Source organism: Massilia arenae (assembly GCF_008014745.1).
GTDB classification, from domain to species: Bacteria; Pseudomonadota; Gammaproteobacteria; order Burkholderiales; family Burkholderiaceae_D; genus Telluria; species Telluria arenae.
Genome location: NZ_VPFD01000020.1, coordinates 1 through 57,671, shown reverse-complemented (window position 1 = coordinate 57,671; position 57,671 = coordinate 1). Strand labels below are relative to the sequence as shown.

At 65.3% G+C, this 57,671-nt stretch carries 40 protein-coding genes (1 of these 40 running past the window's edge); 14 read left to right on the top strand and 26 right to left on the bottom strand.

The genetic code is table 11. The features are described 5' to 3' along the window. Nucleotides 1–619, top strand: partial view of a galactokinase gene (galK, locus tag FVD38_RS18030; protein WP_147936096.1) — the 3' portion only. Its footprint begins 548 nt before the window's first position; only the last 619 of its 1,167 coding nucleotides appear in the window; its start codon lies beyond the left edge, outside the window; it ends in the stop codon at nt 617–619. Nucleotides 620–622: 3 nt separating this feature from the next. Here galK and FVD38_RS18025 read toward each other — a convergent pair whose 3' ends face one another. From FVD38_RS18025 to FVD38_RS18015, 3 genes are all read right to left on the bottom strand, one after another. Further along, complete coding sequence (locus FVD38_RS18025) at nt 623–1,921, bottom strand: glycoside hydrolase family 28 protein (protein WP_147936095.1); 1,299 nt, start codon at nt 1,919–1,921, stop codon at nt 623–625. Between the two features lie 19 nt (nt 1,922–1,940). Then, nucleotides 1,941–4,718 (bottom strand): exo-rhamnogalacturonan lyase family protein, encoded by a 2,778-nt coding sequence (locus tag FVD38_RS18020; protein WP_229493780.1) that lies wholly within the window; start codon nt 4,716–4,718, stop codon nt 1,941–1,943. Nucleotides 4,719–4,814: 96 nt separating this feature from the next. Then, entirely contained in the window at nt 4,815–5,333 is a 519-nt protein-coding gene (locus tag FVD38_RS18015; protein ID WP_187271642.1) for an RNA polymerase sigma factor, read from the bottom strand. 204 nt (nt 5,334–5,537) lie between these two features. Between FVD38_RS18015 and FVD38_RS18010 the strand changes: the two genes are divergently transcribed. Then, a complete protein-coding gene (locus FVD38_RS18010) occupies nt 5,538–8,507 on the top strand; it encodes a TonB-dependent receptor (RefSeq protein ID WP_147936093.1) in 2,970 nt (989 codons plus the stop codon). Here the strand turns inward: FVD38_RS18010 and FVD38_RS18005 are convergent. Together FVD38_RS18005 and FVD38_RS18000 are read right to left on the bottom strand one after the other, a co-directional pair. Beyond that, nucleotides 8,484–10,811: a glycoside hydrolase family 2 TIM barrel-domain containing protein gene (locus FVD38_RS18005; protein WP_147936092.1), complete on the bottom strand. Its 2,328-nt coding sequence runs from the start codon at nt 10,809–10,811 to the stop codon at nt 8,484–8,486. The genes FVD38_RS18010 and FVD38_RS18005 overlap by 24 nt on opposite strands. Next, nucleotides 10,808–12,331 carry a family 43 glycosylhydrolase gene (locus FVD38_RS18000; RefSeq protein WP_147936091.1) on the bottom strand — a complete coding sequence of 508 codons (1,524 nt, stop codon included), beginning with the start codon at nt 12,329–12,331 and terminating at the stop codon, nt 10,808–10,810. The genes FVD38_RS18005 and FVD38_RS18000 overlap by 4 nt, the downstream gene beginning before the upstream one ends. A 195-nt stretch (nt 12,332–12,526) precedes the next feature. Here FVD38_RS18000 and FVD38_RS26690 point away from each other — a divergent pair, with 195 nt between their 5' ends. Both FVD38_RS26690 and FVD38_RS17990 read left to right on the top strand, forming a co-directional pair. Then, nucleotides 12,527–14,473: a family 43 glycosylhydrolase gene (locus tag FVD38_RS26690; protein WP_222706945.1), complete on the top strand. Its 1,947-nt coding sequence runs from the start codon at nt 12,527–12,529 to the stop codon at nt 14,471–14,473. Then, the gene (locus FVD38_RS17990; protein WP_147936090.1) at nt 14,470–15,420 is read left to right on the top strand and encodes a glycoside hydrolase family 43 protein; all 951 of its coding nucleotides are present in this window, start codon (nt 14,470–14,472) and stop codon (nt 15,418–15,420) included. Before FVD38_RS26690 ends, FVD38_RS17990 begins: the two co-directional genes overlap by 4 nt. 1 nt (nt 15,421) lies before the next feature. Here FVD38_RS17990 and FVD38_RS17985 read toward each other — a convergent pair whose 3' ends face one another. Then, nucleotides 15,422–16,867, bottom strand: coding sequence for an NAD-dependent succinate-semialdehyde dehydrogenase (locus FVD38_RS17985; RefSeq protein ID WP_147936089.1), 1,446 nt, complete (start codon nt 16,865–16,867; stop codon nt 15,422–15,424). 245 nt (nt 16,868–17,112) lie between these two features. Between FVD38_RS17985 and FVD38_RS17980 the strand changes: the two genes are divergently transcribed. Both FVD38_RS17980 and FVD38_RS17975 read left to right on the top strand, forming a co-directional pair. Then, nucleotides 17,113–19,284, top strand: coding sequence for a putative bifunctional diguanylate cyclase/phosphodiesterase (locus FVD38_RS17980; protein WP_147936088.1), 2,172 nt, complete (start codon nt 17,113–17,115; stop codon nt 19,282–19,284). Further along, complete coding sequence (locus tag FVD38_RS17975; protein ID WP_187271641.1) at nt 19,259–24,583, top strand: hybrid sensor histidine kinase/response regulator; 5,325 nt, start codon at nt 19,259–19,261, stop codon at nt 24,581–24,583. The genes FVD38_RS17980 and FVD38_RS17975 overlap by 26 nt, the downstream gene beginning before the upstream one ends. A gap of 127 nt (nt 24,584–24,710) precedes the next feature. Here FVD38_RS17975 and FVD38_RS17970 read toward each other — a convergent pair whose 3' ends face one another. The 3 genes from FVD38_RS17970 to FVD38_RS17960 are packed head-to-tail and all read right to left on the bottom strand — an operon-like array spanning nt 24,711 to nt 28,751. Continuing rightward, on the bottom strand, nt 24,711–26,732 hold the full coding sequence (locus tag FVD38_RS17970) for a DUF262 domain-containing protein (RefSeq protein WP_147936087.1): 2,022 nt from the start codon (nt 26,730–26,732) through the stop codon (nt 24,711–24,713). After that, nucleotides 26,729–28,123, bottom strand: coding sequence for a DUF262 domain-containing protein (locus FVD38_RS17965; protein ID WP_147936086.1), 1,395 nt, complete (start codon nt 28,121–28,123; stop codon nt 26,729–26,731). The genes FVD38_RS17970 and FVD38_RS17965 overlap by 4 nt, the downstream gene beginning before the upstream one ends. Nucleotides 28,124–28,154: 31 nt before the next feature. Then, on the bottom strand, nt 28,155–28,751 hold the full coding sequence (locus FVD38_RS17960; protein WP_147936085.1) for a hypothetical protein: 597 nt from the start codon (nt 28,749–28,751) through the stop codon (nt 28,155–28,157). Between the two features lie 334 nt (nt 28,752–29,085). Between FVD38_RS17960 and FVD38_RS17955 the strand changes: the two genes are divergently transcribed. After that, nucleotides 29,086–30,465, top strand: a complete 1,380-nt coding sequence (locus FVD38_RS17955; protein ID WP_187271640.1) for a PDDEXK-like family protein — start codon at nt 29,086–29,088, stop codon at nt 30,463–30,465. A 181-nt stretch (nt 30,466–30,646) separates the two neighbouring features. Further along, nucleotides 30,647–31,357, top strand: coding sequence for an FTR1 family protein (locus FVD38_RS17950; protein WP_502572594.1), 711 nt, complete (start codon nt 30,647–30,649; stop codon nt 31,355–31,357). Nucleotides 31,358–31,555: 198 nt separating this feature from the next. Here FVD38_RS17950 and FVD38_RS17945 read toward each other — a convergent pair whose 3' ends face one another. From FVD38_RS17945 to guaB, 3 genes are all read right to left on the bottom strand, one after another. Next, nucleotides 31,556–32,152, bottom strand: coding sequence for a hypothetical protein (locus FVD38_RS17945; protein ID WP_147936083.1), 597 nt, complete (start codon nt 32,150–32,152; stop codon nt 31,556–31,558). 841 nt (nt 32,153–32,993) lie between these two features. Further along, nucleotides 32,994–34,604, bottom strand: a complete 1,611-nt coding sequence (gene guaA / locus FVD38_RS17940; RefSeq protein ID WP_147936082.1) for a glutamine-hydrolyzing GMP synthase — start codon at nt 34,602–34,604, stop codon at nt 32,994–32,996. Nucleotides 34,605–34,758: 154 nt separating this feature from the next. Then, nucleotides 34,759–36,219: an IMP dehydrogenase gene (gene guaB / locus FVD38_RS17935; protein ID WP_147936081.1), complete on the bottom strand. Its 1,461-nt coding sequence runs from the start codon at nt 36,217–36,219 to the stop codon at nt 34,759–34,761. A gap of 150 nt (nt 36,220–36,369) precedes the next feature. Here guaB and FVD38_RS17930 point away from each other — a divergent pair, with 150 nt between their 5' ends. Then, the gene (locus FVD38_RS17930) at nt 36,370–36,870 is read left to right on the top strand and encodes a DUF4124 domain-containing protein (protein ID WP_147936080.1); all 501 of its coding nucleotides are present in this window, start codon (nt 36,370–36,372) and stop codon (nt 36,868–36,870) included. 4 nt (nt 36,871–36,874) lie between these two features. Here FVD38_RS17930 and FVD38_RS17925 read toward each other — a convergent pair whose 3' ends face one another. The 3 genes from FVD38_RS17925 to FVD38_RS17915 form a co-directional block, all read right to left on the bottom strand. Next, on the bottom strand, nt 36,875–38,020 hold the full coding sequence (locus tag FVD38_RS17925; protein WP_147936079.1) for a GGDEF domain-containing protein: 1,146 nt from the start codon (nt 38,018–38,020) through the stop codon (nt 36,875–36,877). Nucleotides 38,021–38,195: 175 nt separating this feature from the next. After that, nucleotides 38,196–38,513 carry an RnfH family protein gene (locus FVD38_RS17920; protein WP_147936078.1) on the bottom strand — a complete coding sequence of 106 codons (318 nt, stop codon included), beginning with the start codon at nt 38,511–38,513 and terminating at the stop codon, nt 38,196–38,198. Further along, a complete protein-coding gene (locus tag FVD38_RS17915) occupies nt 38,506–38,937 on the bottom strand; it encodes a type II toxin-antitoxin system RatA family toxin (protein ID WP_123072329.1) in 432 nt (143 codons plus the stop codon). Before FVD38_RS17915 ends, FVD38_RS17920 begins: the two co-directional genes overlap by 8 nt. Nucleotides 38,938–39,031: 94 nt before the next feature. On the opposite strand from FVD38_RS17915, the gene smpB reads away from it, so the two are divergent. After that, nucleotides 39,032–39,481: an SsrA-binding protein SmpB gene (smpB, locus tag FVD38_RS17910; protein ID WP_123072330.1), complete on the top strand. Its 450-nt coding sequence runs from the start codon at nt 39,032–39,034 to the stop codon at nt 39,479–39,481. Here the strand turns inward: smpB and FVD38_RS17905 are convergent, their stop codons facing one another. From FVD38_RS17905 to lepB, 4 genes are all read right to left on the bottom strand, one after another. Next, complete coding sequence (locus tag FVD38_RS17905; protein ID WP_147936077.1) at nt 39,482–40,108, bottom strand: ABC transporter ATP-binding protein; 627 nt, start codon at nt 40,106–40,108, stop codon at nt 39,482–39,484. It abuts the gene before it with no gap. 9 nt (nt 40,109–40,117) lie between these two features. Further along, nucleotides 40,118–41,311 (bottom strand): hypothetical protein, encoded by a 1,194-nt coding sequence (locus tag FVD38_RS17900; protein WP_147936076.1) that lies wholly within the window; start codon nt 41,309–41,311, stop codon nt 40,118–40,120. A gap of 3 nt (nt 41,312–41,314) precedes the next feature. Beyond that, complete coding sequence (locus FVD38_RS17895; protein ID WP_147936075.1) at nt 41,315–42,508, bottom strand: multidrug effflux MFS transporter; 1,194 nt, start codon at nt 42,506–42,508, stop codon at nt 41,315–41,317. An 85-nt stretch (nt 42,509–42,593) separates the two neighbouring features. Next, complete coding sequence (gene lepB / locus FVD38_RS17890) at nt 42,594–43,268, bottom strand: signal peptidase I (protein ID WP_147936074.1); 675 nt, start codon at nt 43,266–43,268, stop codon at nt 42,594–42,596. A gap of 159 nt (nt 43,269–43,427) precedes the next feature. Between lepB and ppk1 the strand changes: the two genes are divergently transcribed. Together ppk1 and FVD38_RS17880 are read left to right on the top strand one after the other, a co-directional pair. Beyond that, nucleotides 43,428–45,590 carry a polyphosphate kinase 1 gene (ppk1, locus tag FVD38_RS17885; RefSeq protein WP_147936073.1) on the top strand — a complete coding sequence of 721 codons (2,163 nt, stop codon included), beginning with the start codon at nt 43,428–43,430 and terminating at the stop codon, nt 45,588–45,590. Further along, nucleotides 45,562–46,020 carry a SixA phosphatase family protein gene (locus tag FVD38_RS17880; RefSeq protein WP_147936072.1) on the top strand — a complete coding sequence of 153 codons (459 nt, stop codon included), beginning with the start codon at nt 45,562–45,564 and terminating at the stop codon, nt 46,018–46,020. The genes ppk1 and FVD38_RS17880 overlap by 29 nt, the downstream gene beginning before the upstream one ends. Before the next feature lie 163 nt (nt 46,021–46,183). Here the strand turns inward: FVD38_RS17880 and FVD38_RS17875 are convergent, their stop codons facing one another. The 3 genes from FVD38_RS17875 to FVD38_RS17865 form a co-directional block, all read right to left on the bottom strand. Next, nucleotides 46,184–47,632 (bottom strand): Ppx/GppA phosphatase family protein, encoded by a 1,449-nt coding sequence (locus FVD38_RS17875; protein WP_147936071.1) that lies wholly within the window; start codon nt 47,630–47,632, stop codon nt 46,184–46,186. A 142-nt stretch (nt 47,633–47,774) separates the two neighbouring features. Beyond that, nucleotides 47,775–47,966, bottom strand: coding sequence for a hypothetical protein (locus FVD38_RS17870; protein ID WP_147936070.1), 192 nt, complete (start codon nt 47,964–47,966; stop codon nt 47,775–47,777). Next, the gene (locus FVD38_RS17865) at nt 47,963–49,147 is read right to left on the bottom strand and encodes a PepSY-associated TM helix domain-containing protein (RefSeq protein WP_147936069.1); all 1,185 of its coding nucleotides are present in this window, start codon (nt 49,145–49,147) and stop codon (nt 47,963–47,965) included. Before FVD38_RS17865 ends, FVD38_RS17870 begins: the two co-directional genes overlap by 4 nt. 121 nt (nt 49,148–49,268) lie before the next feature. On the opposite strand from FVD38_RS17865, the gene FVD38_RS17860 reads away from it, so the two are divergent. Beyond that, the gene (locus tag FVD38_RS17860; protein WP_147936068.1) at nt 49,269–51,464 is read left to right on the top strand and encodes a TonB-dependent receptor; all 2,196 of its coding nucleotides are present in this window, start codon (nt 49,269–49,271) and stop codon (nt 51,462–51,464) included. A 7-nt stretch (nt 51,465–51,471) separates the two neighbouring features. Here the strand turns inward: FVD38_RS17860 and FVD38_RS17855 are convergent, their stop codons facing one another. From FVD38_RS17855 to ppsA, 4 genes are all read right to left on the bottom strand, one after another. Further along, a complete protein-coding gene (locus FVD38_RS17855; protein ID WP_147936067.1) occupies nt 51,472–52,281 on the bottom strand; it encodes an SDR family oxidoreductase in 810 nt (269 codons plus the stop codon). Next, the gene (locus FVD38_RS17850; RefSeq protein WP_123071701.1) at nt 52,278–53,198 is read right to left on the bottom strand and encodes an SPFH domain-containing protein; all 921 of its coding nucleotides are present in this window, start codon (nt 53,196–53,198) and stop codon (nt 52,278–52,280) included. The genes FVD38_RS17855 and FVD38_RS17850 overlap by 4 nt, the downstream gene beginning before the upstream one ends. A 32-nt stretch (nt 53,199–53,230) precedes the next feature. After that, nucleotides 53,231–53,659 (bottom strand): NfeD family protein, encoded by a 429-nt coding sequence (locus tag FVD38_RS17845; RefSeq protein ID WP_147936066.1) that lies wholly within the window; start codon nt 53,657–53,659, stop codon nt 53,231–53,233. Nucleotides 53,660–53,827: 168 nt separating this feature from the next. Further along, nucleotides 53,828–56,260 carry a phosphoenolpyruvate synthase gene (gene ppsA / locus FVD38_RS17840; RefSeq protein WP_147936065.1) on the bottom strand — a complete coding sequence of 811 codons (2,433 nt, stop codon included), beginning with the start codon at nt 56,258–56,260 and terminating at the stop codon, nt 53,828–53,830. A gap of 201 nt (nt 56,261–56,461) precedes the next feature. On the opposite strand from ppsA, the gene ppsR reads away from it, so the two are divergent. Then, nucleotides 56,462–57,310, top strand: coding sequence for a posphoenolpyruvate synthetase regulatory kinase/phosphorylase PpsR (ppsR, locus tag FVD38_RS17835; protein WP_123071698.1), 849 nt, complete (start codon nt 56,462–56,464; stop codon nt 57,308–57,310). Nucleotides 57,311–57,671 lie beyond the last annotated feature (361 nt).

Here is a 57,671-nt window from a genome sequence, read left to right as displayed (position 1 = left end):
CTCCGCCTGCGGCGTCCAGGACCATGCACTGCTGATCGATTGCCGTTCACTGGAAGTCAGTCCGGTACCGATTCCGGCGGGCGCGGCGATCATGATCGTCGAATCGCACATCACCCGCGGCCTGGTCGACAGCGCCTATAACACGCGCCGCGCCCAGTGCGAGGAAGCGGCGCGCCACTTCGGCGTGCCGGCCCTGCGCGACGTCGACCTGGCCACGCTTGCCGAAAAAAGCGCCGGACTCGATCCGGTCGTTCTGCGCCGCGCACGCCATGTCGTCAGCGAAAACCAGCGCGTTATCGCGGCGGCAGAGGCGCTGGCCGCCGGCGACCTGGAACGCATGGGGGAACTGATGGCGGCCTCGCACGTATCGATGCGCGACGACTTCGAGATCACGGTGCCCGCAATCGACCGCCTGGTCGACATCGTCAAGGGCGCGATCGGCGCGGCCGGCGGCGTGCGCATGACGGGCGGCGGCTTCGGCGGCTGTGTGGTGGCGCTGGTGCCGGAAAAGCTGGTGGAGTCCGCGCGCCAGGCGTTGGCCCGCGACTATCGGGCGCCGAACGGCGCGCAAGCCACTGTGCACGTCTGCCGCGCGGCGGCCGGCGCCGGCAGCCTGTAAGGGCTACAGCGACGCTTTCTTGCCGTTGACGATCACGTTGTCCAGCCGTACATCGCTGGCGCCGGCGATATCGAGCCTGGCGTCACGCAGGGCAAGGTCGATGTCCTTGAACACGATGTCGCTGATCTCGGTCTGCCCGGGATTCGGCCGGATGCGCCCGAAGCCGCCGTAGCGACCCGTGATGCCCTCCAGCCGGATATTGCGCACGATGGACTTCGGCGGCGGCGCGCCCTTGAGGTCCACGTACTGGGTCCACGGCTGCACCGATACGATGGCGCCGCGCTCCGACTGCAGGATCAGGTTGCGCAGGTGGACGTTCTCGTAGTGCTGTGGCGTGTCCGGGCGCAGCTTGAGCACCGCCACATTGAGCACATGGCCCGTGACCCGGCAATCCTCGACCAGGATGTCGCGCACCAGGGTCGCTTCGCTGCCCAGTGTGATGACGCTGTGGCCGCGCCTGAATTCGCAGTTACGCACCCGCACGTCAGTTACGGGCGGGCTGTCCTTGTCCTGCAGCGCGAACGGGCCCTTGGAGCCCTTGGCCGCGATGCAGTCGTCGGTCACCGAGAAGTAGCAACCTTCGATCGTCACCCGCTGGCAGCTATCCAGGTCGATGCCGTCGGTGCTGGGCGCCTGCTTGTAATCGTCCGGCACCACGAAGCGCGCATGCTTCACCGTCACGTCCTGGCAGCGGTACAGGTGCAGGTTCCAGAACTGCGAATCCTTGAAGGTCACGCCCTCGACCGTCACGCCGCGCGAGCGCTCGATCAGGGCCAGTCGCGCGCGCGGCACGCTGATGTTCGGGAAGTTGCCCGGGTCCTTGTAGGCATTGCGCAGCTTCCAGAAGCGGTCCCAGATCGGGCGCCCGGCGCCGTCGAGCGTGCCCTCGCCGCTAAGATGAAAACCGTCGCAGCCGTCGGCATTGACCAGCGCCGGGTTGAAGTTCTCGGCGAAGTGACCTTCGATCCGGGTGCGCCGGACCGGAAAATGCTTCAGGTCCGTCGAGCATTTGAGCACCGCCCCCTTGGCCAGGTGCAGGTGGACGCCGGGCTTGAAGAACAGTGCCCCGCTGACGAAGACCCCGGCCGGCACGACCACCGTCCCGCCGCCGCGCGCGGCCAGCCCATCGATCGCCTGCTGGATGGCGGCGGTGTTGATGGTCTTGTCGTCGGCCACGGCGCCGTGCGCAGTGATGTCGGACCGCTCGGCGCCCGCCGCAAACGCCGGCGCGACGCCAGCCCAGAATGGCACTGCCATGAGCGAGAGCGTCAGGCGCCGGCGATCGGAATGGATGTGCGACATGGTCTTGTCTCCTCGTGTGTCATGGGCCCACCAGGCCGGCCGCGCGCGCCGCCTCGTCCAGCGAATCGCCGACCAGCGCCATGTTCTGGATCGCGGCCAGGCTCCACTGCGCCGAGCCGTTGGTGCCGATATTCGGCAGCTCGTGGAGCTCGCGCAAGACCGCCACGCCGCCGACCTTTCTCGCGGCCGCATGCGATTTCATGAAGTTCGAGGGGAACAGTTCGCGCCAGGCGCGCAGGGCCAGCGCCCGGTCGCGTTCGTGATGGGCGGCGTAGGCGGAGAGGCGCGAGTGCGAATCGGGCTGGGCCCGGCCGCGCGGCTCGCTGCCCAGCAGCGCGATCAGCTCTCCCTTCGGAGCGTTGTAGTAGCGGCAGTACTCGAGCCAGGCCTTGCGGTAGCCCGGTTCGTCGACCAGGGTCAGGAGCTCGGAACTCATCTCGACCACGCCGAACACGCCGTTCAGTTGCGAGATGCGGGCCTGGTCGCCCGGCCCGCTGAATTTGCCAGTCTTTGGATCGTAGGGCGCCGCCGATGCAAACCAGCGGCGCTCGAGCGCGCCGATGGTCCGCATGCCATTCACGATCTTGTCGCGCCAGCGGGTGTCGCCGGTGCGCTCCCACTCCGCCAGCCAGGCCGCGACTAGCGAGCCCCAGACGGTGCCGAAGGAGGCGTCGACCAGCGCCGGTGCATTGGCCGACCTGCCTGCCGACGGCAGTGCGCCAGGCGTGGAGCCGGGACGCAGCTTGCGGCCGATGTCGACCTTGTGCAGGTCGGCGTCGGAATCGAGCAGCTCGCGCATCAGGTCGCCCGTGCGTTCGTCGGCAGTGAGGAAGTAGTAGATGCGCCGATAGGCGGCGTTCGATACGCGCGGCTGCTTGGACGAATCGGACCAGTGCTGCACCCCATGGCGGGTGCCGAAGCCCTTGAACGGACCGGCGTGGTACACGTCCACTTCGCCCGTATGCCGCGTCATCGCCTCGGCGAACTTGAAGATGTCGGCGCGGCCGGTACGCAGGTAGCTGTACCACAGCCACAGGTCGGTCGACAGCTCCGAATTGTCCCAGGCATAGCCGCCGATATCGTAGCGCCACATGTGGCGGTCGTTGTCGTAGGCGTGCATCACGTCGCCGTAAGACCAGAAACCATACCAGCGGTGCTGCTCGACTTCGCGCAGGTACTGGTCCAGCCTGAAGGCGAGATGATCCTCGATCAGCTTGCGCGCCGGCGTGCTGCGGTCACTCACGTCCCAGTCGCCGAAAACGCCGCAGGCGTGGATGCGGGCCGGATCCAGCACCAGCCGGGCCGGATTGGCCACCTGCTCGGCCATGTTCGAGAAGTCCTGGTGCGAGGGCGTGCCGCCCAGCACCCAAAGCTGCAGCTCGGTGGTGCGCGCCACGCCGGGCGAGGCATCCCAACCCGGCTCGTAGTCCTCGTAGGTGATGTTCAGGCCCGCGATCTGCTCTTCGAAGGTGTCCATGCCGTCGGCCGAACGGTAGGAGCGCATGTCCATCGCCGGGCTTGACGGCGACCACATCCAGGCGGTGACGTCGGCCATGTCGCTCGCGGCCTTGCGCACGTCCAGCTGGCTGGGTGTGCGCTGCCAGAAATCCTTGAAGCCCAGCGCCACGCCGCCCGTCGCGCCGCCGGCATACACCAGGCCCTTGGTCCGCGTGCCGGCGTTGGCGTCGATCCAGGCGTGGCCGCTGCGGGTGCGCTTGCGCAGCGCGAAGCCGTCCGGCGTGGGCTGTGCCAGCGTAAAGTCGCCCCACTCCGGAATCCAGCGCAGGCCATCCTGGACCGGCTTGGCCATGCCGGACAACGGCGGCAACGCCCTGCCTGCCACCTGTGCGTCCTTGTATTCCTGGCCAGGATCGCGCCGCAGGCCAGTCACCGGCCGCACCGCCTCGCCCCACACGCCAACGCCTTCGCCGGCGAAGCGCACATGGCGGTCGTGGGTGGCATCGTTCATGGCTACCCTCGCCGTCACGCCGAGTCCCGCAATGAAATCCCGGGCCGGCTCGCCGTCATAGATGAAGGAGTGGACGATGCGCACGCTATCCGAACCGGCGTAGAAGTACAGGCGCACCGAGAACGGCAGCCAGTCGCGCATGCCGCCTGCGCGCGCCGCATGCACGCCGTCGAGCTTGACGACGGCCCGCACCGGTCCCTCCTGCTCCAGCGTGACGCGCGTGACCTTGCTGGTGAAGAGTTCGCGGCGCACGCTGCCCGCGTCTTCCGGCTCGGCGCCGTCCTGGCGCAGCGCGACCAGGCGCAGGTGCTGCATCGTCACCCGGCCGGCGCGGGTCGCGCGCTCGACCAGGTATTCTCCGCTCGTCGGCACGGTCCACGCCAGTTCGCCGGCGCTCACCGTGAGCGCCTCAGCAGACTGCTTGACCGATACGCCCGATTTCACCGTGCCGGCGCCCGCCTCCAGGTTCCAGCCGGAAGCAGTCGCGCCGCCGGCCACCGCATGCGCGGTCCACTTCAGGGAGCCGTCCGGCCAGTAAGCCAGCGGCCAGGATTGCAGTGCCGGACCGTCGGCGCCCAGCGTGAAGCGCAGGTTCTTGTTGGCGGGCAGGCGCAGCGTCCCGCGCGGCCACGGCACGCCCAGGGTTGCGCCCTCGAAGCGCGCCGGCGCCTGGCCGTCGAGCCAGCGCAGCGCGGTGCCGGAGACGGGCTTACCTTTGCCGCCGACGTTGGCGGTCGCTGCGTGGGATGCGATCGGTGCGCCCGGAACGGCGGCCAGCGCGGCCGCCATCTGCACGAAGCGCCTGCGGGATGGGAGGAATGGTGGCAAGCGGCGTCTCCATCTGATATTTCAGTGCGATGGATTATGCGGCCGTGCGCCGCGCGTTGGACTTCCTGAGCAGAAATAATCAAGCGATGGATCGATTCACGCGCAAGCCGCCGGCTCGCAGATCATCTCCGCCAGCAAACGCGATCCTTTCATCATCTCCTTTTCGACCACGTTCTCCGACAGTCCCAGGCAGGCCGCGGTTTCGAGCTGGGACAGCCCGTGGATCCTGCGCGCCCGGTAGACCTGCCGGCAGCGCCGCGGCAGCCGGTCGATCAGGCGCAGCACCCAGCGAAGCTCGGAACGCGCCATGGCGACGCGCTCGGTCGACGGGCTGGCCTCGGGCATCTCGAGGTCGTCCAGGCTGGCCAGGAGGTCGACCCGCAGCGCGCAGTCGCGGCGAAAGCGGTCCAGCATGATGTTCTTCGCGACCTGCATCGCGAACGCCCTGGGAGTCGCGATGTGCTCGACCGACGCGCTGCGCAGCAGGCGGCAGTAGACCTCCTGGACCAGGTCGTCGACATCGTCCGGCGTCGCACACAGCCGCCGCATGCCGGCGCGTAGCTCCGCCTCGAACGGCAGAACGTTGGCGGTGACCCATCCGCTGTTCAACGACATGGTTCGTTGGATCCTCATGTGGCTTGAAGGCCCCTCAGTATTTACACCTTTTGGTTCCGTTGGGCCCTCTATCGCCATTCGATCAACAACTTGATCTTTACGGTCGGCGGCGGCGGGAACCATGTCCGAATTCGTCATTGATGCGGTAGACGGCATATCGCCACCTACCCACAAAACATAACATCGATATCGGAGACAGCGACCATGAGATCCACACACCAGCTTTCCCCTGGCGCAGCAGTACTGCGCCGCAGCCTGACCAGCCTCGGCGTGCTCGGCATGCTTGCCACGCTCGATGCGCAAGCGCAGGAGGCTGCGCCGCTCGAAACCGTGGTCGTTACCGGCTTTCGCGCCAGCTTGAACAGCGCGCTGAACACCAAGAAGAATGCAGACGGCATCGTCGACGTCATCAAGGCCGAAGACGTCGCCAAGTTCCCCGATGCGAACCTGGCTGAATCGCTGCAGCGCGTGCCGGGCGTGTCGCTGGTGCGCGGCGACGGCGGCGAGGGCAAGCAGATCAGCGTACGCGGGCTGAACGCGGGCTTTACGCGCGTGCGCATCAACGGCATCGAGGCGATCTCCGCGACCGGGGCCTCGGACATCAACGGCAGCACCAACCGCTCGCGCGCCTTCGACTTCTCGGTGTTCGCCTCGGAACTGTTCAACAGCCTGGAAGTGCGCAAGACCTCGCAGGCCGACATCGAGGAAGGTTCGCTCGGCGCCACGGTCGACCTGCGCGCAGCGCGCCCCTTCGACTTCAAGGGCGAGACCATCAGCATCGGCGGCCAGCAAGCCTACAATACGCTCGCCCACCGCCCCGCCCCACGCGCCACGGCGCTGTACTCGAACCGCTGGGATACCGGCATCGGCAAGGTGGGCTTCCTGGTCTCGGCCGCCTACTCCAAGCGCCATGCGACCGAAGAAGGCTATGAGGCGGTTGAACTGCTGTCGGCCGACTCGGACGGCGGCTTCTGCTCGCCGCTGGGCGCGACGCCGCAGAACCCCGCCAACTCGGGCGTCAAGGGCATCACCCCGGCCAACTGCGGCTTCAACCTGCCGCGCACCTCCACCGGCGCTGCTTACAACGACGTGTTCGGCCGCACCGACAGCTACGGCAACACGGTGGCCGCGCCGGCGCCGGGATCGGGCGCCTTCCATCCGCGCATCCCGCGCTACCGCCGCTCGGTGGCCGAATACGAACGCGCTGGCCTGACCGCGGCCTTCCAGTGGCGCCCCGCCGCCGGCACCGAACTCAATCTCGACCTGCTGGGCGGCGATTTCAAGAACGACCGCTATGACAACTACATTTCGGCGATCTCGTTCGGCCGCAGCCTCGCCGCCGCCAACGGCAAGCCACAGACCTCGATCGTCGAGACCTCGTTCAACGGCAACGGCAGCTGGGAATACGGCCGCTTCAACGGCGTCGACGTGCGCTCGGAGGGCCTGCTCGACGTGAACAATACCGAATTTCGACAGCACGTCTTCTCGGGCACGCACAAGCTGACCGACACCATCGAGCTCGACTTCATGAGCGGCATGTCGCGCTCGACGCTCGATTCGCCGATGCGCGCCACGGTGCAGATCGACGCGCCCAACGTCAACGGCTTTTCCTATGACTTCCGCGGCAACCGCAACGTGCCGACCATCGATTTCGGCATCGACGTCGCCAATCCGGACAACTTCAGCTGGGGTCCGGTGGCCCCGGACGGCACCGTGCACGGCCAGTTCGTCGGCCGCAAGCTCGAAACCGGCAACAAGCTCAAGACCCATGCCGTGGGCGCCAGCTGGGACGTCAACGACAACCTCACCTTGCGTACCGGCTGGTCCAAGCGCGAGAACAGCTGGACCAATTTCGAGGTCGGCTCGGGCGCGCCGAACGGCCTGCCCAATCCGGCCGGCTTCCGCATGGACAGCGTGACGCGCATGATCAGCAATTTCGGCCGCGGCCTGGAAGGCAGCGGCTATCCCAGCCAGTGGGTGGCCATCGACCTCGACAAGTTCCGCAAGATCTGGGACATCGAATGCCACTGCGCCGCGGTCCCGGGCTCCGAATACAATCTGCTGAACCAGTCCAACCGCCGGGTGCGCGAGAGAATCGATGCCATGTACCTGTCGGCCGATTTCCACTACGACGTCGGCCCCGTCACCTTTCGCGGCAACGCGGGGGTACGCGCCGCCGAAACGAAGGCCACGGCGGCGGCGCTGGTCAATGCCGGCGGGCGCCTGGAAGAGATCAGCTTCGACAAGACCTACCGCGACTACCTGCCAGCGCTGAACCTGACCGCGCAACTGCCGCGCGACGTGTTCCTGCGATTCTCGGCCGGCAAGACCTTGTCGCGGCCGGAATACATCGACCTGGCGCCATCGGCTGCCGTCAATGTGCAGGCACAGACGGTCGGCATCGGCAATCCCGAGCTGGACCCGATCCGCGCCAAGACCTACGACCTGCAGGCCGAGTGGTACTACGACAAGGGCGCCATGGTCTCATTAGGCTTCTTCCGCAAGGAGATCGACACCTATATCCAGAGCGTCGGCGAGCGGGTTCCGTACAATTCGCTGGGCCTGCCGGACGCGCTCCTGGCCGGCGCCGGCTGTTCGCTCACGGGCGGCACGCCTGCTTGTCCGACCCTGCCGGATTCGCTGGTGACGGTACGGCGCGCGGTGAACACACCGGGCGGGCCGCTCAACGGCTTCGAATTCAACCTGCAGGCGCCGTTCAACTTCCTGCCTGGCGTATGGCGCAACTTCGGCCTGCTGGCCAACTACACGCGCGTGAAATCGACCATCACCTACATCACGCGCACCGCGACCGCCACCTTGCCGCAACTGTCGATGGATGCGAACCTGGTCGGCATGTCGCCCAAGGCGGGCAACCTGACCCTGTATTACGAGGATCCGAAGTTCAGCGCACGGATCTCGGCGGCGCACCGCTCCGAGTACCTGTTCAACGTGCTGGGCGACGTCAACGGCCACGACTTCACCTTCGTCGATGCCGCCACCAACCTCGACTTCTCGATGTCCTATAACCTGACGCCGCAATGGCGCATCACGCTCGAAGGTTCCAACCTGACCGACGAGCCGCTGCGCTACGGGCGCGACTCGCAGCGCAACGACACGCTGCTGTACGCGCACTCGGGGCGGACCTTCGCCTTAGGGATGGCGTACAAGTTCTGAGGCGCCCAAGGCGCCCGCCTGGGCCCGCGCCTTGATGCCGGCGCGCGGCCCGGTCACGCGCACCAGCACGCTAGCGATCCCCGCCTCGGTTGCCACCGCCTGGCTGCCGACGATCTGCGCGCCTTCGATGCCCGAGAACGCAACTTCGGTTCCGCTCACGGGCACCGTGGTGCCATTGGCGTCGCGCAGGCGGGCGCGCAGGAAAACCAGGTCGCCCTCGACCACGGGCACGCCGAGGTCGTCCAGTTCCAGCGCCAGCGTCGTCGGCTGCTGCGGCGTGCGCACGCGGTGCTCGGCCACGACCCGCCCGCCGGCATAGGCCAACGCCACCAGTTCCCCGGGCGCGAAGCCGCCGGTGTCGAATTCGAGCGGCGGATGCGCCAGGCGCGGGTGGGTGCCGGAAGGTGCGCTCTTCTGGCGGCCTACCTGCTTGCCGTTCAGGCGCAGCTCGACCTCCTCGGCGTTGCTGAACACGCGCACGCGAGGGCCGGACCCGGCCTGCCAGTAGCTGGCGATGAAGACCATCGGGCCGCCGCCCCAGCGCGGCGAGCTTTCGTCCCTACTGCGTTGTGAGCGGAAGAACTCGGCCGCGAACTTGGGCAGGCGCTCAATGCTGAGCAATCCCGATTCCTCGAGATCCGGCGCATAGCCGCGCGCATAGTCGAACATCACCCAGTAGCCGTCGGCGAAGGCCGGCGTGGCGGCATTATCGTCGTGGGCCTCGGCCACATTGCGGGCCTGCTGCAGCAGCCGCGTTTCACCGCTGCCCAGCGCCTGGCGGCTCGAGCGGTCGACCGGCTTGAGGTCGGCCCAGGCGTCCTGGTTCAGGCCCGCGTTCATCGCATAGTATTCCCAGTCTCCATACTCGGACACGATCAAAGGCTTTTTAGGCAAGGCATGCTTGCTGCCCAACCGGTGCTGGCGCGCCTGCAGATACAAGTCATAGGTCTGCGGCACCCAGCCGGCGGACCAGGCCTGGTCGCCCGGGTATTCCTGGTGCACGGTGGCGTGCAGCGCCTTCACCAGCGGATCCGGCATATCGGTCTCGTTGAGCGAGCACTCCCAGGCTACGACACTCGCATGGTTGCGGTCGCGCCGGATCATGTCGGCGCAGGTGCGCAGCGCCTGGCGCGCGAAGGCCGGGTCGGGATTGTGGAACTGCCAGCCGGGGATGGCCGGCAAGACCATCAGGCCCAGTTCATCGGCCGCCGCCATGAAAGCCGGCGACTGTGGATAATGCGACAGACGCACGAAGTCGAAGCCGTAGCGCTTGATCAGCAGCGCATCGCGCGCGTCGGCCTGCGGCGACAGCGCATAGCCGACGTATGGGTATTCCTGGTGGCGGTTGACGCCGCGCAGGCGCAGGGGCTCGCCGTTGAGCAGCAGGCGGCCGCCCTCGAAGGCCAGGCGGCGCACCCCGATGCGGGTCGCGACCAGATCCTCGCGGCCGGCGGCGGAGACCCTCGTCTCCAGCTGGTAGAGGTTTGGCGTTTGCGGCGACCATAACCTGGGCGCGCGCACCGTGAGCGGCATGGTGACGTGGCGGCGTTCGCCCGCATTCAGGCGCAGCTGCTGCTCGGCCTGGGCCACTTGCCGGCCCTCCCATGCCAGCGTGTGGCGCACGGTGACCGCCTGCGCGCTCGTTGATGTGTTGCTGACCTCGGCCTTGACCTCTACCTGCGCCTCGCCCTTGCCGGCGCGCGGATAGGTCACGAATACCCCGCCGCCGCCCGGCGTGGCCGAGAGCATTTCGTCCGTGACGTGCACCGGCGGCTTGATCACGAGCCGCACGTCGCGGTAGATGCCGCCGTGCTGGATGTAGTCAAGCTGCTTGAGCGGCTTGGGGCCGGTGATCGGATTGTCCTCGTTATTGGCGCGCACCATGAGTTCGTTCGCGCCCGCGGGCCGCAAGGTATCGGTGACATCGAACGCGAACGGCAGGTAGCCGCCCAGGTGCTGTCCCAGATGGCGGCCGTTCAGCCAGACGTCGGCCACGTTCATCACGCCCTCGAAACGCAGGATGGCGCGCTCGCCCGGCCGCAGCGTGACGTCCAGGCGCTTCTTGTAGAACACCGTTCCCTGCCAGGGGGCGGTCGGTACGCGCGGCTCGATGCGCGCCGCGTGCGGGAGGTTCACCTCGGTCCAGGCGCCATCCGGCACCTGGTCCGCGCTGGCGAGCTGGCCGGCCTCGTCGCGGTAGAACTGCCAGGACGCATTCAGGTTCAGGTCCGCCGCCTGTGCGGGCGCGGCCAGTGCCAGCGCCAGGAGGGCCGCATGGATCAGGATCAAGACGATGTTCATCATTCGCGCACCAGGCTGAAGTCGTCGAGGGTGAGCCAATCGCCGTCCTTCCCTTCCGAGTAGACCCCGACCTGCACGCTGCCGGTAGCGACCTGGATGCCGGGCAGCGTCACCTCGGTCCACCCTGCCAGCGGGTCTGGCAGCGAGCGGGCGATTTCGGCGCCGCCGTGGCCGGACGCGTACAGCCGCGCCACGCGCTGGCTGCCGCTGCTCTTCACCCAGGCCTTGAGGGTATAGCGGCCATTTGGCAGCGTGACGTTCTGGATCGCGCTACCCATCGTCTGCCCCGCATGGCGCAGGCTCAATGCCCAGCGTCCGGTGCGTCCGTCCAGCACGTTCATGAACGGCGCATCGCCCTTGATGCTGGTCCAGCTGCTCACCCATCCAGCGACGCTCGTCTGGCGCACCCGGTCCGCCTCGAAGCCGGGGTTGAGCAGGTAGTTATTGCCCTTGCCGACGGCCCAGGTGCCGCGCGCGGCGTCCAGCGTGAATTCGCTGAGCGAGTTGAAGCGCGGCGCGGTGCCCTCGAACGACAGCGGCGTCCAGACGTGGTAGCCATGCCCGTTGCCGGCAAAATTACTCCAGCGGTCGCCCGCATACAGCACCGTGGTGCCGGCGCTGCCCTGGACCGGAATGAAGAAGCCGTTCTGCGACACGTGTGAAAAGTCGGCCTCGGTGCCCTCGATGATGCGCTCCGGCGTGTACGGGCCGGTGATGTTCGGCGACGTCATGTAGAAGCTGCGTGAGGCGTTCCAGCCGTGCAGGTCGGACGAGCAAAAATAGTACAGGCCCTTGTGCTTGAACATCGCATTGCCTTCGCGCCCGCCGGCCGGCGTACTGTGGATGTTCGTGGCCGCCTCGACCTGCAGGAAGTCGGACGACCGCAGCGGCGCCACGTACAACTGGCGCCGGTCGCCGTTGCTGCTGAAGATCAGGTAAGGCTGGCCGTCGTCGTCGGTGAACACGGTCTGGTCACCCGAAGTGGGGGTGGCGACATTGTCGATCTTCGCCTGCAGCCGCGCGAACACGAAGGGGCCGTTGGGACTGTCGCTGGTGGCGAACAGCACGCCGCCTCCCGTACCCTTGCTGCTGTACTGGGTGAGCAGCACGTACTTGCGGGTTGCCTTGTGATAGACCACGCCCATGCGTCCCAGCCAGGCCCTGGGATCGTAGTGCTCCCCCAGGCCCTGGGGCGTAAGAACGTCGCCCTCGAATGTCCAGTTCACGAGGTCGGTCGACGAGTAGGCGGTGACCGCGCTGAAGTGCGGCTGATCCAGCGCTTTTCCCGGCGCTTTGGCGTAGCTCACCGCCTCCGCGTATTTGACGCCATACCAGTAGTACTTCGCGCCGACCTTGAGCATGCCGCCGCCCTGCGAGTAGATCGGCGTGCCGGCGGTGTCCTTCCAGAAGATGCCGTTGCGGATGGTGGCGTCGGCGGCGATGGCCTGCTGCGCCGCGCCAGCAAGGATCAGGACCAGCGCCAGGCAGGCGAACCAGCCGCTGCGAAAGAAATGCTCGATCATCGATTCTCCAGTATGACGCCCGACGCGTCGGGCATGCGGGAACGTTGCGTTCCGCCCGGCAGTATAAGAGTGCTCTGCCGCCTGCGACGACGCTCATCCGATCAACATGCTGAGCAATCCTTCCCTGGGCGATCTGCCCCAGGACACATCGCCCATAATCGCAGTCTGTCCATCCCGCACGGAGTCCAACCCTGCATGCATCGTCTCCTGTCTTCGGCCATCGCCTTCGCGGCCAGCGCCCTGATCGTTGTGCAGGCGCAAGGCCTCGCCCCCGCGCCCGCCCTCGAGGGATTCACCGCGGACCCGTCGATCAGGGTATTCGGCGACACCTATTATCTTTACCCGACCTCCGACAAGCCGAACTGGATGACCACCGACTTCTCGGTCTGGTCCTCGAAGGACCTCGTCAGGTGGAAGAAGGAGCGGATGGTGCTGGACGTCGCCAACGATCTGAAGTGGGCGAATATCAAGGCCTGGGCGCCAGACGCCATCGAGCGCAACGGCACTTATTACTTTTACTTCAGCGCCGACCACAAGATCGGCGTGGCCACGGCCAAGTCGCCTACCGGTCCCTTCGTCGACGCGCTGGGTGCGCCGCTGCTGGTCCGCACCGCCCGGATGACGACGAATACGATCGACCCCTATCCCTTCATTGACGACGACGGCCAGGCCTATCTGTACTGGGGCAACGGCGATGAGGCCAACGCCTACAAGCTCAAGCCGGACATGGTCAGCGTCGAGGGCGAGGTCCATCGCATCCCGATGAAGGATTTCCGCGAAGGCGTGGTGGTCTTCAAGCGCCAGGGCAAGTACTACTTCATGTGGTCGATCGACGATGCGCGCAGCCCGAATTACCGGGTCGGCTGGGGCACGGCGGATTCGCCACTGGGGCCGGTGAAGGCGGCCACGAACAACTTCATCGTCCTGCAAAAGAACGGCCCCGCGGTCGGCACCGCCCACCACAGCGTGGTCCAGGTGCCCGGCACCGACCGCTGGTACGTGGCCTACCACCGCCATGCCATCCCGGACGGCAACGGCTACCGGCGCCAGACGGTGCTGGCGAAGATGAACTTCGACGTCGACGGCAACATCCTGCCGATGGACCCCATGCAGCCCGCCTTCCAGCCTGGCGACGTCGGCGAGCCGATCGTCGACGGCAAAGGCTTGAACGGCAGCGTGTCCGCAGACCGCCCCAATTACCTGCTGGCCCACTTCACCAGCGAGACCACCGACGGCGAGCAGATCTACTTCGCCACCAGCCAGGACGGCTACCGCTGGTCCGACCTGAATGGCTCGAAGCCGGTCCTGCGCAGCACGATCGGCGAACAAGGCGTGCGCGATCCGGCGATCGTGCGCTCGCCACAGGGCGACAAATTCTGGATCCTCGCCACCGACCTGCGCATCGCCAGCGGCAAGGGCTGGCAAGCCGCCATGCACAAGGGCAGCACGAAACTGGTGATCTGGGAATCGACCAACCTGGTCGACTGGTCGGCGCCGCGTTTGGTGGACGTGGCCGGCGCCATTCCGGACGCCGGCAGCGCCTGGGCGCCCGAAGCCATCTACGACGAGCGCAGCGGCGACTACCTGGTCTACTGGGCCACCATCTCGCCGGCCGCCGGCGTCACCAAGCCACGCATCTATTACTCACGTACGCGCGACTTCGTCAGCTTCACGCCGGCCACGCTGTATATCGACCGTCCCGGCACGCATGGCCTGATCGACACCCAGATCGTCAAGGTCGACGATCCGCGCTCACGCTACCGCTACGTGCGTGCCTCGGGCGACGGCCAGCTGACGCTGGAAGGCGCCAACGAACTCCTGGGCCAGTGGGATGTCCTGGGCGACCTGCGCCCGCTCGGCATGACCGGCAAGGATGTCGAAGGGCCGATCCTGTTCAGGATCGCGCAGACCGGCGAATGGGCCATGTGGGTCGACCAGTATGCGCGCAAGGCCGGCTACCTGGCATTGACCAGCGACGACCTGTCCCGGCCGGAGCGCTTCCGGCGCGCGGACCCGGCCAGGATCGATTACGGCCGCAGCAAGAAACGCCACGGCGCCATCCTGAACATCAGCACCGACGAATACCGGCGCATCCAGGCCCGATGGCCAGCGGCCGCACCAACGAAAGCGAGCCCGCAATGAAGCGACGCCTGCTGCCTGCCCTGCTCCTCTGCCTTGCCGCCGAAGCACACGCCGATAACCCCATCGTCACCGACATCTTCACCGCCGACCCGGCCGTCGTGGTCGACGGCAAGCGCCTGTACCTGTACACCGGCCGCGACGAAGCCAAGCCGGGCGAGACGACCTACAAGATGAACGAGTGGCGCGTGTTCTCGACCTGCGATATGCGCAGCTGGACCGACCACGGCGTGGCCGCCACGGTCAAGACCTTCGCCTGGGCCAAGGCCGATGCCTTCGCCGCCGACGTCGTCAAGCACAAGGGGAAATACTATCTGTATGCGCCGGTCAAGCACGCCACGATTCCCGGCTTCGCCATCGGCGTCGGCGTGTCCGACACGCCAACCGGGCCGTTCAGGGATGCGCGCGGCTCGGCCCTGGTGACCAACGACATGACGCGCGAAACGCCGAACGGCTGGGACGACATCGACCCGGCCGTGTTCGTGGACGACGACGGCCAGGCCTATATGTACTTCGGGAACAAGGTGCTCAAATACGTCAAGCTCAAGTCGAACATGATCGAGCTCGATGGCCCGATCCAGACGGTAGGCCTGTTCAATTTCGAAGAGGCGCCCTGGCTGCACAAGCGCGCCGGCGTGTACTACCTGAGCTATGCGAGCGGCCTGCCCGAGGTGATCGCCTATGCGACGGGGCCCAGCCCGACCGGCCCCTGGACCTATCGCGGCGTGATCATGGACAAGAACAAGGTGACGCACACGATCCACCAGGCGTTCGCCGACTTCAACGGAAAATCCTACATCTTCTATCACAACGAGATGCTGTCGGGCGCCGACTACCGCCGCTCGGTCGCGGTCGAGGAATTCAGCTACGGGAAGGACGGCGCGATTGCCCACATCGCCCAGACCCGCAATGGCCCGGCAGCCAATCCGGCGCCGGGCTGCGGCAACTAGATCAGACGCCGACCATCGAGACGGCCTTGGTGTTGAGGTAGGATTCCAGCGCCTCCGGACCGCCTTCGGAACCGTAGCCCGAATCCTTGATGCCGCCGAACGGCATCTCGGCGCTCGGCGTGGCCGGCTGGTTGATCCACAACATGCCGACTTCGACCCGGTTCATCAGGAGCTGGGCGTTCTTGATCGAGCTGGTGAACGCATAGCCGGCCAGGCCGAACGGCAGGCGGTTGGCTTCCGCGATCGCATCCTCGAGGCTGTCGAAACCGCGGATCGCCGCCACCGGGCCGAACGGCTCGTCATTGAACACGCTTGCCTCCAGCGGCACGTCGGCCAGGATGGTCGGCGCGAAGAAGTTACCGGCGTCGCCCACGCGCTCGCCACCGGTGGCGATCACCGCACCCTTGGCGCGCGCGTCGTCCACCAGCTGCGACATCGCCGTCAGGCGGCGTGGATTGGCCAGCGGCCCCAGGGTGGTGCCTTCGTGCAGGCCGTCACCGATTTTGAGGCTTTCGGCGTGCTTGACCAGCGCGCGGGTGAACTCGTCCTTGACCGCGTTGTGCACCAGGAAGCGGGTCGGCGAGATGCACACCTGGCCCGCATTGCGGAACTTGGCGCCGCCGGCGGCCTTGACCGCCAGCGCGACGTCGGCGTCGGCCGCGACGATCACCGGCGCATGGCCGCCCAGCTCCATCGTCACGCGCTTCATGTGGGCGCCGGCCAGCGCGGCCAGCTGCTTGCCGACCGGGGTCGAACCGGTGAAGGTGACCTTGCGGATGATCGGGTGCGGGATCAGGTAGCCCGAAATCTCGGCCGGATCGCCGAACACCAGGCCCACCACGCCCGGCGGCACCCCGGCGTCGACGAAGCACTGGAACAGCGCGGCAGGCGACGCCGGGGTTTCTTCAGGCGCCTTGCACAGGAAGGAGCAGCCGGTGGCCAGCGCCGCGGCCAGCTTGCGCACGACCTGGTTGATCGGGAAGTTCCACGGCGTGAAGGCGGCGACCGGGCCGACCGGCTCCTTCAGCACCAGCTGCTGGGCGGCCGGATTGCGCGACGGGACGATGCGGCCATACACGCGCATGCCTTCGGCGGCGAACCAGTCGATGATCTCGGCGCCGGCCATGGCTTCCATCTTCGCCTCGGCCAGCGGTTTGCCCTGTTCCTGGGTCAGGAGGCGCGCGATGTCGCCGGCGCGTTCGCGCAGCAGGTTGGCGGCGCGGCGCATAGTGGCGGCGCGCTCGGCGGCGGGAACGACGCGCCAGGCCTCGAAACCTTTCTGGGCGGCGGCCAGCGCGCGGTCCAGGTCGGCGATGGCGGCATGGGCCACGCTGCCGATCGGCTGCCCGGTGGCCGGATTGACCACGGGAATGGTCTTGCCGCCGGTGGCGTCGACCCATTCGTTGGCGATCAGGAGGCGGATGTCGGGATAGCTGGAAGTCGTCATGAGCGTCGGTGTCCGGTTTGGTAAAACGTCCATGATAGACCTTTTCGCGGAGGTTGGCCGAGAGCGCCACGATATGGGCGCCGGCGCTTGCCTGCCACCTGCCACCGTCCAGCCAGGGACATCGCCTATCGTGCGCCCGGTCGATATTTGCGTTCAGGTGGCATAAAATCACGCGGCATTCATACCTGATTCAGATGTTTACGGAGCTTGCACACTCGCGGTCGGTGGACCGCGGAATACCCGCCATGTTCATCCCACAAGCCCGCGCCGCCCCCGCCGCCAACCAGGCGGAGCCGGCGATCCTGCTGGTCAACGACGACCCGGGCGCGCTGTTCGCCCTGCGCAGCGTGCTCGGCGACCTCGACGCCGACCTGGTCACCGCCAGCTCCGGTGAACAGGCCCTGCTGCGCCTGCTCAAGCAGGATTTTTGCGTCATCCTCATGGACGTCAAGATGGCCGGCCTGGACGGCTTCGAGACCGCGCGCCTGGTGCGCGCCCGGCCGCGCTCGCGCGCCACGCCGATCGTGTTCCAGACCTCGCACCGCGCGAGCGACCTCGATCGCAGCCTCGGCTTCGAAGTGGGCGCGAGCGACTACGTGTTCATGCCGACGGCGCCCGAAGTGCTTAAGGCCAAGGTGCAGGCCTTCGTCGATGATGCACCGGAGCGCCGTCCCGTCCGCGTCATGAGCGCCGCCGACCGGGGCGACGCGCCGGATGCCGGCATCGAGCGCCTGATCCTCGAGCACGCGGGCGACTACGTCGCGCTGCTCGACTCCGCCGGGGCCTGGCTGTACACCAGCCCCAGCTACCGCGCCGAGTTCGGCGCCGCCGTCGGCCCCGGTGCGCGCTACCTGGAAATCGTGCACGTGGACGACCGCGAGCGGGTGCGCGCCCTGGTCGAGCGCCCGCCGGCCGGCGAAACGCACTGGCGCCTGCAGTACCGCGTGCTGGGCCGCAGCGAGCGCCATTTCGAATCCGACGCCAGCCTGGTCCGCGCCCCAGACGGCGCCGTCTCGCAACTGGTGCTGATCTCGCGCGACATCACCGAGCGCAAGGAAATGGAAGCCTATGTGCTGCACCAGTCCTTCCACGACAGCCTGACCGGCCTGCCGAACCGGCTGCTGCTGCTCGACCGCCTGGGCCAGGCCACGGCCCAGCGCGAACGCCAGCGCGCCCAGGTCGCGGTGCTGTTCCTGGACCTAGACCATTTCAAGGAAGTCAACGACACCCTCGGCCACGCCGCCGGCGATCGCCTGCTGCAGGTGGTGGCCGAGCGCCTGGCCGCCAGCGTGCGCGAGGGCGATACGGTGGCGCGGGTCGGTGGCGACGAGTTCGTGGTGATGCTGGTCGAGCTGCACCAGCTGGCCGACGCCGCGCTGGTGGCCGAGAAGATCATCTCGGCCGTCTCGGAAACCTGCCAGATCGAGGGTAGCGAACTGCACGTCACGCCCAGCATCGGGATGGCGATCTTCCCCGGCGACGGCGCCGACCCCGACACGCTGCTGCGCAACGCCGACATCGCGATGTACCACGCCAAGCGCGACGGCGGCGCCCACTACTGTTTCTTCACGGCGCAGATGCAGGAGGTGGCCAGCCAGCGCCTGGCGCTCGGCAGCGCCCTGCACCGTGCGATCCGCGACGGCGAGTTCGTGATGCACTACCAGCCCAAGGTACACGCCGCCAGCGGCGCCATCATCGGCTTCGAAGCCCTGATCCGCTGGCCGCAGGCCGACGGCGCCTCGATCTCGCCCAGCCTGTTCATCCCGATCGCCGAGGAGACCGGACGCATCGACCCGATCGGCGCCTGGGCGATCGGCCAGGTGGCGGCCGAACTGCAGCGCTGGACCACGCTCGGCTTCGCCGACGTGCCGATCGCGGTCAATGTCTCGGCCCTGCAGTTCCGGCGCGAGGACGTCGCGCGCTGCCTCGGCGCGGCGGTGGACGCGGCGCAGATCCGGCCGGCCATGCTCGAGGTCGAGCTGACCGAATCGGGTGTGATGAGCAATCCGGCCCAGGCGATCGAAACGCTGCACCAGATCCACGCACTGGGCATGACGATCGCGATCGACGACTTCGGCACCGGCTACTCGTCGCTGGCCTACCTGAAGCGCTTCCCGATCGACAAGCTCAAGATCGACGCCTCGTTCGTGCGCGACATCGCCACCGACCCCAGCGACGCCGCCATCGTGCTGGCCATCATCGGCCTGGCCCACGTGCTCGACCTGACCGTGATTGCCGAAGGAGTCGAGACGCAAGAACAGGTGGCGTTCCTGGTGGCCCACGGCTGCGACGAGTTGCAGGGGAACTACTTCAGCGCCGCGGTTTCCAATGACGATGCGGTCGGCCTGCTCAGGCGCGGGCCGTTCTGCATCGAGACTAGTGGGGAGCACCATGACAACAGAACAGGTGGCGCCTGAGCGCCGCGTCGAAGCGCGCCGCGCGCCGGGCCGGCGGGCGCTCGACGCCGCCGCCCACGAACGTCGCGGCGGGCGTACCGGGGCCGGCATTGGCGCGGGCAGCGGCGTCGGAGTCACCGCGGCGCCGTCCCAGGCGCTGCTACTGGACGCGCTGATGGCCCTGCGCGCGGGCGACTTCAGCGTGCGCCTGCCGCACGACTGGACCGGCATCGACGGCAAGATCGCCGACGCCGTCAACGACATCGTCGCCACCCACGGCAAGCTGGCCGGCGCGGTCGAAACGGTCTCGGTGGCGGTCGGCCTCGAAGGCCGGCTGGGCCAGCGCATGATGCTCGACAAGACCGACGGCGCCTGGGGTGACGAGGTCAACGCCATCAACTCGATGATCGACAACCTGGTGCAGCCGGTGCGCGAAGTCGGCCGCGTGATCGGCGCCGTCGCGCGCGGCGTGCTCACCGAGAGCATGCTGCTCGAGATCGAGGGCCGCCCGCTGCGCGGCGAGTTCCTCAAGAACGCCAATACGATCAACACCATGCTCGACCAGCTCAACAACTTCTCGAGCGAGGTGTCGCGAGTGGCGCGCGAAGTCGGCACCGAGGGCAAGCTGGGCGGGCAGGCCCAGGTCGAGGGCGCCTCCGGCGTCTGGCGCGACCTCACCGACAACGTCAACCGCATGGCCAGCAACCTCACCGGCCAGGTGCGCAGTATCGCCGAGGTGACCACCGCCGTGGCCGAGGGCGACCTGTCACGCAAGATCACGGTGGACGTCAGCGGCGAGATCCTGCGCCTGAAGGACACCATCAACCTGATGGTCGACCAGCTGAACGGCTTCGTCGGCGAAGTCACGCGGGTGGCGCGCGAGGTCGGGACCGAGGGCAAGCTGGGCGGCCAGGCCGAGGTCAAGGACGTGGGCGGCGTGTGGAAGGACCTGACCGACAGCGTCAACGCCATGGCCAGCAACGTCACCGGGCAGGTGCGCAATATCGCCGAGGTGACCACCGCCGTGGCGCGCGGCGACCTGTCGCGCAAGATCACGGCCGACGCCCGCGGCGAGGTGCTCGAGCTGAAGAACACGGTCAACATCATGGTCGACCAGCTCAACGCCTTCTGCCGCGAGGTGACGCGGGTGGCGCGCGAGGTCGGCACCGAGGGCAAGCTGGGCGGCCAGGCCGAAGTCAAGGACGTGTCGGGCGTGTGGAAGGACCTGACCGACAGCGTCAACGCCATGGCCGGCAACCTGACTGTGCAGCTGCGCGACGTGTCGAAGGTGGCGACCGCCATCGCCAACGGCCACCTGGGACGCAAGATCACGGTCGAGGTGCAGGGCGAGATCCTGCAGATCAAGGACGTCATCAACGTGATGGTCGACCAGTTGAAGAGTTTTTCGGGCGAAGTCACGCGGGTGGCGGTCGAAGTCGGCACCGAGGGCCGGCTGGGCGGCCAGGCCGAGGTCGAGGGCGTGTCCGGCGTGTGGAAGAACCTGACCGACAGCGTCAACCTGATGGCCAGCAACCTCACCGACCAGGTGCGCAATATCGCCACCGTCACCACGGCGGTCGCCAACGGCGATCTGTCCAAGACCATCACGGTCGACGTGCACGGCGAGGTGCTGCAGCTCAAGCAGACCATCAACACCATGGTCGACCAGTTGCGCGGCTTCGCCGGTGAAGTCACGCGGGTGGCGCGCGAGGTCGGCACCGAGGGCCGCCTTGGGGGCCAGGCCTATGTGCCGGCGGTGGCCGGCGTGTGGAAGGACCTCACCGACAACGTCAACCTGATGGCCAGCAACCTGACCGGCCAGGTGCGCAATATCGCTACCGTCACCACCGCGGTGGCCAACGGCGACCTGTCGCGCAAGATCACGGTGGACGTGCAGGGCGAGATCCTGGAACTGAAGAACACCGTGAACATCATGGTCGACCAGCTCAATGCCTTCTGCGCCGAAGTCACGCGCGTCGCGCGCGAAGTCGGCACCGAGGGCCGGCTGGGCGGCCAGGCCCAGGTCAAGGGCGTCTCGGGCGTGTGGAAGGACCTCACCGACAACGTCAACCTGATGGCCGCCAACCTGACCGACCAGGTGCGCGGCATGGCCAAGGTGGTGACCGGGGTCGCCGTCGGCAACCTGAAGCAGAAGATGGTGGTGCCGGCCAAGGGCGAGGTTGCGGCGCTGGCCGACACCATCAACGACATGGTCGACACCCTGGCCACCTTCAGCGACCAGGTGACCCGGGTGGCGCGCGAGGTGGACGTCGAGGGCCGCCTGGGCGGCCAGGCGACCGTGCCCGGCGCCGCCGGCAGCTGGCGCGACCTGGTCGACAACGTCAACGAGCTGGCCGCCAACCTGTCGACCCAGGTGCGCGCGATCGGAGAAGTCGCCACCGCCGTGACCAAGGGCGACCTGGGACGCTCGATCGCGGTGGCGGCGCGCGGCGAGGTGGCCGACCTGAAGGACAACGTCAACCAGATGATCCGCAACCTCAAGCAGACCACCGAGCGCAACACCGAGCAGGACTGGCTCAAGACCAACCTGGCGCGCCTGAACCGCATGCTGCAGGGCCAGCGCGACATCATGACCGTGTCGCGCATGCTGCTGTCTGAGCTCGCCCCGCTGATCTCGGCCCAGCACGCGGTGCTGTACCTGATGCAGGCGCCGCGCCACGGCAAGGCGGCGCCGGGCGCCTCGGGCACCCTCTCCACGCTCACGCTGATGGCCAGCTACGGCTACCAGGAGCGCAAGAACCTGTCGCGCGAATGGCGCGTGGGCGAGGGCCTGGTGGGCCAGGCCGCCTTCGAGAAGCAGCGCATCCTGGTGGCCAACCTGCCGGACGACTACATCCAGATCGTGTCCGGGCTGGGCCAGGCCAGCCCGCGCAATATCGTGCTGCTGCCGATCCTGTTCGAGGGCCAGGTGAAGGCGGTGATCGAGCTGGCCTCGTTTGAAGCTTTCCAGGCCATCCACCTGATTTTCCTGGACCAGTTGTCGGACGGCCTGGGCATGGTGTTCAATTCGATCGAGACGGCATCCGGCACCGAAATGCTGCTGCGCCAGCAGGCGCAGAAGCTGGAGAACGAGTTCAAGTCGCAACAGACCGAACTGAAGGACATCAACGCCGAGCTGGAACGCAAGGCGCACCAGCTGGCCGACCAGAATACCGAAGTCGAAGCCAAGAACAGCCAGATCGAGGAAGCCCGGCGGAGCCTGCAGGAGAAGGCCGAGCAGCTGTCCCTGACCTCGCGCTACAAGTCCGAGTTTCTGGCGAATATGTCGCACGAGCTCAGGTCGCCCCTGAACAGCCTGCTCCTGCTGGCCGAGCAACTGCACCTGAACCGCGAGCAGAACCTGAGCGACAAGCAGATCGAGATGGTGAAGGTGATGTACTCATCGGGCCGCGACCTGCTGAACGTGATCAACGACATCCTCGACCTGTCGAAGATCGAGGCCGGCAGCGTCTCGCTCGACCTGGCCGATGTGGCGCCGGCCACACTGGCCGCCGAACTCGAGAAAAGCATGCGCTACCAGATCGAGGCCAAGGGGCTGGCGTTCCGGATCGACTTCGCGTCCGACCTGCCGCCGCTGCTGCGCACCGACGGCCAGCGCGTCAAGCAGTTGCTGACCAACCTGCTGTCCAACGCGCTGAAGTTCACCTCGAAGGGCAGCGTGACCCTGGCGGCGCGCATCGCCGGCAGCGGCTGGAAGCGCGACCAGCCGGCGCTGGAACATGCGCCGCGGGTGGTGGCTTTCAGCGTCACCGACACCGGCATCGGCATCCCGCTGGACAAGCGCCAGCTGATCTTCGAAGCCTTCCAGCAGGCCGACGCCAGCACCTCGCGGCGCTACGGCGGCACCGGCCTGGGCCTGGCGATCAGCCGCGAGATCGCGCGCCTGCTTGACGGCGACCTGAGCGTGGACAGCGAGGAAGGCGTGGGCAGCACCTTCACCTTCTACCTGCCGCAGCAGGCACCGGGAACCGCAGCGGCGAATGGCGACGCCATCCGCCAGCGCCTGAACCATCGTATCCGCAACGACGGCAGCAACAGCAACGGCGCGTCCGCCACCGAGGCCCCGCATCCGGCGCAGCGTCAGCGCCCCCCGCTGCTGCTGGTGATCGAGGACGACCCGGTGTTCACCCGCACGCTCCAGGACATGGCGCGCGAGCGCGGCTTCGACACGCTGGTCGCGGACAATGGCGAGGACGGCTTCGTGCTGGCCCAGCGCAACCGGCCGGATGCGATTACGCTCGACCTCGAACTACCCGATGCCGATGGCTGGGACATCGCCGACCGCCTCAAGGCCGACCATGCGACGCGCGCCATACCCGTGCACGTGATCTCGGTGCGCGACCGGCCCGGTCGCGGCGCGCGGCATGGCGTAGCCAGCTACACAACCAAGCCCGCCGACCTGGCCACCCTGGCCCAGGTCTTCGCCGACCTGACCGCCCAGCTGGCGCCGCCGATCCGGGTGCTGCTGCTGGTGGCCGACCACCGCGCCCGGCGCGAGGCGATTACCCAGGTGCTGGCCGGGCCCGGTCGGGCGCTCGACGTGGTGTCCGACGCCGCCGCGGCGCTGGCCGCGCTGGAGCAGCGCGCCTACCAGGGCATCGTGATCGACTTCGACCTGGCCGGCGCGAACGGTATCGATTTGCTGCGCAGGATGCGCGGCGATCCAGCCCTGGCGCACATCCCCGCCGTGCTGTACGCCGAGCGCGTGCTCGATCCCGCCACGCTCGCGCAGGTAGCCGAGCTGGATGCGGCGGTGCTCGGCCATGACGGGCAGTCGCTGGCCGAGAAGACGGGCGCGGTGTCGGCTTTCCTGGAGCGGATCAGGCAAGAGGTGGATGCGGCCGCACCCGCACCCGCCCCCGCCTCCGCCCCCGAGCCGGCCACGCGCCAGGAGGCGGCCGACGTCCTGCACGGCAAGCGCGCGCTGATCGTCGACGACGACGTGCGCAACCTGTTCGCGCTGACGGGGATGCTCGAGAATGCCGGGATGGAGGTCAATGCGGTCGAATCGGGCGAAGAAGCGCTCAGGCAGCTCGACACGCATCCGGAGATCGACATCGTCCTCATGGACATCATGATGCCGGACCTGGATGGTTACGAGACCACGCGGCGGATCCGCGCCGATCCCCGCTTCGCCCAGCTGCCGGTGATTGCGCTGACGGCCAAGGCGATGCTGGAGGACCGCGCCAAGTGCCTGGCGGCCGGGGCGTCGGATTATGCGTCGAAGCCGGTCGATAGCGGGCAGTTGCTGGCGCAGCTGGGGGTGTGGCTGGATCGGCAGGCGGCGGACGAGCGGTAAGCAGTCGCCGGGACGCTAGTGGAGCCAGGGCTTGCCCGGAGCGTCCGCGAGCAACGGCAAGGCTGGATGCGTACCGCGTCTTCCTTCTTGATATGAAGGTCATTTGCAGCAACCGGCGCCGTCCGCTTCAGGAAACGAGGCCATCGGCGACCGCTTCCCGCTCCAGGCTGTCGACCAGGACGCCGATCATCTCCTCCCCATGCGCGCGAATGGCGTCGGCATTCCACTCTGGACGCTGCATCATGAGGTATTGCTTGATACTGTCGATCTGGTTGTTGGCGTAATACTCCTTCTTTGCGGTGGGCATAAAGTTGCTGAGCCGCGAATTCTTGCTATGGCTGATCAGGCACAGGTTGCCGAAAGAGTCGACCGCGTCCGGCTCCAGAGGCGCCTGCCCCTCCTTCGGATTCTGCGGATAGTAGTGTTCCACGGAACTGCGGAATGTGAACTCGAACCCGCTCACGGCGTCGTTCGTCCGGTGTTTCAGCCAGAGCAGATAGTCGAGGTAGTTAAAGACCAGATTATTCTCGATGTGCCCGTACGCGAGGCGGCTAGCAATACGGTCGCTACCGGCGGCCTCGTCGCGGCCGCGTGCGCACTGGCCCTTGCGGCCATATACGATGTCGAAATACTCTGCCCGGTCGTCGCCGGCGAGGTAGCGGTCGAACACGAACGCCCTGGAGACCGACTCCAGATAGTCGAGGTATGACTTTTCCTGCACTTGCTGCGCGTCATACAGGTGCTTGAGCGCGGCGTTCAGCCAGTGCTTGTAGACGCGCGTCGGTGTCGAGACATGGAACGCGGACAAGAGCATGAGGATGCGCCTGTTGTCTCCCCTGTCCGCCCCCGCGCCCTCGTCATCGGCGCCGAACGTGTTCACGTAGCTTGTCCGGCCGGCGCCATGGCGGTCAACCGCAGCATTCCACTTCAAGCGCTTGAGGCTCCAGCCATCCGTCCCTTTCGCGAATTCGCGCTTGACCACGTAGTGGTCGAACAGGTACTTGCAGCGCAGCAGGGCAAAGACGAATTCCCTGATCTTCGCGGCAGGTTCGTCCGCGTTGAATACCTGGGTGTCGAATTCGGCGATCAGGGCCTTGTCGTCGAGCGGGACGTTTTTCCCGGTCATGACGCGCAGTACGTGCAGCAGGAAGTTAGGAAAATTGATCACGGCGTGGAAGCGCTCGGGGGCCTCCTCCCCCTTGGGCTCCGCCTTGCCACCCGCGCCTGCCGCCGGCCTGGACGGCTCGAGGATCTGGTCGAGCGTCAGCGCGGTGCTGCCGGCGCCAATTCCCGTCGCCGGCAGCGCCAGTGCATCGCGCAGTTGGGTAAAGTCGGTCGGCTGGAAGCGGCCCCAGTCGCCAGCTCCGAAGATCGCGTCGCGCTGCGTCGGCGTGAAGCCCATCTGGACGTAGCGCTCCATATTGGCGCAAGCCTCCCATACGACGTGCAGGCAATGCCGGCTTCGCTCGGGTTCGGCGTCGTCACGCAAGGCCTCCATCATGCGCGCTTTCAGGACTTCGTGTTTCTCCAGCTGCTCGCCGCGGCTATTCATGATCTCGAAATAATGGTTGAGGTCCGTCTGCTGCGGTACGCACACCCGCATCAAGACCACGTTCTCAAGCAGGTAGCGGGTAAACTCGTGCCGGTCGACACCGTTCTCCTTGAGTTTGCGTGGAAGGATCTTCTGGATCAGCTGGTAGCCGTTGGTGATCGACGTGTTGGTGTCCTGCGCCGCCAGGAAACCTTTCGGCACGGGTTCAAGCGCCCCCGCGAAGATGGCCGCAAAGGTTTTCTGGGAACGCTCGCGGCTCTCGAAGCGGATGCGTGGAGCGTCATACCAGGCCAGGCCGGGCTCGCCGCTGTTCTTCAGATGGGACAGGAGCAGGGACAAGGTCGTCAGTCTCTGCTGGCCATCGATGGTTTCGTAAGCGGTGCTGCCGGTGTGCTGGCGTTCGAACACGACCAGGGTGCCGATATAGTAGTGTTGCGGCGCGGCCCCGTCCTGCGGCAGGTAATCGATCACGTCCTGGATCAACTGGGTGATCTCGGCTTCGTCCCACGCGTAATTTCGCTGATACACGGGGATCACGTAGTGCACGCTCTCGCCCAACAGTTCCCTGATCGACAGCTGGCAAATCTGTTCGCTCATGCCGCGTACCTCATGTCCTTGAAGAGTTGGTTGATTTCCTTCGTGTTGCTCGAGCGGATCCGCTCGACCACGGGCAAGCTGCGGTTGAGGAAATCGGCGGGCAGGATGGCGTCGCCCAGCACCCTGAACAGGTTGTTGTCGAGCACGTAGTTATCCACGGTAGCGAGCTGTACCGACTCCATCTGGAGGCGGACCGTATAAGCCCAGATAAAAATCTTTTCGATCGCACGCGAGATGTCTGCAAAACCGAACTTGTCGATGTAACAGATCAGTAGGCAATCGAACATCGTACGCACGAAACCGTCCCCGGTCCGGCGCCTGCCCCCATAGCTGTCGATGCTCTCGACGATGCGGTTGGCGAGAACGCCCAGCGAACCGGCGTCGGCGAGCTTGCGAACCTCGCCGAGTTTGCCGCGGATCGATGCGATCCGTTCCTGATAATGCGCCGTCATCTCGAAGAACCGGCGCCCGTTGACGATCGTCTGGTCCAGGCGGAACGGGAACGCCATGTCGCGGCCGTCGATCTTGCGTTCGAACTGCCGGTTGTAGGCGTCGACGAAGTGATGCACGATGCGCAGCTGCTCGGCATGCGGATAGGCCGCCATCGTGTCGAGATTGACTCCCTTGAACAGATGAGTATCGTCCTTGCCGAAATAGCGGGCTGAGCGCCCTTTCGACCAGTTGCGCATGCGGTAGAGATAGCGCCCGAACAGCTCGGCAAGCTCCTCGCTTTCGGTGTTTTCCCAGCGCGCCACGGTGTTCGCCTTGACTTGCTCGTCCTCGTCGAACTCACGCAGGTGGTAGGCCTTGAGCAGGTCATGGGGTTCGAGATCGCGTCCACGCGCGTTCTGCGAATCGAAGAACTGGAAAGCCTCCGAGATGTCGGTCAGTTCGAACACGACGACCTGGGCTCGGTTCAGCAGGAAGCCGATCAGTTCCTCGCTGAAGTCGGGCCTTTCCACGAAGCGCGAAATCGCGAGGTAGTTGTTGCGGATGTTCGCCTGCGATATCTCGCTCTCGAAGCTCGGCTGGATCATGCCCGCGCCGAGGCTGCGCAACTGTTCCTTCAGGTCGGGACGCATGAGCCCCGCCATCCGCAGCTTGACCAGCGCCCTGATCGTCAGCAGCAATGTAATGATGCGCTGCTGGCCATCGACGACGTTCAGGCTCCCGCCTTCCCGATGGAGCACAATGGTACCGAGCCGGTAGGACGGCTTGTCCTTGTGGGTCGCGATATCGTCAAACAGTTGCTGGACGTTCTTGCCCGTCCATTTATAGGGGCGCTGGTAAGCCGGGATCGCCAGCGATGTCAGCGACAGCAGTGCCCCAATACTGATGACGTCGTGTTCCAGTGGCGCCCGCTGCGCGACGTGGTCGGTTTCGTTCTTCATCGTCCCATCTTCTTCGTTGTCGGAGGTGCACTCAGCCGAGCGCCGCTTTTGCGCCCAGGACCGCATGCAAGGCGATGTCGACGTCGAGCCCCTCCATCAGCAGGCTGACCATCTCTTCCCTGTCGTCCTGGCTGAAATCCTTGTAGCTATCCCGGTGCTCGCGGAAATGCGCGAACAGCAGCTCGCGTGCCTCGGGCTCCTTGCGACGCTTGAGCGGCGTGGCGGCCTTGATCGAACGCGACACGTAAGCATCCAGGACCGGTTGCGCCGCCGACCAGTCGAATGCGGCCACTTCACGCATTTGCTGCAGCCAGTTCCCCTTGAAGCCGCCGCCCGGTTCCTCCTTACCCTTGTTCACAGCGAGACACGCCAGATTCGGATACCCGTTCTCCGCGCAAAAATTTTCGACAAACAGGAGCTTCATGCCGATACCGATCGGTACCGCCCGTTCGACTTCCTTATCTTCCGGGAACATCGTGCGGGCCCGATCGAGCAGGTCTCCATAGAAAATCGATTTCCCGGGGTAGCTTGAGGCGTATTGCACGAGCACTGCATAAAGCCTGGTCCCGACGTTGATGTCGTTGAACGTAAATGCGCGTGGCAAGGGGGTGTTGGGGGCAGTCGTCATGATGTCGTCGGGCTCGCTCGTTGTATGCAGGGGTAGATAGTACGGGGCGGTCGCGACGGATCGTGTCGCATTCAATGCCTTGCGCACACGAAAGCTTCATTGGAGAAACAACTATACCAAAAAAGGATTGCCCTATAAATAAGTCACCGCTACTTAACCTTGGACCTCGGCACTGGCACGTTTGACCGGATAACAAAAGATTGCTAAAAATAAACTTTCTTTATATTATTGAACGGCAGAAATCCGAACACGGGTCGCGGATGCCCGTTTCACCCCTCTGAACAGCTGCGCCTGGACGCATCGCCCGCTCTCCTTACCTCATAAACGAATGACCATGGACACCAATTCCGGCCTCGACTCTACCCTTGCCGACAATCTCGCTCGCCTCGTCCAGCACGAGAGGTTTGTCAGCCTTGGGCAGGAACTGAACCGATTTACCCCTTTCCGGGTGTTGCGCGTCGAGCGCTACGAGCTTCGCCATACGAATACCTTGGCCTGGCTGCTCGACCCTTGCGGATCGCACGGCATGGGCCACAGCTTCCTGGACTGCTTCCTGAAGCTGGTCCTCGGTGCGGATGCGCCGCTCGCATCGCCGCTGGTCGAAGTTCGCACCGAGCTGGTCCTGAACGCAAGAGGCGCACTTGTCGAAGACGACGACCCGACCGGCGAGGACGTCAACACGAGAGACCGCCTCGACATCCTGGTCGAAGCCCGTAATTCCGACGGACGCCCCTGGGTGCTTGCGATCGAGGCCAAGATCGACAGTCAGGAAGGGAAGGCGCAACTGGAGCGTTATGATGCTGCCCTGGGCCGCCTGTTCCCGGAGGCCGAGGTGGTCAAGTGCTACCTCACGCTCGGCCCGAGCGAAACAGTCAGCAGCCAGGATTGGCAGCCCGTCTATTGGGGAGAGCAAGTCGGCAGCGCCCTGCGCGAGGCGCTCGGCAGGCACGACGGACTCGACCAGCGCGTCCGCGACTTCCTCAACGATTACCAGGAGCTGATCAATGCCCTGTCCGGCCAGGGAGTTGCCGGGCCAGGCAAGGCGGCAGAGCTTGCGAACAACGTGGACTTCGCGCCTGCGCTGCGCGTCCTTAACAAGCGGCTCAAGGAATTGGTTGCGGTGCACAGTTGGGATGCCGTACCCTGGGCCGGGATCTATCGCCAGCACAAGGCGGCGCTCGACGCGTGTCGCAGGGCAGTGCGCGAAAGGGGCGCCATCCTGGTCAGGGACGTCATCGACCAGATCCTGGACGCGACCGCATGGGAACATCTCACTACTTCGAGCAGCAAGACCCTCCGGGTACGCTTCGTACCACGTAGCTGGGCTGCCGTGGACGGGCTCAATGCCGGTGAAAAATGGAATCTGTTCTACCAGGCCGAATTCCGCAAGACCCAGGGAGACATCGAAATCAAGCTGTACGTTGCGCCTCCAGGTGATCCAACGGTGCAAAAAGCCCTGCTGCAGCGCCTTTTCGGTGACACGCTGCAATTGCGCCCTGCAGATTGGCTGGAACCGGATCCGAGAGAGCTGAGGAACTTCGTCTTGGGCTCGGGTTTGTCCTTCAAGCTCTACAGGCAATTCGTCGACTGGGAAGAGCAGTGGGATGGCGCCTTGTCGGTGACCCAGTTGGACCAGGTCAAGAAACAGTTCACGGAGGCTGTCACGCGTCATACCGGGGCGCTGCTTGGGCTCCGCACATTCCCTGCCGTGTAACAGCGCAGGCGCCGCTGGACGTGGAGTAAGCGCTGCCAGCGGCCTTGCCGCTCCGAACAGCCCCTTCTCGATGCGTTCGATACGCTCGACAATTGCACCCTCACCGACCTGGTCCTCCAGATGTAATCGCTAGTTCACAGAAGTCACCGCAGGACATGCCGCCCCGGATCATCCCGAACAAATCTGGCAGCTGCTCGACTACGTGTCAGTAGACTATCGAAGTGCCGTCGCCGATGGCCAGGTCATCAGCGCCACCGAATACGCGGAGATGATCGATTTTACCGATAGCGCCCGCACCCAGCTCGCCGCGCTACAGGCAACGCCTTCCAGGGACAGGGCCATCGGCGCGGTTGATGCCCTGCGCGCCGCGATCAGGCGCCGCGATGCCCCGGTCCTGGTTGCAAGCCTCGCCCAGGAAGCGGGCGACTTGCTGGCGGCCGCTCCACGCGGGATGGATCAGTGCGCGCTGCTGGCCGGTGCGCTGACATGGGCAGCAGCAACCCACGCGGTCGCGATCAGCGGCGCGAGTCGGCAGGTCGTGGAAGGTTGTGTCTCCCTGATGGGAGCGGCTATCCTGGTCGGCGTTGGCCTGTGGATGCATCAAAAGAGCACCGCCGGCCAGTGGCAGCTGTACCTGGAAGACAAGCTTGCAGTCGCCCTGGATCGTCGCTCGGCCTGGGGGCTATTCGCGCTGGCCTTTGTTGCCGTCTACCGGGAAGTGTTTGAGACGGCGTTGTTCTACTCCGCGCTCGCTGTCGATGGCAGTAGTGGCGCGCTGGCATCCGGCTTTATCGCCGCGGTCAGCCTGCTGGCTGTCATCGCATGGGTACTGCTGCGCACGAGTGCCCGCTCGCCGCTGGCGGAGTTTTCCAGCTCAATGATCAACGGATGAGCTAAGAAACTAATAATCATGACTCTTCTTCGCAGATGAACCTATCGATACCACGACGAATCCCCTTTGTTTGGCAATGCTCGGCTACAGGCAGGACAGCCTTAGTATTCTTCACATCCGTCCGAAGACGCTAACTGTAGCGAAGCAAGTGGAGCACAGCACTAAAATGGTCATATTTATTAGAGCAGTTCGGAGATCTTATCTGCGTGTGTAAACGAATTTTATGGGTCGCGATCCAACTCGAAAAATATTTCCGGAGCTCTCGTCATATTGAAGATGGCAGTGCACCAAAATGTATTCATGTGTTCCCGGCGCGAAATCATACGCAGTATCAAGCCTACTCCATCGCATGTTAATTGCTTCATTCGGTTGCAATGGACTGAAATAATCTTTTGTGTAGGGGCCCCGCTTATAAATCGGCCCGATGTATTTCACCCTTTTATCTCCATTCAAGATTTCGAATTCGTCATCCATAAGCGGCTGAGCCTCATACGCCATAGAGCCACGCAAACCAAAACCGTTGACTCCCTCCATAACAAGCACAGGAGTATCGCCTCGGTTGGCGAACAAAAGTCTCGAAGTGATCACGTTGCCTATTATCTGGATACGTGGCCTGACATCGACTGGGTAGAAATCTGGTATTTCATTACCCCCACAAGGCTTTCCAGATGAACTTGCTGGAAAAGCAATTGAGAAAATAAATATAAAAACAGCGAGATAATAAAATTCTCGATGACAAAGATGCAATTCTCTTTGACTCGTATGATTACGACCCGAAGAATCAGTTTTCATCATTTATCCTTACTTCTGTTTTTCTGTCTTAGTTAATGAGGCAGACCTGTGTCCTCAAGATAATATTTAAAAGAATCTGCATGGTACAACGCTTTATCGGGAGGCAGCATCTACACATTCTCTCGTCCATATATGGTTATATGGTGCCCAGAATGCGCCCTTTGGAATGGGTAGCAGGCTTCCCAGTTGACGAATCGAGATATCCATCTAAAGTATGGTTGATAGAGGAAATTGATGTTCCTCGGCCCACGCCGCGAACGTTTCTTCCTCCCGCCGCTTCAAGGCATCAGCACTCTTGTGTCAAGCGGGCGAGCGCCCTGCCGCCACCGAACGCTTCACCTCCGCAAGCAGCTCTCGCGCTTCGTTGAGTTTGATACCACCCGGCCCATAACGCCCAAGCACCAGGGTCTCCTGCCTGCCGTTTGATGGTGTAGTTGTAGCGGAATGAAACACTCCCCGATTTCAGCACATAGACATACAAGCCATCCCGGTAGCGACCCTGTACGGCATGTCTTTCGGTTTCGGATTGCGCATGGCTACGTCTGTCAGCATGGGACACCCGATACCATGATTGAAGAAAGTCGTTTATAGAGCTTTTTCTTCAATAAAATCAGCTACTTTACGGCGTCTGATATCATGGTTGAGTAACGAGGAGGAACATGGCACTTCGACTGCCGATCATAGAGCGTCTGCACGATACCATGTCCGATACCATCAAATTCTGCTGCTTTAGTTCGCGCATCCCTGCCTGACTTCGCCAACCCAAAAGCAAAAAAACCCCTGAAAATCAGGGGCTTCGTTCACTTCAATTGCCTGAGCTCGCAAGCTCCTGCCGAGTCGGGAATCACTCCCACTCGATCGTCGCCGGCGGCTTACCCGAAATGTCATACACGACGCGATTCAAACCACGCACTTCATTGATGATGCGATTGCTCACCTTGCCCAGCAACGAATGCGGCAAATGCGCCCACTGCGCCGTCATGAAGTCCAGCGTCTGTACCGCGCGCAGCGCAACCACATACTCATAAGTACGCCCATCGCCCATCACACCCACCGACTTCACCGGAAGGAACACCGCAAACGCCTGGCTGGTCGCCTCATACCAGTTCACAGGCGCCTTGCCTGCATCGATCCCCGGCACCTGCGGCACTTCGAACGGCGTATTGCGCAGCTCTTCGATGAAGATCGCATCCGCCTCGCGCAGCAGATCGGCATACTCCTTCTTCACCTCGCCCAGGATACGCACCCCCAGGCCAGGACCCGGGAACGGATGACGATAGACCATGTCATGCGGTAGCCCCAGCGCGACACCCAACTTGCGCACCTCGTCCTTGAACAACTCGCGCAGCGGCTCGAGCAGTTTCAGGTTGAGGGTCTCAGGCAGTCCACCCACATTGTGGTGGCTCTTGATAGTCTGGCCCTTCTTGCCTTTGCCGGCCGACTCGATCACGTCCGGATAGATCGTGCCCTGCGCCAGCCACTTGGCATTGGAGAGCTTGCCCGCCTCGACCTGGAACACCTCGACGAATTCGCGTCCAATGATCTTGCGCTTCTGCTCAGGATCGGTCACACCAGCCAGGTGGCCCATGAACTGCGCCTCGGCATCGATACGCACGACTTTCACGCCCAAGTTCTTGGAGAACATGTCCATGACCATCTTGCCTTCGTCCTTGCGCAGCAGGCCGTGGTCGACGAACACGCAGGTCAGCTGATCGCCGATCGCGCGGTGGATCAGCGCAGCGGCAACGCTCGAATCGACGCCGCCCGACAGGCCAAGAATGACTTCATCGGTGCCGACCTGTTCGCGGATCTTGGCGACGGCTTCGCCGATGTAATCCGGCATATTCCAGTCCGATTTGCAACCGCAGATCTCGTGTACGAAGCGGCCGATGATGGCTTCGCCCTGGGTCGTGTGCGTCACTTCCGGGTGGAACTGCAGCGCGTAGAAGCGGCGCTCTTCGTCGGCCATGGCGGCGATCGGGCAGCTGTCGGTCGAACCCATCAGCTTGAAGCCTTCCGGCATGTCCAGGACCTTGTCGCCGTGGCTCATCCAGACCTTCAGCATGCCGTGGCCTTCGTCGGTCACGAAGTCGTTGATGCCGTTCAGCAGCGCGGTGTGATTGCGGGCGCGCACTTCGGCGTAGCCGAATTCGCGCTTCAGGCCGTTCTCGACCTTGCCGCCCAGCTGGGCCGCCATGGTCTGCATGCCGTAGCAGATGCCCAGCACTGGCACGCCGGCTTCGAACACCGCCTGCGGCGCGCGCGGCGAATCGCCTTCGAGCGTCGAGTTGTGGCTGCCCGACAGGATGATGCCCGAGGCGCCGTATTCGCGGACGAACTCGTCGCTGACGTCATAGGGGAAGACTTCGGAGAACACGCCGGCGTCGCGCACGCGGCGCGCGATCAGCTGGGTAACCTGGGAGCCGAAATCGAGGATGAGGATTTTGGAATGCATGGGATGCGTCTATGGTGAGGAATTCGTGGAGAGGAATTCGGTAGGGTGGAAGGCTCCGCCTTCCACGCGTCCACGCAACGCGAGCGATGGTTGAACGCGTGGACGGCAAGCCGTCCACCCCACGAGCTGCCGCCAGGCGGGCGCGCGGTATGGCTTATTCCGAACGGTAGTTCGGCGCTTCCTTGGTGATCTGCACGTCGTGCACATGCGATTCGCGCATGCCGGCCGAGGTGATCTCGACGAACTCCGCCTTCTCGCGCAGCTCTTCGATGGTGGCGCAGCCGCAGTAGCCCATCGACTGGCGCACGCCGCCGATCAGCTGGAAGATGATCGCCAGCACGCTGCCCTTGTAGGCGACACGGCCTTCGATGCCTTCCGGGACGAACTTGTCGGCCTTGCTCGAGGCTTCCTGGAAGTAGCGGTCGGCCGAACCGTCGGCCATCGCGCCCAGGCTGCCCATGCCGCGGTAGGATTTGTAGCTGCGGCCCTGGTACAGGATCACTTCGCCTGGTGCTTCTTCAGTACCGGCGAACATCGAACCCATCATAACCGTGTGGGCGCCGGCTGCCAGCGCTTTCGAGATGTCGCCCGAGAAGCGGATGCCGCCGTCGGCGATGCATGGCACGCCGGTGCCTTCCAATGCCTTAGCCACATTGGAGATCGCGGTGATCTGCGGCACGCCGACGCCGGCGACGATACGGGTGGTGCAGATCGAGCCGGGGCCGATGCCGACCTTGACCGCATCGGCGCCCGCCTCCACCAGCGCCAGTGCGGCGGCGGCGGTGGCGATGTTGCCGCCGATGACGTCCACGTGCGGGAAGCGCTCCTTGATCCATTTCACGCGGTCCAGGATGCCCTGCGAGTGACCGTGGGCGGTGTCGACCACCAGCACGTCCACGCCGGCGGCGACCAGCAGTTCGATGCGCTCCTCGTCGCGCGGGCCCACGCCGGTGGCGGCGCCGACCAGCAGCTTGCCCTGCGAATCCTTCGACGCCAGCGGGTGCTCGTGCGACTTCTGGATGTCCTTCACCGTAATCAGGCCGCGCAGCTCGAAGTCGTCGTTGACCACCAGCACGCGCTCCAGGCGGTGCTTGTTCATCAGACGCTTGGCTTCAGCCGTGTCCGCGTCGTCCTTCACGGTCACCAGCTTGTCGCGCGGCGTCATCTTGGCGCGCGCCTCGGCCTCCAGGTCTTCCTCGAAACGCAGGTCGCGGTTGGTGATGATGCCCACCACCTGGCTGCCCTCGACCACCGGGAAGCCGCTGATGCCGTGCTGCTGCGAGAGCGCCAGCACTTCACGGATCTTCATGGTCGGCGGGATCGTGATCGGATCGCGCAGCACGCCGGCTTCGAAACGCTTCACCCGCGCCACTTCGCGCGCCTGGTCGGCCGGACGCAGGTTCTTGTGGATGATGCCGATGCCGCCCTCTTGCGCCATCGCGATCGCGAGATTCGCTTCGGTCACGGTGTCCATCGCCGCCGACAGCAGCGGAATGTTCAGCGAAATATTACGCGTCAGCTTGGTGCGCAGCGAAGTTGCAGCCGGAAGAATGTTGGAGTAAGCGGGGACGAGCAGCACGTCATCGAAGGTGAGTGCTTTTTGGAGGAGACGCATAGTATTTCCTATAGGCGCAAAAGCAAATTATACAGAAACTCTCAATTTCCGTCGCCGGGGAGGCCAAAATTTCTTTTGCTCGGTGCGCCAGGCAATTGACAGCCGAGCCAGGACATGGCGAAATCGACGCGATCATTCGGGAACCATTTCATGCCTCTTTTTTCCAGACACGCCCTCGGCGCCCTGCTCTTGCTCGCCGCCACCGCCGCCCACGCCCAGTACCTCTGGATCGGCCCCAACGGCACGCGCCAATATTCCGACCGCCCGCCACCGCCGGGCACGCCAGCCGGCAAGATCCTCAAGGCGCCCGGCCGCCCCGCAATGGAACCGGCGACCTCTTCGGAGACCAGCGCCGAGCCTGCCGCCGGGAGCCAGGACGCCGCCAGCCCGCCCACCCTGGCCGAGCAGGAAGCCGCCTTCCGCGAACGCAGCAAGGCGCGCGCGGAGCAGGAGCGGAAGAATCAGGAAGACGCCGAGCGCAGCAAGCGCCTGGCCGAGCATTGCGCCGCGGCCCGCGAGACGCAGGCCAGCCTGAGCTCGGGCATCCGCGTCGCGCGGATCGGCCCCGATGGCGAAAAAACCTATATGAGCGACGAAGAAAAGGCCGCGCGCAGCGAACAGGTCAGGCGCGCACTGCAGGAGTGCCGCTGATCCGCTACGCGGCCGGCGCGCTCACGGGCTCGGACGCGGCCTCCACGCGGTTGCGCCCGCCGGCCTTGGCCGCATACAGGGCCGTATCGGCGCGCGCCATCAGGCTCGCGATGCCTTCGCCCGGCTGCAGCATGGCCATGCCGATGCTGACCGTATAGGACACGCCGGCCGCGCCCACTTCCGCCTGCGGCGCGCGTTCGAGCGCGGCGCGCAGGCGCTGGGCCACTGCCAGGACCGTGCCGTCATCGGCGTCGGGCAGCAGCACCGCGAACTCTTCGCCGCCCAGGCGCGCGCAGTAGTCGATCTTGCGGATCACTTGCTGGGTGCGCTCGACGAGGTCGCGCAGCACCTGGTCGCCCACGCCGTGGCCATGGGTGTCGTTGATGCGCTTGAAGTGGTCGGCATCCACCAGCAGCAAGCCGAGACCGCTGCCGCGGCGTTCGGCCCGCGCCAGCTCGCGCTCGGCGAAAGCGAAGAATGCACGGCGCGAAGCGGCCCCGGTCAGGTGATCGTGGTCGGCGGCGTGCGTGCTGGCGGCGATCAGGCGCGCATTGGCCATCATCACGGCGCCCAGGGTCAGCGCCGGTAGCGCCAGGGTGCCGATCGCGAAGAACACCAGGTTATAGGTGCTCGCCTCGAGCAGCGAATAAGGCTGGTAGGCATCGATGGCGTAGAAGGTTCCGCGCCAGGCGTGGCCGACGCCCAGCACCAGGGCGGCGCAGCGGGTGAAGGTGAACGAATAGCGCAGGCTTGGCTCCACCTTCCCGCGCAGGGTGGTGCCGATCGCGAAACAGACGGCGCCATGGTAGAGCGACATCGCCACGATGCGCAGCGGCGCCGATTCGACCGCATGGTGGAAGAAGACGAGCGCCGACATCGCGGCCAGGGCGGCGCCAGCCAGCCAGCGCCACGGGACGGAGCGTCCCAGGAAGCGCCGAAAACCGACGTAACTCATTGTGATCGTGCCGAGGTAGAGCGCATTGGCCACCTCGATGGTCAGGAACTCGGGGACCGCTCCCCGCGCCGCGAACAACAGCAGGGCCGCCACCGCCAGCAGGTTCGCCCGCCGCCACTCGCGAATGCCCGCCACCTCGCTCTTGGCGAGCGAGGACAGGACCAGCAGCATGACCCCCGACAAGGCGGTGGTCACTAATATCAGACTCAGGGCATTCAACATCGGCACAGCAATAAGGCGGGTAGAAAGGCGGCAGGTGGGAACGTGGCCTCTGCCCCATCGGAGCCTTCATGATACCAAGAAACCCCGAGAAATCTATCCAATTATTGCAGTTGCGCAACAACTAAGGCAAGCACTCCGTGCGCGGGTACTAGACGCCGTCGGCCGCCGGGTCCGTCGCGCTGCGCTCTTTCTTGGCCGCGCGCTTGCGGCGCGACTCCTTGGGATCGGCCACCAGCGGCCGGTAGATCTCGATGCGGTCGCGCTCGCGCAGCACGGTGTCGAGCGTTTTTTTCTTGGCATAGATGCCGACCGGCTGCGTCGTCAGGTTGATGTCGGGGAAGGCTTCCAGCACGCCGCTGCGCTCGATCGCCTCGCCGATCGTCGTGCCCGCCTCTACCTGCATCGGGTGCAGCCATTCGACCTGGTCGCTGGCATAGCACACCGAAATGTCCAGCAGCTCAGCCATACACCGCCTCGGCGCGCTTGCAGAACGAGTCGACCATGCTGTTGGCGATCATGCCGAACACGGGGCCGACGATCTGGGCCAGGATGACGCTCGAGAACTCGTACTGCATGTCGAAGTCGATCTTGCAGGCATCTTCACGCAGGGCCTTGAAACTCCACGTCGCCTCCAGCATCTTGAAAGGACCGTCGACCAGGTGCATCTTCATCTGGGTCGGGCGCTGGTTGTGGTTCGATGTCGTGAAGCTTTGCTTCACACCGTGGAAATTGATTTGCAGGCTGGCGACCAGCTTGTCGTCGGTCCGCTCGACGACCTTGACGCCTGCACACCAGGGCAGGAACTTGGGATAATCCTCGACCTTGGCAACCAGGTCGAACATCTGTTCTGCGCTATAGCCAAGGAAAACTGATTTGTGCACTACTGCCATTGGTCAACCGTTTGTTATGATGTTGGTCATTTACATGCGCCATTCGTTGGCGCAATGGCAGTAGTTTAACCGACACGCGAATTTTCGCCTTTTCATGAGCATCGCTGACAATAAAAAAGCCTTTTTTGACTACTTCATCGAAGACCGCTACGAAGCGGGTCTGGTGCTGGAGGGTTGGGAAGTAAAAGCCATCCGCGAAGGGCGGGTGCAGATCAAGGAAGCCTATGTGCTCGTGCGCAATAACGAGCTCTACCTGTTCGGCGCGCACGTCAGTGCGTTGACGACGACTTCCACCTTTAGCCACCCTGAGGCGCTGCGCTCGCGCAAGCTGCTGCTGCACCGGGCCGAGATCGACAAGCTCATCGGCAAGGTCGAGCGCGCCGGTTTCACGCTGGTGCCACTCAACCTGCACATGAAGAAAGGCCGCGTGAAGTGCGAGATCGGCCTGGCCAAGGGCAAGAAGCAGCACGACAAGCGCGCGACCGAGAAGGACCGCGACGCCAAGCGCGAAGTCAACCAGGCGATGAAGACCAACCGCCGCTGATCAATCGCGCCGTGCCGGCGCCGACAGGTCCAGCACGCGCGCGCCGACGGCCGCGACCAGGTCCTGGTCGTGGGTCGAGAACAGGATCAGGCGCGTGTGCTCGTGCGCCCGGATCTGCGCGACCAGGAAGGCCCTTGCGGCGGCATCGATGCCGTTGCTCGGCTCATCCATCAGCACCACCGGCGCGCCTCCCATCAGGCCACTGGCCAGCATGAATTTCTTGCGCGTGCCGAGCGACATGTCGCGAAACGGCAGGCCGAGATAGACGTCGATCCCGAACCCGGCCAGCAGCTCCTGGTCCGGCCCAGCGCAGCCGCGCAAGGCCTGCACCATGCGCAGGAACTCGTCCCCGGTCATGAAGTCGTAGGCGACCGATTCGTCCGGCACATAGGCGAGGCTGGCGCGCGCGGCGCGGCCCTGGCTGGCCAGATCGTGGCCGCAGACCGCCACCCTGCCCGCCTGCGGCGCCTCGATCCCGGCCAGCAGCGACAGCAGCGTCGACTTGCCGGCGCCGTTGCCGCCGACCAGGGCTACCGCGCCGGCGCCAAGCGCCAGGTCGAGTTTCTCGAACAGCACCCGGGCGCCGAAGCGCATGCCGAGTCCTTCGGCTGCCAGTAGGATGGTCATCTAACGTCCTTATATCAAGAGAAGGGCTGCGACCGTCAGCGCGACCTTCATCGGCACGCCATACCGGTGCCGCTGCAGGATCGGCGCGCCGAGCAGCGCGAGCAGCAGTAGCGAACAAGCGGCGCAGCGCAGTAGCCAGGGCGTCAGGTCCGGACTCCCGGCCGGCGCCAGTGCATGGGCCAGCCAGGCCAGGCCCGACAATGCCGCGCTCAGCCCCAGCACCACCAGCTGCTCGGCCGCCAGCGTCCGGGCCACGCCGAACGGCAGGCTGCGCAAAAAGGGTTGGAGCGGCTGGCGCGCCTGCCAGAACGCGTAATACAGGCCTGCCAGCCAGTACGCGCTGGCGCACCAGGCCAGCTTGATGAAGCCGGCGGCATCCTGCTGCTTGCCGACGCGATGGATCAGCCACCAGCACAGCGCGTGCACGAATACCGTCAAGCCAATCCGCGCCAGGGCCACGTGCAAGTGGGCGCGCCACAGGGAGCGGCCATGCAGCAGGAACAGGAACCAGAGGCCGGGGCCGCGCAACCTGCCGGTGACGCCGTGATCGACAGCCGTCGGCACGCGCGCCGCGGGCGCTCGCGCCAGGTCGAACGCCAGCAAGCCCAGCGAAATGAACAGCGGCCAGCCGCCCAGGGGCGGCGCCGACACCAGCAGCGCCAGCGCGGCCGCCAAGCGGACAAGCGACGCTCGCCCTGCCCCGAACACCGCGGCGCGGCCCGCCGCCATCGTCGCCAGCAGCATGACGCCGAAGCTGGCCCAGAACAGGATCGTTCCGGTGCCGGCCGCGAGCACCACCCAGGCCGCGATGGCGAACGGAATGGCGAACCACTGCAGCGCAACGAGCAGCAGCGCCAGGTCGAGCATGGGCGCGAGACGGTGTCCATGGCTGCCGCTGCGGGCGAACACGGCAAACGCCGCGCCGCGCACGAAAGCGCGGTGCACGCGCGCCCACAGGACCACCACCATCAGCCACCCGGCGACGTGGGCCAGGCTGGCGCCCAGGTCGAGCGGATCGCGCCAGAAGTGCAGGATCGGCGCCGCCAGCACGGACGGCTGCTCGATCAATACCAGGGAAAGGAAGGCGCCGAAAATGGCGATCGCGTGGCCGTAGCGCCGATACAGCGCCTGCGACTGTTCGCGCAGATAGCGCCGGCGCAGCGCGAACAGGGCGAGGAAGGGTGTCCCAACGCTCGCCAGCACGGATCAGGCGCCCGATACGGCAGGCGCGGCGGCGGTACGCACCGACAGGCGCCAGGCGCCAAAGCTCAGTAGCAGGCCGCCCGCCACGCCCAGCGCCAGTTTCAGGGCACTGTCGAACAGCAGCGGCGCCACCAGGCCCGACACCAGCGCGAACGACATCATCTGGATGAAGCCGACCATCGACGAGGCCAGGCCGCGGTTGCTCGGGAACAGGCCCATCGCGGTCAGCTGCACCGCCGGCATCGCCACCGCCAGGCCGAAGGTGTACACGAACAGCGGCAGCACCGACCATGGCACGCTGGCCGGGAACAGCCCGTGATAACCGACGTTGAGCACCACGCCCAGCGTCATCACGGCGTAGCCGGTCCACATCATGCCGCGCGGGGTCGAGCTGTGGGCGCGCTTGCCGCCCCAGGCCGAGCCCACCACCATGCCGCCCACCAGCGGGATGAACATCCACGCGAACGCCGTCTCGGGCAGGCCCAGGATCTCCATCACGAAGTTCGAGGCCGAGCCGATGTAGAGCGACAGGCCGCTGAAAGCCAGGCCCACCGACAGCGCCAGGAACACGAATTGCGGGTTGCGCAGCACCATCAGGTAGTTGCGGCCGATGGTGCCGGGGTGGAAGGCCTGGCGCTTCTCGACCGGCAGGCTTTCCGGCAGCAGCTTCATGACCATCAGGATCATCGCCGCGCCGAACACGGCCAGGAACACGAAGGACGAGCGCCAGCCGAAGGTCACGTGCAGCCAGCCGCCCAGGATCGGGGCGATGGCCGGCGCCAGGCCGAACACCATCATGATGTGCGACATCATGCGCTGGGCTTGCGCGCCCGAAAAACGGTCCTGCACGATGGCCTGGCCGATCACCGAGCCGGCGCCGGCCGACAGGCCCTGCAGCGCGCGGAACACCAGCAGCCAGCCGAAGCTCGGCGCCCAGGCCGCGCCGATCGAGGCCAGCGTGTAGACCGACAGCGCAGCCAGGATCACGGGGCGACGGCCGAAGGAATCCGACAGGGTGCCGTAGAACAGCATCATGAAGGCGAACGTGAACAGGAACACGCTCAGGGTCTGCTGCACGGCCACCGGGCCGACCCCGAATTCGACGCCAATGGCCGGCATCGACGGCAGATAGGTGTCGATGGCCAGGGCGCCGATCATGCCGAGGCAGGCGAGGATGACGGTGAGGAGCTTTTGCATGTACTGCACTTTCGGGATCATTGCCAACACCGCAGGATGCGCCATTGGGGGGCGCGATTGTACGCTATTTCGATCCCGCCAATCTTCACCGATCCTCACGCAGCGACATGCCGAAGCGGTCCAGGCGCGGCATCCAGTTCTCCTGGTAGGCGGCCGACACCAGGATCCGTTCGGCGCGGCCGATCAGCTTCTCGCGCGGCACCAGGCCGATAACGCGCGAATCAGCGCTGTCGTTGCGGTTGTCGCCCAACATCAGGTACTGGCCGGCCGGGATGCGCTGCGGCGCGAAGCTGCGCGGCGCCGGCACGCCCAGCAAGACCTGGATGCGCTGGCGCGTGCCGGCCACCTGCTCTTCCATGCGGATCGCGCCGACCTCGATGCCGCGGCTGCGCTCACGCGCCTCGCCCAGCACCGCGTAACTGGCGCCTTCGCCATTGACGAACAGGCGGTCGTTGCGCATTTCGACCAGGTCGCCCGGCACCGCCAGCACGCGCTTGATCAGGCGCATGTCGTCGTCCGGCGAATGGAACACGACCATGTCGCCGCGCGCCGGCTCGCCCAGGTGCGCCACGCTGTGCTCAGTCAATGGTATCTTGAGGTCGAAGGCCATGCGGTTGATCAGCACCACGTCGCCCTCGAGCAGATTGGGGCGCATCGAGCCGCTCGGGATCGGGCTCCAGTCGGCCACCGCGCTGCGAAACACGCCGAACAACAGCAGGAACATCAGGAAGCCCTTGTTGGCGCGGACGAAGTTTTTCATGGACGACTCCTCGGTGAATGGAGCGCCAAGCATAGCCGCCGCCTTCGATAGGAGGCTTAGCAGTTCATTAAGGAAATGGCGGCAGCGGCGGGGACGAGTGTCACCGGGCTGTCATATTTGACATCTACACTGCCTGCGGGACGACTACGACCGCAGAATATGGATATGAAGAAAAAGGCCATCGAGGCTGAGCTCAAACAATTTTCCGACGGCGGCGCCTATCTGAACCGCGAACTGTCGCTGCTCGAATTCAACCGCCGCGTGCTGGCCCAGGCCGAAGACCCGTCGGTGCCCCTGCTCGAACGCCTGCGCTTTCTGTGCATCGTGGCCAGCAACCTGGATGAATTCTTCGAAGTGCGGGTCGCCAGCCTGCTGGCACAGTACCAGCTCGACCGCGCCAGCGGCGCCCTGCCCGATGGCCTCACGGCCAGCCTGGAACGCGCCAGCGCCGAATGCCGTCACCTGATCGCGCGCCAGTACAGCCTGTTCAACACCGAGATCCTGCCGCAGCTGTCCGAGCACGGCATCCACCTGCTGCACCGCAGCGAGCGCAACGCCGCCCAGCGCGCCTGGGTCAAGCAATACTTCGACCGCGAAGTGCGCCCGCTGCTCACGCCGATCGGGCTCGACCCGGCCCACCCCTTCCCGCGCGTGATCAACAAAAGCCTGAACTTCATCGTGGAACTCGCCGGCAAGGATGCGTTCGGGCGCGGATCGGGCATCGCCATCATGAAGGCGCCGCGCGTGCTGCCGCGCGTGATCCGGCTGCCGGACGAGCTGTCGGACAAGAAAGGCGCCTCCTACTGCTTGCTGTCGTCGGTGATCCAGGCCCATATGGCCGACCTGTTCACCGGGCGCGAAGTGGTCTCTTACTCGCAGTTCCGCGTCACCCGCAACAGCGACCTGTGGGTCGACGAGGAAGAAGTCAAGAACCTGCGCCAGGCGCTGCAGAGCGAACTGCATGGCCGCCAGTACGGCTTCGCCGTACGACTCGAGGTAGGCCGCTCCTGCCCCGAGCACCTGTCGAACTTCTTGCTCAACCAGTTCCAGATCGACCGCAGCCGCCTGTTCAAGGTCGACGGCCCGGTCAACCTGGGCCGCCTGCTGGAGATCGTCAACGCCAACGACCAGGCCGAGCTGAAATTCCCGCCGTTCGTCCCCGGCTATGCCGGCAAGCTGTCCGGCCCCGACCTGTTCGCCACGCTGCGCAAGCACGACGCGCTGCTGCACCACCCGTTCGAGTCGTTCCAGCCGGTGATCAACTTCATCGCCTGCGCGGCGGCCGATCCGAACGTGGTGGCGATCAAGCAGACCATCTACCGCGCCGGCAGCAATTCGGAACTGGTCGAGGCCCTGATCGAGGCCGCGCGGCGCGGCAAGGAAGTGACCGTCATCGTCGAGCTGATGGCGCGCTTCGACGAGGAGGCCAACATCAACTGGGCCGAGAAGCTCGAACAGGCCGGGGCCCAGGTGGTGTATGGCGTGGTCGGCCTCAAGACGCATGCCAAGATGGCCCTGGTGCTGCGCCGCGAGCCCAGTGGACTGCGCCGCTACGCCCACCTCGGCACCGGCAACTACAACCCGACGACGGCCAAGTTCTACACCGATATGGGGCTCTTGACGGCCGACCCGGACCTGACCTCGGACGTCAACGAAGTCTTCATCCACCTCACCAGTATGACCCGGCCCAAGCAGCTGTCGAGCATCTGGCTGGCGCCGTTCTCGCTGCAGAAGGAAGTCGTGCGCGCGATCCGCCAGGAAGCCGACATCGCGCGCCACGGCCGGCCGGGCCGCATCATCGCCAAGATGAACTCCCTCACCGACGAGTCGGTGATCAAGGCGCTGTACGAGGCCTCGAATGCCGGGGTCAAGATCGACCTCATCATCCGCGGCGCCTGTGCGCTGCGACCGGGCGTGGACGGCCTGTCCGAGAACATCAAGGTGCGCTCGATCGTCGGCCGCTTTTTGGAGCACACCCGCATCTTCTATTTCCGCAACGACCTGAAGCACGACGTGGTGCTCAGCAGCGCCGACTGGATGAACCGCAACCTGTTCCGCCGGGTCGAAGTGGCATTCCCGATCCGCTCGACCGCGCTCAAGCGGCGCGTAATGCGCGAAGGCCTGCAGCCCTACCTGAAAGACAACGTCAATGCCTGGGAGCTGGCGCCGGACGGCCGCTACCGCCGCCGCAAGGCGCGCGGCAAGCAGGGGCAGTACAGCGCACAACAGGTGCTGATGGAGCTGCTGGGCGCCGCCAACCTCAATAACGATACCGACGACAAGGAAAACGACAATGGAACTGATCCTGTGGCGCCACGCTGAGGCCGAGCCGGGAGAGCCGGACGCCTCACGCGAACTGACGCCCAAGGGCCAACGCCACGCCGCGCGCATGGGCGCCTGGCTGGACCGCAAGCTGCCGCCGGCCTGCCGCATCCTGGTGAGCCCCGCCACGCGCTGCATCCAGACGGTGGAGGCGCTGGGACGGCGCTACGAGGTGGTGGAAGCGCTGAGCACCGAATCGAGCGCGGAAGCGATCATCGGAGCCTGCGGCTGGCCCGAGCACCGCCAGCCGGCGTTGATCGTCGGCCACCAGCCGCTGCTGGGCCAGGTGGCGTCGATGGTGCTGTGCGGGGACAAGCAGGATTGGCGCATCCGCAAGGCGGGCGTGTTCTGGATCGAACACAAGGAGGCAGATGGCGTTCCGTATATCCGGCTGGTGGCGGGGCCGGATGTGATCGGCAAATTGCGCTAAGGCTGAACGAAACCACGAACCTCTGCACGTCGTTCCCGCGAAGGCGGGAACCCAAGTGTGCTCGCGCCGAGGGTGTGTTTGATGCTGCCAACTACTCGAGAAACTTAGGTTCCCGCCTGCGCGGGAACGACGACTAAGCAGGCGCGCGTGGCCAGCATCGACCTCACTTCGCCTGGAACGCGATCCCCACGTCGTTCCAGCTGCACTCTTCCTTCTCGAACCAGGGCGCCAGCGTCGGATGCCGCGCCAGCAGTTCCGGCGGCAGGTCGATCTCGATCTTGCCCTTCATGCGCAGGCGCAGGCTGCCGATGTCGTTGTCGGCGCGCGCATGCATCAACACCACCGCCAGCCGCAGCGCCAGCACCGCCTTGGCCAGGTCGGGCTCGACCAGCGCTTCGCGGATCTTGCGCAGATTACCCTTCTGTCCCAGCACCAGGGTCGCCAGCAGGCGCTGCTCGCGCGTCGTGAAGCCGCCCAGGTCGGCATGCTCGACGATATAGGCGCCGTGCTTGTGAGACCCGCTCATCGAGATGGCCAGGCCGATCTCGTGCAGCATGGCGCTCCAGGCCAGGTAGTGCGGCTGGCTGTCGGCCTGCGGCTGCAGGCGTTCGTACAGCAGGGTCGCAATACCGCAGGTGCGCAGGGCGCGCTGGGTGTCGACCCGGAAGCGCTGCATGCAGGAGCGGATCGCGGCGTCGCGCCGGTCGCGCCGGTTGGCGCGCAGCTCGAGGTCGGACAGCACGCCCAGGCGCAGCCCGGCATTGACCGCATGCAGGCGCTCGACCTTCAGCTCCTGCATGGCGCCGATGAGCACCGTCAGGCCGCCCACCATCACCGGCACCCGGTCGCGCTTGACGCCCTGCAGCGCGAAGGCGTCCACGTGGCCCAGCTCGATCAGGATGTCGCGCAAGGCGTGCAGGCTGGCCTGCGACACCGTGCCGTCGCCGATCGCATTGCGGCCGATGACTTCCGAAATGGCGCGCATGGTGCCGGACGAGCCATAGGCGGCGTCCCAGCCCTGGGCGTGGTAGAGCGAGGCGGCGTCCTCGAAGCGGGCGCGCGCCGCGGTGACGGCGGCATCGAAGGCGCGCGCGGTGATGCGGCCGTCCGGGAAATAGTTCCTGGCCTGAGGCTGGGTGCCGATGCCGAACGACTCGACCAGGTGGATCTCGGGGCCGGTGCCGGCGATGACCTCGGTCGAACCGCCGCCGATGTCGATCACCAGCCGCCGCTCGTCCTGGCGCTCGATGGCGCGCGTCACGCCCATATAGATCAGGCGGCCTTCTTCTTCGCCCGAGATGATCTCGATCGGATACCCGATCGCCGCCTCGAGCTGCGGCAGCAGCTGGTCGGCGTTCTTCGCCACGCGCATGGTATTGGTGGCGACCACGCGCACGGCGTCGAGGTGGTACTCGTCGAGGATCTTGCGGAAGTCGTGCAGGCAGGCGACCGCGCCGCGCATCGCCGCCTCGGTGAGCATGTTGTTGCTGTCGAGTCCCGCCGCCAGGCGGAGCGGGTCGCGCGCGGTGCGCACGATGTGCATGCGGGCGCCGAGCGGCTCGCCGATGTGCAGGCGAAAGCTGTTGGACCCGAGGTCGACGGCTGCAAACATGAGGTCCTTTCGAAAATGGACGAATCCCGCGGCCAGCTCATGCTGCGCGGGATCGATTAGACGCCAAGTATACAGCGTGGCACGGGCCGCCACCAACCCCGGCGCACGAAAAGTGTCCCGGGTGTTGCGCGGCGCGGCCCGTTCAGCGGTGCTGGCGGGCGGCCGGGCGGCGGCGCAGGCAGTACCAGGCGCCGACCAGGCAAGGAATGCCGAGCGTGACGGCGGACAGGGCGTCCCAGATGCCGTCGCCCAGCAGGGCCGAGATCAGGCCGATGGTGGTGAGGATGGCGAGCACGATCGGCACGCCCCAGATTTGCATGGGCGTTTTGCTCACGATGCGCCTCCTTCGCGCGCCAGCGCCGGCGCCTCAACGCCCCGGGGCGGCGCGTGCTTGTCCAGCGCCGCGGCCTTGGCCGTCGCGTTGGCGGTCTTGCCGCGCTTGACCCACAGGTACAGGCCCGTCACCAGGATCACGATGGTCGCGATGTCCAGCACCGCCCACAGGAATTTCATCCACTGGCCGCCGTAGTCGCCGAAGTGCAGCGGCTGCGACACCAGCAGCGCCTTCAGGTACCACGGCAGTTGCGGCGCGTCGGTCAGCTCGCCGGTATGGGCGTCGACCAGCACCGGCTGGTACATGCGCGAGCTGAACGGCTCGTCGCCGTTCATGAAGATGCCGTAGTGATGGGCGCTGCTGAAGTCGGTGCCCGGGAAGGCCACGAAGGCGACCCGCATGCCCGGCAGGCGTTCCTTGGCCTTCTCGATCGCGTCGTGCACCGAGGCGGTATGCGGCTGCGGCGCCTTGTCCTTGTACTGGGCCAGGATCTGGCCCAGCTCATTGTGCTGGTAATACTTGAGCATCAGGTCGGCCCAGGTATTGATCATGCCGGTGCCGCCGACCACGAACAGCCAGGTGAGCGTGACGATGCCCAGCAGGTTGTGCATGTCGAGCCATTTGAGGCGGCTGCTCTTTTCCTTGCGCACGGTGCCGAAATCGAGCTTGCGCATGAAGGGAGAGTACAGGACCGCGCCGCTGACGATGGCGACCAGCAGCAACAGGGCCATCAACCCCAAAAACAGCTTGCCGGCCAGGCCCATGAACAGGTCGACGTGCAGCGCCAGCATGGTCGACATGAACACGCCACCCTCGAAGGCCGGTTCGACGATCACCTTGGTGGTGCGCGCATCGACCGCGATCGGCTTGTAGTCATGGTCCTGCATATGGTCGGCCAGGGTCACGTGCCAGATCTCCGGCACGTCCGCCTCTTGCGAGATGAACATCGGCTTCTTGGTCGGGTACAGCTCCTTGGCCGAGGCGATCACGGCGTCGACGTTGCCCATCGGCGTGGGCTGCGACAGGGTCGGCGGCTCGACTTCGTTGCCCAGCAGGTGGCCGATCTCATGGTGATAGATGAGCGGCAGGCCGGTGAGGCACAGCAGCAGCATGAAGATGGTGCAGACCAGGCTGGACCATTTGTGAATCCAGCCCCAGCGGCGCAGGGAAACGGGTGACATGTTATTAGGTATGCATTATAGCTAGAGATACAGACCATGAATAATAATCGTTCTCATTTACATAAGCAAGTATCGGGCATAGAATGCGCGTTACTTTTAACGCATAAAAAGAGCAAGACACATGAACACGCTGCGCTTCACTTTGACGCCGGCCGCGCTGGCCGCCGCCCTCCTCGTTGCCACGACTGCGTCTTCCACGGCATTCGCCCAGCAAGCCGAACCGAAAGCCGACGAGAACATCGCGACCGTGGTCGTGACCGCCTCGGCCGACGCCTCGGCCCAGGGCCTGCCGGCCGCCTATGCCGGCGGCCAGGTGGCGCGTGGCGGCCGCCTGGGCCTCTTGGGCAACGTCGACATCATGGACACCCCGTTCAACAGCACCAACTACACCCATGCGCTGATCCAGGACCAGCAGGCGCGCAGCGTGGGCGACGTGGTGCAGAACGATCCGTCGGTGCGGGTGGCGCGCGGTTTCGGCAATTACCAGGAGCTGTACATGATCCGCGGCTTCGCGGTCGGCTCGGACGACACGGCCTATAACGGCCTGTACGGCCTGCTCCCGCGCCAGTTCGTGGCGACCGAGCTGATGGAACGGGTGGAGGTGCTGCGCGGCGCGCACAGCTTCATCAACGGCGCGGCGCCGGCCGGCGGCAGCATCGGCGGCTCGATCAACATCCTGCCCAAGCGCGCGCCGAACCAGGAACTGAGCGAAGTCACCGTCGGCGTCGAGACCGGCGGCCAGGGCTACGGCGCCATCGACCTGGGCCGCCGCTTCGGCGAGGAAGGCCGCGCCGGCGTGCGCGTCAACGTGGCGCACCGCAACGGCGACACCGCGGTCGACCGCGAGGAGCGCGAGCTCTCCGTGTATTCGATCGGCGTCGACTACCGCGGCCGCGGCTATCGCCTGTCGGCCGACGTCGGCGCGCAAGACCACCAGCTGACCAATGCGCGTCCGAGCGTGGACCTGGCTGCCGAGCTGCCGATGATCGCGGCGCCCGATTCGCGCCACAATTTCGCCCAGCCCTGGACCGTCTCGAACGAGCGCCACACCTTCGGCACGGTGCGCGCCGAGATCGACCTGGGCGAGAACGCGGTGGCCTGGGCCGCCGCCGGCCTGCGCAACGGCCAGGAATTCAACATCCTGGCCGGCATCGACGTCAACGCCGTCAATGGCGACGCCACCATGAGCCGCTTCGACAATATCCGCAAGGACCAGGTGCGCACCGGCGAAGTGGGCGTGCGCGGTGAGCTGCGCACCGGCGCCGTCAAGCACACGCTGAGCGCGTCGGCCTCGGGCTTCCACTCCAAGTCGCGCAATGCCTTCGGCATGAGCGACTTCGCGGGCTTCGCCTCGAACCTCTATACGCCGCGCGACGTGGCCCCGCCGCCACCCGACGCCTGGCCGTCCGGCGGCGACATGAATAACCCGCTGGTGACGGGCAAGTCCATCCTGTCGAGCCTTGCCATCGCGGACACCATGTCGTTCATGGACGACAAGGTGCTGGTCAACGTCGGCCTGCGCCACCAGCGCATCAAGGACTATGGCTACCGCAATGACACAGGCCTCGAAAGAGACGGCTACGAGGAAAGCGAGAACACGCCGTTCGCCGCAATCGTCTACAAGCTGCGCAAGGACGTGTCGGTGTATGCCAACTACAGCGAAGGCCTGCAGCGCGGCCCGGAGGCATCGGGCGTCGGCATCGTCAATTCGGGCACCAAGTTCGCCCCCTATGTCTCGCGCCAGCGCGAAGCGGGCGTCAAGTACGACAGCGGCCGCTACGGCCTGACCGCGGCCGTATTCACCACCAGCCAGCCGAGCGCCTATGTCGAGAACAATGTGTTCGGCGTGTACGGCGAACAGCGCAACCGCGGCGTCGAGCTGTCGGTCTTCGGCACCCCGGTGCGCGGCCTGAAAGTGCTGGGCGGCCTGACCCTGCTCGACGCCGAACAGCGCATCACCGAGGGCGGCAAGAACCAGGGCAAGGACGCGATCGGCGTGCCGCAGACGCAGCTGAACATCGGCGCCGACTGGGACGTGCCGGGCGTGGACGGCCTGTCGGTCAACGCGCGCACCGTGTACACCTCGAAGCAGTATGCCGACGGCGCCAACCTGCAGAAGCTGCCGTCGTGGACCCGCCTGGACCTGGGCGCGACCTATAACACCCGCTTTATGGACCGCGACCTGACCCTGCGCGCGCGCGTGGACAACGTCACGGACAAGAATTACTGGGCGTCGGCCGGCGGCTATCCGGGCGCGGGCTACCTGGTGCTGGCGGCGCCGCGCAGCGTGGTGGTGTCGGCGACGGTCGGTTTTTAAGTCGTAATCATTGCAGGCGCAGGTCGTCCTTCACGGCGGCCAGCGCCATCCTGTCGACCACCCCGGGCGCGATCAGCTTGAGCCAGCGCCCGATCCTCCCCTGCGCCGTCATCACGATCTCGCGCTCGCGATGTTCCATCGCCTTGACGATCAGGCGCGCGCATTCTTTGACCGGCATCGCCTTTTCTTCCTTGAGCGCGCTGGCTCCGGCCTCTTCTCCCCTGGCGTTGAAGCCGCGGTAGCGGATGCGCGTGGCCACCACACCCGGATAGGCCGTGGTCACGCTGACGCCCGCCTGCTTCAGCTCCACCCGCAGTGCTTCGAAGAAGCCGCTCATCGCGAACTTGGTGGCGCAATATGCGGTACGTCCCGGCACCCCGACCAGGCCCGCCAGCGACGACACGGCCACGATGGCGCCGCGGCTCGCCTTCAACTGCGGCAGCGCGGCCTGGGTGCACCACACGCTGCCCCACAGGTTCACGCGCATCAGCTCTTCGTACCACGCCAGGCTCTCGACCTCTTCGAACAGGGCGTGCGCCGAACGACCGGCATTGTTGACCAGGACGTCGATGCGCCCGAAGCGTTCGACCGCCTGTGCGATCAGGCGCTGGCAATCCTCCTGGCGGCCGGCGTCGAAGGCCACCGTGAGCGTGTCGGCGCCGAGCGCCTGGCACTGGCCGGCGACCAGGTCGAGCGGCCCCTGGTTGCGCGCGGCCAGCACGAGCTTGACACCGGCGCCGTGCCGGGCCGCCAGCTGGCGTGCCATCTCGGCGCCGATACCATCCGACCCTCCGGTGATGACGATGACCCGGCTCATTTTTGCGCCTTCACGATCTGCAGCGCGCTGGCGATCACGGTGCTCATATCGCCCAGGTTGGCCGGCACGATCAGGGTGTTGTTGGTCTTGGCAAGGTTCGCGAACGCGTCCACGTAGTGCTCGGCCACGCGCAGGCTGACCGCGTCCATGCCACCGGGCGACGCGATCGCCTCGCCCACCTGGCGCAGTGCCGCTGCGCTGGCGTCGGCCAGCGCCACGATGGCGGCCGCCTCGCCCTGGGCGCGGTTGATCTCGGCCTGCTTCTCGCCCTCGGAGCGCGCGATGGCCGCCTCGCGCTCGCCGCTGGCGATATTGATCTGCTCCTGGCGCCGGCCTTCCGAGGCCGCGATCAGGGCGCGCTTCTCGCGTTCGGCCGTGATCTGGGCCTGCATCGCCAGCAGGATCTCGGCGGGCGGCGTCAGGTCCTTGATCTCGTAGCGCAGCACCTTGACGCCCCAGTTGGCGGCCGACTCGTCGATCGCGTTCACGATATGGGTGTTGATCAGGTCGCGCTCTTCGAAGGTCTTGTCCAGCTCCATGCGGCCGATCACCGAGCGCAGGGTGGTCTGGGCCAGTTGCGTGATGGCCTGGATGTAGTTCGACGAACCGTAGGAGGCGCGCATGGCGTCGGTCACCTGGAAATACAGGATGCCGTCCACGTGTAGCTGGGTGTTGTCGCGCGTGATGCAGACCTGGGGCGGCACGTCGAGCGGGATCTCCTTCAGGCTGTGCTTGTAGGCGACGCGGTCGATGAAGGGCACCACGATGTTCAGGCCGGGGGCCAGGGTGGCGTGGTACTTGCCGAGGCGCTCGACCACCCAGGCGTTCTGCTGCGGCACCACGTTGATGGTCTTGAACACGAAGACCAGGGCGATGGCGAAGATCACGATCGCGACCACGCTGAAAGACAGTTCCATGTGCATCCCTTCCTGTTATGGGTTGTTCTTGTTCAGGCCTGGCGGCGGGCGACGATCAGGCGGTTGCCCTGGACTTCGACGATCTCGAAGTCGCCCGGTTCCGGTTCCAGGCCGGCGCGCAGCTCGACGTCCCACAGCGCGCCGCGGTACATCACGCGTGCGCGCCGCTCCTGCCACTGCGGCACGGTGACGCGCTGGCCGATGTCGAGGTTGATGCTGGGGTCGTTCGCGGCCTTGCCGCGTCCGGGCCGCGCATAGCGGGTGCGGCGCAGCACCATGGTGGCGCCGATGCCGACGAGCGCCGCCGCGAGCGTCTGCAGCGGGCCGCTGGCGCCGAGCCAGGCGACGGCGGCGCCGGACAGCAGCCCGATCGCGATCATCAAGAGGTAGAACGTGCCGATGAACAGCTCGGCCACGATCAGTACGCCGGCCCCAATCAGCCAGTACGTCCAGTCGGACATGTCAGGGTCTCCTTCTTGTCATGGAATGAAAAAACCCTCGCTACCCGGAGAGGGTAAGGAGGGTTCGCATGACCGCGCGGTGGGCTGCGGCGGTCAATCTTGAGGGCTTGGAAAGCGATCATTCCTGCCAGTGTAGCACCGGCGGCCCTCGATGGGGAATGTCGGGGATCAGCCCTTGGCCAGCTTCTGCCAGGTTTCGATCACCGAATCCGGGTTGAGCGACATCGACTCGATGCCCTCATCCACCAGCCACTGGGCGAAGTCCGGATTGTCCGACGGCCCCTGGCCGCAGATGCCGACGTACTTGCCCTGCTTGAGGCAGGCCTTGATCGCCAGCGACAGCATCGCCTTGACGGCCGGGTCGCGTTCGTCGAAGTCCTTGGCCAAGAGCTCCATGCCGGAGTCGCGGTCCAGGCCCAGGGTGAGCTGGGTCAGGTCGTTGGAGCCGATCGAGAAGCCGTCGAAGTACTCGAGGAACTGCTCGGCCAGGATGGCGTTGGACGGCACTTCGCACATCATGATCAGGCGAAGACCATTCTCGCCGCGCTTCAGGCCATTCTTGGCCAGCAGGTCGACGACCTTCTCGGCCTGGCCGAGGGTGCGTACGAACGGCACCATCAGCTCGACGTTGGTCAGGCCCATCTCGTTGCGCACGCGTTTCATGGCCGCGCATTCCATCGCGAACGACTCGGCGAAGTCCTCGGCCAGGTAGCGCGCGGCGCCGCGGAAGCCCAGCATCGGGTTTTCTTCGTCCGGCTCGTAGCGCGAACCGCCGATCAGCTTCTTGTACTCGTTCGACTTGAAGTCGGACAGGCGCACGATCACCGTCTTCGGCCAGAAAGCGGCGGCGATGGTGGCCACGCCTTCGACCAGCTTGTCGACGTAGAAGGCGCGCGGCGAGGCGTGGCCGCGGGCGACCGATTCCACCGCCTTTTTCAGGTCGGCGTCGATGTTCGGGTACTCGAGGATGGCCTTCGGGTGCACGCCGATATTGTTGTTGATGATGAACTCGAGACGGGCGAGGCCGACGCCGTTGTTGGGCACCGACTGGAAGTCGAACGCCAGTTGCGGGTTGCCGACGTTGAGCATGATCTTGGTCTTGATCGGCGGCAGTTCGCCGCGCGCGACCTCGGTGACCTCGGTTTCCAGCAGGCCGTCGTAGATCATGCCTTCGTCGCCTTCGGCGCAGGACACGGTGACCAGGGTGCCGTCCTTGAGCACGTCGGTCGCGTCGCCGCAGCCGACCACCGCCGGCACGCCCAGCTCACGCGCGATGATCGCCGCGTGGCAGGTACGGCCGCCGCGGTTGGTGACGATCGCGGCTGCGCGCTTCATGACCGGTTCCCAGTTCGGGTCAGTCATGTCGGCCACCAGCACGTCGCCCGGCTGCACGCGTTCCATCTCCGATGGGTCGGTGATGACGCGCACCGGGCCGGCGCCGATCTTCTGGCCGATCGCACGGCCGTGGGTCAGCACGGTGCCGCTGCCTTTCAGCTTGAAGCGCTGCTGGGCATCGGTCGATTTCTGCTGCGACTTCACGGTTTCAGGACGCGCCTGCAGGATGTACAGCTTGCCGTCGCGGCCATCCTTGCCCCACTCGATGTCCATCGGACGGCCGTAGTGATTCTCGATGATCATCGCGTACTTGGCCAGCTCGATGACTTCTTCTTCGACCAGCGAGTAGCGGTTGCGCAGCTCGATCGGCACGTCGACGGTCTTGACCGAGCGGCCGGCCTTGGCTTCGCTGGTGAACTCCATCTTGATCAGCTTGGAGCCGATATTGCGACGGATGACGGCCGACTTGCCCTGGGCCAGCATCGGCTTGTGGACGTAGAACTCGTCCGGATTCACCGCGCCCTGCACGACGGTCTCGCCCAGGCCGTAGCTCGAGGTGATGAACACCACGTCCTTGAAACCCGATTCGGTATCGATGGTGAACATCACGCCCGCGGCGCCGGTGTCGGAACGCACCATGCGCTGCACGCCGGCCGACAGCGCGACCTCGGCGTGGGTGAAGCCCTTGTGCACGCGGTAGGAGATCGCGCGGTCGTTGTAGAGCGAGGCGAAGACATGCTTCATCGCTTCGAGCACGTTGTCGATGCCGACCACGTTCAGGAACGATTCCTGCTGGCCGGCGAAGGACGCATCCGGCAGGTCTTCGGCGGTGGCCGAGGAGCGCACGGCGAACGAGACTTCGGTTTCCGAACCGGCGACCAGGCGCTCGTAGAACGAGCGGATGTCGCTTTCCAGGCGTGGCTGGAACGGGGTCTCGACGATCCAACCGCGGATCTCGGCGCCGGCGGCGGCCAGCGAGCGCACGTCGTCGACGTCCAGGTTCTCGAGGCGGGTCGCGATGCGCTGGCCCAGCGATGGGCCGCCATTCGCGCTGTGGTCGAGGAAGTCGCGGAAGGCGTCGGCGGTGGTGGCGAAGCCGGTCGGAACGCGCACGCCGGCGCCGGCCAGCTGGCTGATCATCTCGCCGAGCGAGGCGTTCTTGCCGCCGACCGACTCGACGTCGGTCATGCGCAAGTCCTCGAACGAGGCCACGTAGACGCGGTTGGCCGCGTCTGGCGTCAGTGCTGGAGTAGCTAGGTTAGTCATGATAAAACACCCTTACTTGATGATGGAAAGCTGTTGGCGCATCGGTGCCGGCAAGCGGGGGCGTCTTGACGTGTTCTTGTTATTCTGGCCCGCGTGCAGCACAATGCAAAACCCGTTGCCGAGCATTTTACCCCGCGACAGGGTGAAGTGCAGCGCACTTTTGATGTTACTTTGTCAGCAAAGCATACCGATTCCGCCATCATGACCGACGATTCCCTGCCTCCTCCAGTCACCGCTTCGCGCACCGTCTTCTTCGTTTCGGACGGCACCGGCATCACGGCAGAGACCTTCGGTCACGCCGTGTTGAGCCAGTTCGACCTGCGTTTCCGCCAGATCCGGCTGCCGTTCGTGGATTCGATCGAAAAGGCGCACGACGCTGCGCGCCGCATCAACGAAAGCTTCGCGCTGCACGGCCAGCGGCCGATCGTGTTCTCGACCCTGGTGAAGCACGACCTGTCGAGCGTGATCCGCTCGGCCAACGGCATGCACATGGACCTGTTCCAGACCTTCGTCGCGCCGCTCGAGCAAGAGCTCGACGTCAAGTCGACGCACACGATCGGGCGCATCCACAATGCAGTGGACACCGAGGAATACAAGAACCGCATCGAGGCGATCAATTTCTCGCTGGCGCACGACGATGGCCAATCGCACAAGAACCTGGCGGAAGCCGACGTGATCCTGGTCGGCGTCTCGCGCTCCGGCAAAACCCCGACGAGCCTGTACCTGGCGATGCAATACGGCCTGAAAGCCGCAAACTATCCGTTAATCCCCGACGACTTCGAACGCGGCAAGCTCCCGAGTTCCTTACCGCCATTCAAGGCCAAACTATTCGGCCTGACGATTACCCCCGAGCGCCTCTCGCAAATCCGCAACGAGCGCCGCGCCGGCAGCAAATACGCCTCCCTGGAAAACTGCCGCTACGAAGTCAACGAAGCCGAACACCTGATGCGCCGCGAAGGCATCCGCTGGCTCTCGTCGACGACAAAATCCATCGAAGAAATCGCCACCACCATCCTCCAGGAAATCAAACCCGACCGCCGCGAGTACTAACGCCCATTAGGGTCAGTGTCGAATTATCGAGAAAGCTTTCGGAGTGCCCATTAATCCTGCACAAGCCAGCCTCGACTTGCCTGAAAGTTCGTGCACATTAATTAGGGTCAGAGTCGAATTGTTTGACAACTTTGAGGAATTGCTCCGCAATTCTACTCTGACCCTAATTAATTTCCGCGGTTTGAGCACCGTCGGCCGAGCACTCTGGAAATAAGATTCCGCAGAGGACTACAATCCCCAACTGTTAGCGCTATATTACCCACAAATTAAATAGGGTCAGATACCGTCTTGGATTGCAAGATTTTTGTGAAGATAATTGGCGTCAAATGGCTTGCCGGTTCGAATGACGCCATAGATCAGG

Excerpts from the sequence above, each read along its gene's own strand:
- FVD38_RS17985 (WP_147936089.1), bottom strand. The coding sequence starts at position 16,867 with ATGACGACTTCCAGCTATCCCGACATCCGCCTCCTGATCGCCAACGAA.
- guaB (WP_147936081.1), bottom strand. The coding sequence starts at position 36,219 with ATGCGTCTCCTCCAAAAAGCACTCACCTTCGATGACGTGCTGCTCGTC.
- FVD38_RS26690 (WP_222706945.1), top strand. The coding sequence starts at position 12,527 with ATGCATCGTCTCCTGTCTTCGGCCATCGCCTTCGCGGCCAGCGCCCTG.
- FVD38_RS17955 (WP_187271640.1), top strand. The coding sequence starts at position 29,086 with ATGGACACCAATTCCGGCCTCGACTCTACCCTTGCCGACAATCTCGCT.
- FVD38_RS17895 (WP_147936075.1), bottom strand. The coding sequence starts at position 42,508 with ATGCAAAAGCTCCTCACCGTCATCCTCGCCTGCCTCGGCATGATCGGC.
- FVD38_RS17875 (WP_147936071.1), bottom strand. The coding sequence starts at position 47,632 with ATGTTTGCAGCCGTCGACCTCGGGTCCAACAGCTTTCGCCTGCACATC.
- smpB (WP_123072330.1), top strand. The coding sequence starts at position 39,032 with ATGAGCATCGCTGACAATAAAAAAGCCTTTTTTGACTACTTCATCGAA.
- FVD38_RS17980 (WP_147936088.1), top strand. The coding sequence starts at position 17,113 with ATGTTCATCCCACAAGCCCGCGCCGCCCCCGCCGCCAACCAGGCGGAG.
- FVD38_RS18015 (WP_187271642.1), bottom strand. The coding sequence starts at position 5,333 with ATGTCGTTGAACAGCGGATGGGTCACCGCCAACGTTCTGCCGTTCGAG.
- FVD38_RS17860 (WP_147936068.1), top strand. The coding sequence starts at position 49,269 with ATGAACACGCTGCGCTTCACTTTGACGCCGGCCGCGCTGGCCGCCGCC.
- FVD38_RS18000 (WP_147936091.1), bottom strand. The coding sequence starts at position 12,331 with ATGATCGAGCATTTCTTTCGCAGCGGCTGGTTCGCCTGCCTGGCGCTG.
- FVD38_RS17920 (WP_147936078.1), bottom strand. The coding sequence starts at position 38,513 with ATGGCTGAGCTGCTGGACATTTCGGTGTGCTATGCCAGCGACCAGGTC.
- FVD38_RS17970 (WP_147936087.1), bottom strand. The coding sequence starts at position 26,732 with ATGAGCGAACAGATTTGCCAGCTGTCGATCAGGGAACTGTTGGGCGAG.
- ppsA (WP_147936065.1), bottom strand. The coding sequence starts at position 56,260 with ATGACTAACCTAGCTACTCCAGCACTGACGCCAGACGCGGCCAACCGC.
- FVD38_RS18010 (WP_147936093.1), top strand. The coding sequence starts at position 5,538 with ATGAGATCCACACACCAGCTTTCCCCTGGCGCAGCAGTACTGCGCCGC.
- FVD38_RS17865 (WP_147936069.1), bottom strand. The coding sequence starts at position 49,147 with ATGTCACCCGTTTCCCTGCGCCGCTGGGGCTGGATTCACAAATGGTCC.
- FVD38_RS17855 (WP_147936067.1), bottom strand. The coding sequence starts at position 52,281 with ATGAGCCGGGTCATCGTCATCACCGGAGGGTCGGATGGTATCGGCGCC.
- FVD38_RS17975 (WP_187271641.1), top strand. The coding sequence starts at position 19,259 with ATGACAACAGAACAGGTGGCGCCTGAGCGCCGCGTCGAAGCGCGCCGC.
- FVD38_RS18005 (WP_147936092.1), bottom strand. The coding sequence starts at position 10,811 with ATGATGAACATCGTCTTGATCCTGATCCATGCGGCCCTCCTGGCGCTG.
- ppk1 (WP_147936073.1), top strand. The coding sequence starts at position 43,428 with ATGGATATGAAGAAAAAGGCCATCGAGGCTGAGCTCAAACAATTTTCC.
- FVD38_RS17845 (WP_147936066.1), bottom strand. The coding sequence starts at position 53,659 with ATGTCCGACTGGACGTACTGGCTGATTGGGGCCGGCGTACTGATCGTG.
- lepB (WP_147936074.1), bottom strand. The coding sequence starts at position 43,268 with ATGAAAAACTTCGTCCGCGCCAACAAGGGCTTCCTGATGTTCCTGCTG.
- FVD38_RS17915 (WP_123072329.1), bottom strand. The coding sequence starts at position 38,937 with ATGGCAGTAGTGCACAAATCAGTTTTCCTTGGCTATAGCGCAGAACAG.
- FVD38_RS17990 (WP_147936090.1), top strand. The coding sequence starts at position 14,470 with ATGAAGCGACGCCTGCTGCCTGCCCTGCTCCTCTGCCTTGCCGCCGAA.
- FVD38_RS17905 (WP_147936077.1), bottom strand. The coding sequence starts at position 40,108 with ATGACCATCCTACTGGCAGCCGAAGGACTCGGCATGCGCTTCGGCGCC.
- FVD38_RS17945 (WP_147936083.1), bottom strand. The coding sequence starts at position 32,152 with ATGATGAAAACTGATTCTTCGGGTCGTAATCATACGAGTCAAAGAGAA.
- FVD38_RS17880 (WP_147936072.1), top strand. The coding sequence starts at position 45,562 with ATGGAACTGATCCTGTGGCGCCACGCTGAGGCCGAGCCGGGAGAGCCG.
- guaA (WP_147936082.1), bottom strand. The coding sequence starts at position 34,604 with ATGCATTCCAAAATCCTCATCCTCGATTTCGGCTCCCAGGTTACCCAG.
- FVD38_RS17850 (WP_123071701.1), bottom strand. The coding sequence starts at position 53,198 with ATGGAACTGTCTTTCAGCGTGGTCGCGATCGTGATCTTCGCCATCGCC.
- FVD38_RS18025 (WP_147936095.1), bottom strand. The coding sequence starts at position 1,921 with ATGTCGCACATCCATTCCGATCGCCGGCGCCTGACGCTCTCGCTCATG.
- FVD38_RS17965 (WP_147936086.1), bottom strand. The coding sequence starts at position 28,123 with ATGAAGAACGAAACCGACCACGTCGCGCAGCGGGCGCCACTGGAACAC.
- ppsR (WP_123071698.1), top strand. The coding sequence starts at position 56,462 with ATGACCGACGATTCCCTGCCTCCTCCAGTCACCGCTTCGCGCACCGTC.
- FVD38_RS17960 (WP_147936085.1), bottom strand. The coding sequence starts at position 28,751 with ATGACGACTGCCCCCAACACCCCCTTGCCACGCGCATTTACGTTCAAC.
- FVD38_RS17930 (WP_147936080.1), top strand. The coding sequence starts at position 36,370 with ATGCCTCTTTTTTCCAGACACGCCCTCGGCGCCCTGCTCTTGCTCGCC.